This is a genomic window from Chelatococcus sp. CO-6 (assembly GCF_001271345.1).
Taxonomy (GTDB): Bacteria; Pseudomonadota; Alphaproteobacteria; order Rhizobiales; family Beijerinckiaceae; genus Chelatococcus_A; species Chelatococcus_A caeni.
Genome location: NZ_CP012399.1, coordinates 221,302 through 277,306, shown reverse-complemented (window position 1 = coordinate 277,306; position 56,005 = coordinate 221,302). Strand labels below are relative to the sequence as shown.

Genomic DNA, 56,005 nt, shown 5'->3' with positions numbered 1-56,005 from the left:
ATGCCGACCGGCTCGCGCCGCACCATCATCTCCGCGTGGGGCAGATGGCTGGTGACGCCCTCGACATTCACCCGCACGGCCTCTTCCGCATACCAGGCGACGAAGGAGGCGGCATAGTCGATCTCGCCGCGGGCCTCGGCGAGGGGCTTGCCCTGCTCCATCACCATGATGACGGCGAGGTCCTCGCGCGCCGCGATGATGAGGTCGTACCAGGCTCTGAGGCGCGCCGCCCGCTCCTGCGGCAGCAGCGCGCTCCAAGCCGGAAAGGCGCGGTGCGCCGCCGCAACGGCCGCATCGGCGGCATCGGCCCCGAGCGCGGCGACGCGGGCGACGAGCGTGCCGTCGGCGGGATCGTTGACGTCGAAGACGGCGCCGTCGGGCGCCGCCGTCCAGCGGCCGTCGACATAGCCGAGCGTGCGCACGAGCCGCTGGTCCTTCAGGCGGCCGTAGCCCGGATGATGCTCGACGGCACGCGCCGTCGCGGCAAGAGCGTTCATGGGTTCTCCTCCGGCGAAGTCCTTCACCGCGAGGCTAGCCGCGGCGGCGCCGAGACTTGGTCCGTTCTCGCCTCCCGCCGCCGAGGAAGTTTCGGTATTTCGGCCGGGAGGCGAGAAACTCTCGTCGCCTAGCCGAGCACCGACTGCAGGAACTCGCGCGTGCGCGGCTCGGCCGGGGCCGTGAAGATGCGCTCGGGCTCGCCCTCCTCGACGATGCGGCCCTTGTCGAAGAAGCAGACCCGGTCCGACACCTCGCGCGCGAAGCGCATCTCGTGCGTGACGAGCAGCATGGTGAGGTCGTGCTCGCTGGCGAGGTTGCGGATGACGCCGAGCACCTCGCCGACGAGCTGCGGGTCGAGCGCCGAGGTCGGCTCGTCGAAGAGCAGCACGCGCGGGCGCATGGCGAGCGCACGGGCGATCGCGACGCGCTGCTGCTGCCCGCCGGAGAGCTGGGCGGGATAATGGTCCTTCTTGTCGGCGAGGCCGACCATGCGCAGCAGGTCGATGGCGCGGCACTCGGCCTCGGCGCGCGACAGGCCGAGCACGGCGGCCGGCGCCTCGGTGACATTGCGCAGCACGCTCATGTGCGGGAAGAGGTTGAAGCTCTGGAACACCATGCCGACGTGGCTGCGGATCTGGTGCAGGTGCCGGTCGCTGGCGCGGAAGGGGCCCTTGCCGTTCGGCTCGTGATAGGGAATGCCGGCGAGCGTCAGCTGCCCCTCCTGGAAGGGCTCCAGCGTCATCAGGATGCGCAGCACCGTCGACTTGCCCGAGCCCGAAGGGCCGATGAGGGTCACCTTCTCGCCCGGCGCGACGGCGAAGTTGAAGTCGTCGAGCACGGTGAGCGCGCCGAAGCGCTTGGTGACATTCCGGAACTCGATGACGGGCGCGGCGGCGGCGCTCGCCGCATCCGGCTGTTGTGCAAGGACCTTGTTCATCGCAGCGGTATCCCGGCTTTCGGCAGCACCTTCTCCAGCCGGTGGATGCCGGCCGAGCAGATGAGGGTGAGCAGGAGGAAGATGATGCCGACCATCGACAGGGGCACGAGATATTCGAAGGTGCGCTCGCCGATCATGTTGGCGAGGCCGAGCATCTCGAGCACGGTGACGACGGAGAGCACGGGCGTCTCCTTGAGCATGGCGACGAGGTAGTTTCCCATGGTCGGGACGATGCGCGGCACCATCTGCGGGATGACGATGTCGCGATAGGTCTGCCAGCGCGTCATGTTGAGCGCCGTCGCGGCCTCCCACTGCCCGCGCGGGATGGCCTCGATGCCGCCGCGGTAGACCTCCGACGTATAGGCGGAATATTGCAGGCCGAGCGCGATGACGCCGGTGAGGAAGGCCGGCAAAGTGATGCCGTAGTCGGGCAGCACGTAGTAGAGGAAGAAGAGCTGCACGAGCAGCGGCGTGTCGCGCAGGAACTCGACGACGAAGGCCGTCGTCAGGGCCACCGCCTTGATGCGGCTGCGACGCAGGAGCGCGAAGACGAGGCCGAGCACGAGGGCGAGCGCGAAGCCGGCCGCCGCCGCCTGCAGCGTGACGGTGAGGCCGATCAGCAGGATCGGCAGGATGGACGCCGCATAGGTGAGCGGCGTCGTGAGGTCCCAGGCGTAGCCGTACATCATGCGTGCGCCGCCCTTGGAAAGGCCGCCCCGCGCCGCACCATCCGCTCGATCAGCCGCATGGCGAGCATGAGCACCAGCGACATCAGGAAGTAGCCGACGAGCGTCAGCGTGTAGACGGTGGCGCTGTCGAGGGTGATGTTGCGGATGGACTGGGCGCGGAAGGTCAGGTCCGCGATGGAGATGAGCGAGACGAGCGAGGAGAGCTTCAGCGTCTCGATGGCGAGATTGCCGAAGGCCGGCATCATCTCGACGATGGCCTGCGGCAGGCAGATGCGCATGAGCGTGTGCACGCGCCCGAAGTTGAGCGCCCGCGCCGCCTCGCGCTGCGCCACCGGCACGGCGTTGAGCGCCCCGCGCACGATCTCCGAGCCATAGGCGCCGACGTGGAGCGACAGGCCGACGATGCCCGTCGTCACCGGATCGAAGGACAGGCCGACGAGCGGCAGGGCATAATAGAGCCAGAAGAGCTGCACGAGCAGCGAGGTGCCGCGGAACACCTCGGTGTAGCACAGCGCGAGCGTCGAGACGGCGCGCCCGCCTTCGACGCGGGCGATGCCGGCGGCGAAGGCGAGCGCCGCCCCGATGGCGATGGAGGCCAGCGTGATCCATGCGGTCACGAGGGCGCCCTGCGCCAGGGATGGCAGATAGGTGAGCCAGTCCATCGCGGCCCTCCCGGTCGGACGTCAGTCGAGGAATGCCGCACTCGGTCCCGCCGGGTGCGGCTCGGCGCTCTCAGAGCATGATGACTTCGTGGTGCGCGTTGATCCCTCCCCTCGAGGGGAGGGTGGATCGCGCCGAAGGCGCAAGACGGGTGGGGTCAAGGCCGGGAATGGCGCCTATGATGCCAACCTCGTGGCCCCCTCCGTCACCACCATCGAACTCGGGCTTGCCCGAGTTCGACATTTGGAAACCGAAGTCGGGCAAGCCCGACTTCGGCGGCGCCACCTCCCCCGTGCGGGGGAGGATCAATGCACACCGACTTAAGGTCATCTTGCTCCGTTGATCGATCACTTGCCGGCGCACAGGTCGGCGACGTTCTTTTCGGACGCCGCCTTGATGCTCTCCTCGCTGAGGCCGTAGGAGGCGAGGATCTTCTTGTACTCGTCGGTCTTGCGGAACTCGACGAGCTCCTTGTTGAAGGCGTCGTGAAGATCCTTGTCCTCGGGACGGAAGGCGAAGCCGCCGTAGTTGCGCACCGGCTTGTTGTCGACGACCGGGTCGGTGAAGGGCTTCACCTGCTCGACCGCCCCCTGGCCCTTGGCGAGATTGGCGACGGTGAGCTCGGTCGCCGCATAGGCATCCGTGCGGCTCTGCACCGTGGCGAGCGCATCGGCATTGGCGGTGATGAACACCACCTGCTCATCCTTGACGCCGACGGCACGCAGGAAGTCGATATTGTTGGCGCCGGAGACGACGGCCACCTTCAGCGACGGGTCCTTGGCGATGTCGGCGTAGGTCGTCAGGCCCTTGGGGTTGCCCTTCTTGACGAGCAGGCCCTCGCCGTAGCTCGAGTTCGGCTCCGTGAAGGCCACCTGCTTGCAGCGCTCGGGCGAGATGTTCTGCTCGGCCGCGACGAAGTCGTAGCGGTTGGCCTTGAGGCCGGGGATGAGGGTGCCGAAGGGCGTCACCGTCCAGTTGATCTCGGTGATGCCCATGCGCTTCAGCACAGCGATGGCGACCTCCGGACCGATGCCGGCGGCGGAGCCGTCGGGGGTCATGTAGCCGTAGGGCACCTCGTTGGCGGTGGCGGCGCGGATGTAGCCCTGCGACTTGATGTCGTCGAGGCTCGCGGCCTGCGCAGTGCCGAGGCCGAGAACGAGGGCAATGGCGGCGGCGCCGGTGGCAAGGGACAGCTTCATCGATCTTCTCCTCTGGTCTTCAGTCATCCGCATGCCGATTGGCTCGGCTTTCGGCGCTGCCGCCGGCGGAAATGGCTTGGCCGCTCTGGAGCCCTTCCGGCTCCAGGGCGGCGAACGGGTCAGGGCGCCTCCTCGACCGTTGCGGTGACGAAGAGGCAGTCGCCCGGCTTCACGAGGCCGGGAAAATGCCGCGCGGCGAGGATGCCGCCGTGCTTCGCGCGCATCGCGAGGGGGGCGAGCCCCGTGCGCGCGATGGGATGGATCAGCGCGACCACCTCCCCTTCCGAAACCTCCTCGCCGAGGTCCTTGGCGAAGGCGACGAGGCCCGCCTCCTCGGCGAAGACGAAGCAGTCGTCCGACGGCATGTCGAGGAAGCGGCTCGCGGCCGGCTCGAGCTGCCCGGCGAGGATGCCGGCGTGCCGCAGCACGTTGGCGACACCGCGCCGGGCAATGGCGATGGTGCGCGCGCTCGCGGTACCGCCGCCGCCGAGCTCGGTGGTGACGAAGACCTTGCCCATCTCCTCGACGGTCGTGTCGTACATGCCGACCGCGTCGATCTCGCGCATGCGCATCGAATAGGGAGCGCCGAAGGCGGCCACCGCCGCGAAGCAGCGTGCCTCCTGCGCCTTGTCGGGCAACTCGTGCGCGGCCGCATAGGGCACGAAATCGAGCGTGCGCCCGCCGGAGTGGAAATCGAGCACGATATCGGCGAGCGGCACGAGGTGGCGGGTGAAGTAGTCGGCGATCTTCTCCGTCACCGTGCCGTCGGGCCGACCGGGGAACGAGCGGTTGAGATTGCCGCGGTCGATGGGCGAGGTGCGCGTGCCGGCCGCGAAGGCCGGGTAGTTCATGGCCGGCACGATGATGACGCGCCCGCTCACCGCCTCCGGCGTGAGGCGCTGCGCGAGGTCGAAGAGCGCCGCCGGCCCCTCGTATTCGTCGCCGTGATTGCCGCCGGTGACGAGTGCCGTCGGCCCCTCGCCGCCCGCGACGACGGTGATCGGGATCATCACGGAGCCCCAGGCACTGTCATCGCGGCTGTAGGGCAGGCGCAGGTGCCCGTGCCGCACGCCGGGAGCGGCAAGGTCGATGGTCGGCACGACCGGTGAGGGGCGCGAAGCGGGGGTCATGAGCACGGGTCTTCAGTCCCTGACGAAGAGCTGGCGCGGCACGTTCGACAGGCACGCGACGCCGTCTTCGGTGATGACGATGCTCTCGGTGATCTCGAGGCCCATGTCCTCGAGCCACAGCCCTGTCATGAAGTGGAAGGTCATGCCCGGCTCCAGCACCGTGCGGTCGCCGGGCCTGAGGCTCATGGTGCGCTCGCCCCAGTCGGGCGGATAGCTGAGGCCGATGGGATAGCCGGTGCGGTTGTCCTTGACGATGCCGTAGCGCCGGAGCACCGCGAAGAAGGCGTTGGCGATGTCCTCGCAGGTATTGCCGGGCTTCGCCGCGGCCAGCCCCGCCTCCATGCCCTCGAGCGTCGCCTTCTCCGCATCGAGGAAGGCCTGCGTCGGCTTGCCGAGGAAGACGGTGCGCGACAGGGGGCAGTGATAGCGCCTGTAGCAGCCGGCGATCTCGAAGAAAGTGCCCTCGCCCTCGCGCATCGGCGCGTCGTCCCAGGTCAGGTGCGGGGCGGAGGCATCGGCGCCCGAGGGCAGGAGCGGCACGATGGCGGGATAGTCGCCGCCGTAGCCGTCCGCGCCGCGGATGCCGGCGTCGTAGATCTCGGCGACGAGGTCGCTCTTGCGCAGGCCGGGCTTCACGACCTCGAGGATGCGCGCGTGCATCTTCTCGACGATGCGGCCCGCCTTGCGCATGTAGTCGAGCTCGGTCGGGCTCTTGACCGCGCGCTGCCAGTTGACGAGCGCCGTCGCATCCTTGAAGCGCGCGTTCGGCAGGTGTTTCTGCAGCGAGGCATAGGCGGCGGCGCTGAAATAATAGTTGTCCATCTCGACGCCGACGACGGCGTTGCCCCAGCCGCGGTCGGTGATGATCTCAGACAGCAGGTCCATCGGATGGCGTTCGGTGGACTGCACGTAGTGGTCCGGATAGGCGAGGATGTTGTCGTCGCCGATCCAGGCCGTGCGCCGGGCGCCGTTGGCATCCTGCGTGCGGCCGTACCAGACCGGCTCGCCGTCGCCGGCAACGAGCACGCACTGGTGTACGTAGAAGGACCAGCCGTCGTAGCCCGTCAGCCAGTGCATGTTGGAGGGGTCGGTGACGATCAGGAGATCGATGCCCGCCTTCTCCATCGCCGCCCGCGTCTTGGCGAGGCGCGCGGCATATTCCTCCCGCGAGAAGTTGAGTGTGGCTGCGCTCACGCGTCCGCTCCCGTCCTTGTCGTTGTGTCGAAAGCCATGCCGGCATCCGCCTCCACCGCGCGGCGGTGGGCGAGGATGGCGATGGCCGTGTCCTGCACGCCCGTGCCCGTCAGGTCGCACAAAGTGATCTCGTCCTCGCTCTGCCGGCCCGGACCGAGGCCCGCGACGACAGCGCCGAGCTCGGCAAAGGTCGCATCGTCGGCCGCGACACCGGCGGTGATGGCGTGGTGAAGTTCGCCGAGCCGGCGCGTCTGCTTCAGGCTGTCGGCCACATAGGTGGCCCGGCCGAAGACCGCCGGGTCGATCTCGTTCTTGTGCTCGGCGTCCGAGCCCATGGCGGTGACGTGCTGGCCGGGGCGGAGCCAGTCCGCCTTGAGGATCGGCGCCTCGGCCGGCGTCGTGGTGACGATCACATCGGCGCCGCTCACGGCGCTCTCGGGATCCGCCATCGCCGTGACGGCGATGCCGAGCTTGTCGGCCATGGCCGCCGCCGTCTCGCGCGCCTTCTCCGCGTCCCGCGCCCAGATGCGCGCCTCGGCGATCGGCCTCACCAGCGTCAGCGCCTCGAGCTGCAGCCGCGCCTGCACGCCGGCGCCGAGGATGGCGGCGACGCGCGCATCGGGCCGGGCGAGGTGCTTCGCCGCCACCGCGCCGGCCGCGGCGGTGCGCACGTCGGTGAGATAGCCGTTGTCGAGGAACAGCGCCTCGACGAGCCCGGTATGGGCGGAGAAGAGGATCATGAGCCCGTTGAGGCTCGGCAGGCCGATCTTCGGATTGTCGAAGAAGCCGGGGCTCACCTTGATGGCGAAGCTGCCGAGACCGGGCACATAGGCGCTCTTCACGTCCACCTCGCCGCGATGCTCGGGGATGTCGATGCGCATGATCGGCGGCATCGCCACCGCCTTCGTCGCGAGCGCAGCGAAGGCCCCCTCCACCGCATCGACGGCGCTCCTGTCGAGGGCGACGATGCGGCGCAGCTCGGCCTCGCCGAGGATCAGCATGCGGCTCATGCGGCACCTTCCTGTGCGACGATGGCGCGATGGCGCTCCGGATCGATGTTGCAGCCGGTGACGAGCGCCACGACCGGGCCGTCGGCCGTCACCTTGCCTGCGAGGATGGCGGCGATGCCGACGGCACCCGCCCCCTCCACCACCTCGCCCTCGGCATGGAAGGCATGGCGGATGCCGGCGGCGATCTCCGCCTCGTCGATGAGCACGACATCGTCGAGCAGCGCCCGGCACATGGCGAAGGTGTAGCGATTGGCAAGGCCGATGCCGCCGCCGAGGGAATCGGCCAGCGTCTCCACCTCCTCCACGGCGACGGGCCGGCCGGCCGCGAGGCTCGCGTGCATGGCCGCGCCGCGCGCCATGGAAATGCCGATCACGCGCACGGACGGCTTCACGCCCTTGACCGCCGCCGCGACGCCCGCCGCGAGCCCGCCGCCGGAGAGCGGCACGAGCAGTGTGGCAAGCTCCGGCAATTCCTCCACCACCTCGAGGCCGAGGGTGCCCTGGCCTGCGATGACGTCCGGATGATCGAAGGGCGGGATGGCCGTCAGCCCCTCCTCGCGCACGAGGCGATCGACCTCGACCTGGGCGTCGTCCTGCGAGCGGCCGACGATGCACACCTCGGCGCCGAGCGCCCGCACGCCCTCAACCTTGTTGGCCGGCACGAGGGCCGAGAGGCAGACGACGGCACGCACGCCGAGCGCCTTCGCCGCATGGGCGAGCGCGCGGCCGTGGTTGCCGGTCGAGGCCGTTGCGACGCCGCGCCGGCGCGCATCATCACCAAGCGCAAGGAGCGCGTTGGTGGCGCCGCGCAGCTTGAAGCTGCCGGTCTCCTGCCGGCTGTCGAGCTTGAGGAAGACGGGCGCGTCCAGCAGCCCCGTCAGGCTCGGCGAATGCTCCAGCGGCGTCACCGACACCTTGCCCGCAAGCGCACCCCGCGCGCGCTCGATCGCGGCGAGGCCGACCGGCGGAGCGTCGATGGGTGGCGCGTCGATTGACCTGGGCCCGGCAGATGACATGGGCGAAGGCAGCTCCCGTCACTGGTTCGGGAGCATGCTCGGACCACGCATGTATCATGTCAATCGAAACATTAGATCATTACAATTTTTCGTCAGGCGATGGCGTCGACGTCGTAGATGGGCGGCAACTGGGCGAAGGTGTCGCGCACCGCCTCCAGCGTTTCGCGCAGGGCCGCGTGCGACAGGCGCCCGCCGAGGCAGATGCGGATGCCGCCCGCCGGCCGCTCCTCGCCGGCGATGAAGGGATCGGAAGGCGTCACGGCGATGCCGCGGCGCGCCAGCTGGCGCACGAGCCCCTCCTCGCTCCAGTGCGGGGGCACGGCGAGCCAGGCGCTGAGCGAGAGCGGATGGCTGCCGGCCACATAGGGGCCGAGCACATCGGCGACGATCGCCTGGCGCGCCTGCGCTTCGGCCCGCTGCAGGGCGACGAGCTCGTCCGCCGTACCGTCCTCCACCCAGCGCGTGGCGATCTCCGCGGCGAGGTTGGTGGCGCTCCAGCTCGTCACGCGCAGGATGCTGGCGACGCGGATGGCATATTGCGGCGGCACCACGAGATAGCCGACGCGCAGGCCCGTCAGCACCGACTTGGTGAAGCTCGTGACGAAGAAGGCGAGGTCCGGCAGGAGCTCGGCATAGGCCGGCAACGGCTCGGCGACCAGCGGCTTGTAGACCTCGTCCTCGATGACGAAGACGCCATGCCGGCGCGCCACCTCGGCGATCTGCCGGCGCCGCTCGGCCCCGGCCACGTGGCTCGTCGGATTGCCGAGGGTGGGCACCATGACGAGCGCGGCGACGTCCCCGCTGCGGCAGGCGGCCTCGAAGGCCTCCACCAGCACGCCTTCCCCGTCGGTCGGCAGGCCGCGCAAGGTGAAGCCGAGCACGTTGGCAAGGCCGATGATGCCGTGGTCGGTCAGGCTCTCCGTCAGCACCACGTCGCCGCGCCGCACCACGGCGGCGACGGCCAGGAAGAGGCCGTGCGCCGCGCCGTTGGTGATGAGGATGCGGTTGCGGTCGGTGCTGACGCCAAGCCGCGCCACCCATTGCTGGCCGGCGGCGCGGTGCGCATCAAGCCCGGCGATCGGTCGGCACGGGCGCATGAAGGCGCTGTTGTCCGCCTCGGCGAGCGCGGTCATCATGGCCCGCGAGGCGCGCTCGTGCGCCTCCGTATAGACGGCGCGGATGATGGACAGGTCCGCCTTGTCGCCCGGGCTGCGGTCGAGCATGAAGCGGTCGGCCTGCTCGGTGATGCGGCTGCGCACGAAGGTGCCGCGCCCCACCTCGCCGCTCAGGTAGCCGAGCCGCTCCGCCTCCTTGTAGCTGATGCTGACCGTCTGCACGGAGACGCCGATGCGGCGGGCGAGCTCCCGGTGCGTCGGCATGCGCGCCCGCGGCGGCAGGAGGCCCCCCTCGATATCGGCGATGATCGCCTCGGTGAGCAGCTTGTGCTTGGTCGCGCCGGGCCGGCGCGGCAGCAGCGGATGCCATCCCCCGGCTGATCCGGATGCCGCCTCTCCATGGCCCGCCTCGCCGCCGGCGTCAATTTCGATGTGTCGCACCATGGATTGACCCGCTACAATGCCGCTTCGACATCATTACAATATCCGGCTGCGGGACGCGATGGCAAAACTCGACAGGATCGACCTCAACATCCTTTCCGTGCTGCAGCGCGACGGGCGCATCACGAAGCTGAGGCTCGCCGAGGCGGTCAACCTGTCGCCGACCGCCTGCTGGGAGCGGCTGAAGCGGCTCGAGGAGATCGGCCTCATCCGCGGCTACGAGGCGCGGCTCGACCTGGAGCGCATCGGCCGCTTCACGACCGTGCTCGTCGAGGTGACGCTGCGCAGCCACGCTCAGGCCGACTTCCGCCGCTTCGAGGATGCGATCGCGCGCGAGCCGCAGATCGTCGCCTGCGACGCCACTGGCGGCGGCGTCGACTACATCATGCGGGTCATGACGCGCGATATCGACAGCTACCAGCGCCTCATCGACCGGCTGCTGACGGCCGAAATCGGCATCGAGCGCTATTTCACCTATGTGGTGACCAAGACGATCAAGGCCGCCCCGCCGAGCGTCGCGGAGATCGCGGCGGCCACGTAAGGCGCGATCAGCCCTGGCCGGGCGTGCCTGCGAAAGCCGCCGGGTTCTTCACCTCGATCTCGATGAAGGACAGCGGATGGTCGGAGCCGTTCATCACGTCGTGCTCGACGCCTGCCTGGCGCATGTAGGACTGGCCGGCGACGAGATGGTTGTCGTGGACCTGCTTGCCGTCGTGGATGCGCAGGATGCCGTCCGTCAGCAGCACGACGAAATAGGGCCAGCCGTGGCTGTGCCAGCCGGTCACCGCGCCCGGCGCGAAATCCCAGCGCGTGATGCGGATGTTGGCGTCGTCGACCTGCACGGTGGGAACGGCGGGGACGGTGCATTTGAAAGCCATCGGATCACCTCACGGGTTTCAGGACAGGCGCGGACGGGGCAGCACCGCTGCCGCCGCGGCGACGAGGAGGGCAAGGCCGAGCCAGTCGGTGACGGCCGGCCGCTCGCCGATGAGGAGCATGGAGCCGAGGACGCCGACGACGGGAACGAGCAAAGTGCCGAGGCTCATCGTGCCGGCCGGCACGCGCGCCAGCGCCGCAAACCAGACGAGATAGGCGAGCGCCTGCGCAAGGAGCACGTGATAGGCGAGCGCCGCGAGCACCTTCGGCCCCGGCAGGACGGGCGCCGGCAACCCCTCGAAGGCGAGCATGCCGGCCGCCGCCGCGGCGGCGCCGATGAGGAGCTGCCAGCCGGCGATGACGAGGGCGGAGGCGGGAACGGGATGGCGCTTGCCGATGACGGTGCCGAGCGCCCAGGCCATGCCGGCGCCGAGCGCCAGCAGAAGCCCATAGGACCAGGCGCCGGCGAGGACGAGCGGCACGCCGAGCGCCGCAAGGCCGAGGATGCCGAGCAGAAGGCCCGCGCGCTTGCGCCCGTCGAGGCGTTCGCCGAGGAGCAGCCGGGCGAAGAGCGCGGCCCACAGCGGCATGGTGAAGGTCAGGATCGCCGCGCGCGAGGTCGGCGCCGCGAGCTGCGCGAAGGCGAGCAGGATGTTGAAGGCGGCGATCGAGAGAAGGCCGGTCAGGACGAGCACCGGCACCGCCCGCGCCGGCACCACGAGCGGCAGGCCGCGCATCCGGGCGACGCCCATCAGCACCGCCCCGCCGAGCGAGAGGCCGATGGTGCGCAGCGTCCACGGCGCGATCTCGTCGAGCGCGATGCGCACCGCCGGCCAGTTGAAGCCCCACAGCAGCGCGAGCAGCAGAACCGCCCCGATATGCCGCCCTTCGAGCGCAGCGGGGGCAGATGCGCCGGACGCGGCGCCCGCGGTGCTCATGGGGCCAGTCCGCCGAGCACCTCGTCGACAGCGGCGAGGAAGAGGTCCGCGTCCGCCTCGGAGAACACGAGCGGCGGGCGGATCTTGAGGATGTTGCCGGCGGGGCCAGCGGCGCTGATGAGGACGCGCCGCTCCCTGAGGCCGTTGACGAGACGCGCGGCGATGTCGCCCGCCGGCGCGCGGCTGGCCCGGTCGCGCACGAGCTCGACGCCGACGAACAGTCCCGCGCCGCGCACGTCGCCGATCACCTCGTGGCGCTGGGCGAGGTTGTCGAGCCCTGCCTTGAGATAGGCGCCGACGCGCCGCGCATTGTCGAGGAGGCCCTCCTTCTCGATGACGTCGAGCACCGCCATGCCCGCCGCGCAGGAGACGGGATTGCCGCCGAAGGTGTTGAAGTAGCGCACCGTGCGGCCGAAGGTCTCCACCACCTCCGGGCGCACGACGAGCCCGGCGATGGGGTGGCCGTTGCCCATGGGCTTGCCGAGGCTGACCATGTCCGGCGTGATGCCGTGGCGGGCAAAGCCCCACATGTGCGCGCCCGTGCGGCCGAAGCCGGGCTGCACCTCGTCGGCGATGAAGACGCCGCCGGCCCGGCGGATCGCCTCCACCGCCGGCGCGAGGAAGCCGGCGGGATCGGGAAAGATGCCGTCGCTCGAGAAGATGGTGTCGACGATGAGGCCGGCGGGGCGGATGCCCGCCCGCTTCATGTCGGCGATCGCCGCCTCGACGTCCTGGGCGAAGCGGGAACCGACGTCGCCTTCCGTGCGATAGCTGTCGGGTGCCGGCACGGTGCGCACCGCCTCGCCGAGCGGCGCGCCTTTGCCCAGTGAGGGAGACATGCCGGCGAGCGTGCCGGTGACGCCGTGATAGGCGAAGCGGGTGACGATGAACCCCGTGCCGCCGGTGTGGGCGCGGGCGATGCGCAGGGCAAGGTCGTTGGCTTCGCTGCCCGTGCAGGTGAACATCACATGCGCGAGCGCGGGCGGAAACAAGGCGAGGAGGCGCTCGGCATAGTCGAGCACGAGGTCGTTGAGATAGCGCGTGTGCGTGTTGAGCACCGCCGCCTGACGGGCGATCGCCTCCACCACGTGCGGGTGGCTGTGCCCGACGCAGGCGACGTTGTTGTAGACGTCGAGATAGGCGTTGCCGTCCGGGTCGTAGAGCCGCGCCCCCTCCCCGCGCACCACATGCACGGGGTTCTCGTAGAACAATCGATAGGCGGGCCCCAGCAGCCGCTGGCGGCGGGCGATCATCTGCCGCTCGCGTTCCGGCACCGCTTCGGCGCCGGCGGGGTCATAGGCATTGATCATGGTCATGGGCTGTCTCCCCTCGCAGCGGCGGCCAGGAAGGCCCGGGCCTCGTCGCGCGTGAGCGCGGCAAGGCGCTCAAGGCCGGTCCAGGCGGCGGCGTTGTTGCGCAGGATATAGGCGGCGTTGTCCGGATAGCGCGCCGCACGCCAGCCGCCGATGGCGACGATGAGCACGAGCCGCGTGGCGATGAGATCGAACAGCACCGCGAGCTCTTCCGGCCCAAGCGCCATGCCTTGCGCAAAGCCGGCCACCACGTCGGCCGCACCGGCGAGCGGATGGCCCTCGTCGAGCAGCTGGTAGGCGGCGGCGACGGCGAGTTCCTGCACCAGCGGCGCCCGCACCATGTCGCCGAAATCGATGAGGCCCGTCACGACCTCGGGCGCGTCCCGCGCCACGAGGAGGTTGTGCGGATTGGCATCGTTGTGGATCACCTGCCGGCGCAGGCCCGGCAATGCCGGCAGGGCGTGCTCCTCGAAGGCGTCGAGGAAGCGCCGAGGCAGGCCATGGTCGCGCCCCGGCGGCAGGTGGGGGAAGAGCTCGCGCACCTTCGCCGCCTGCTGCAGGTCCCACAGCAGGGCGTGGTCGGCCGCCGGATGCGTAAAGTCGCCGAGCGCCCGGTCGAGCCGGGCAAGAAGCGCGCCGATCGCCCGCCGCTGGGCGGGGCTGCGCGGCGCCTCGGGCAGCGGCAGGCCGTCGAGATAGGAGAGGATGCGCAGGACGCGCGCGCCGGACGGCCCGGGGATGTCCACCATGAGGGCGCCGTCGCGGGCCGGCACCGGTTGCGGCAGGGGCAGGTGCGGATCGCGGGAGCGCGCATGCTGGAGCGCCCGGGTCTGGAAATCGATGACCGCCCGCTCCTCGGCGGGGTTGCCGAGCTTGAGCACGAAGCGCCGGCCGTCCGCATCGGTGACCAGGAAATTGCTGTCGCGCTCGCCGGTGAGCGGCCGTGCCGTGACGGCGAGGCCGAAATGCGCGCGCGCCAGCCGCTCTGCCTCGGCTGCGTCGAGCGGCGGCACGCCGGTGGCCAGGAGATCGCCGGCCGGCGGCCGGGTGCGAGGGCTCGTCATCATCCTCTTTCCGTGCGGCGGCCGCTTCAGCGGTCGGCCCGGGCCACGGCGGCATGCAGCAGCACGTTGACGCCGGGGGCCAGTTCCTCGCGGCTCGCGAATTCGTTGTTGTTGTGGGTGATGCCGCCGCGGCAGGGCGTGAAGATCATCGCCGTCGGGCAGACCCGCGCCAGGAAATAGGCATCATGCCCCGCCTGGCTCGGCAGGTCGCGATGGCTGTAGCCGAGGCTGCGCGCCGTCTCGCGCACGCCGGCGACCATGTCGGCATCGAAGATGCGGCCGCCCCATTGCCAGCGATCGAGGATCTCGGCGGTACAGCCGGCCCGCGCCGCCGCCTCGCCGACCGCGCGCGTGACGCGCTCGGCCATTACCGCGGCAGTCGCCGGATCGTCGTGGCGCACGTCGCAGACGCATTCCGCCCAGTCCGACAGGATGCCGGCCTTGTTGGGCCAGGCGGCGAGCCGCGCAGCCGTCGCCTTGCCGCCGCTCGCGGCATGGTCCCAGCCGATGTCGTCGACGGCGACGAGCAGTCGCGCGGCGGCGACGAGGGCATTGCGCCGCTTCTCCATGGGCCACGGCCCGGTATGGGCCGTCTCGCCGCGGAAGGCGACGAGGAAGCCGTGCGAGGCATAGGCGTGGGTGACGACGCCGACCTCGATCCTTTCGGCGTCGAGGATCGGCCCCTGCTCGATGTGCAGCTCGAAATAGGCGTCGAGCGGACGCCCGCCGACCGGCGCCTCGCCGAGATAGCCGATGCGCTTCAGCTCCTCGCCGAACGTCGGGCCGTCGTCGCCCGGCCGGCCATGCACGAAATCGAGGCTGTAGGCGCCGGCAAAGCAGCCCGAGGCCGTCATCGGCGGTGAGAAGCGCCCGCCCTCCTCGTTGGTCCAGTCGACGATCTCGATGGGCCGACGCGTGATGTGGCCGATGTCGTTGAGCCGGCGCACGACCTCGAGCGCGCCGAGCACGCCGACGATGCCGTCGAAGCGGCCGCCGTTGGCCTGGGTGTCGAGGTGGCTGCCCATCACGACCGGCGGCAGGTCGTTCTCGCGCCCCGCGCGGCGGGCGAAGATGTTGCCGACCTTGTCGACCGTCGCGGCAAGGCCGGCCTCCCGGCACCAGCCGACGAAGACGTCACGCATCTCCTTGTCGGCATCGCTCAGCGCCAGGCGCGACAGGCCGCCCTCGCGGCCGAGGCCGATCCCGGCCGAACGCTCGATGGTCGACCAGAAGCGCTCGGCATCGATGCGCGTATCACGCGGGAGGGACGAGGGGGTGCTGGCCATGGCGGAGCTCGCAAATCAGTCGTCGGAAGGGGAAGCAAGCACGTCGGTGCCGAGGATGACGTCCCCGCCGCAGGCGATGTCCTGCTGGATGGCGGCGCGCGCCCCGGCGGGGTCGGCCCGGCGCACGGCGTCGAGCACGGCATGATGGTGGTCGATCATGGTGCGTCCGCCGCGCTCGTAGGCGGCCGAGATGACCGGCCCCATCTTCAGCCACAGCCGGTGCAGGATGGCGCGCAGCTGGCCGAGGCCGGCGATCTCGGCAAGGGCGAAGTGGAACACCTGGTTGAGCGCGACCGCCTCGTCGAGGCGCCCCTCGGCGAAGGCGCGCTCGTTGTCGGTGAGGATGGCGGCGAGGCGCCCGATGTCGTCGAGCGTCGCCTTGCGCGCCGCATCCTCCGCCGCGAGGCCCTCGAGCTCGAGGCGGATGCGGCGGATCTCCAGATATTCGTCGCGCCCCAGCACGGGCACGCGGATGTCGCGCGGGCTGCGCTGGACGAGCGCCCCGTCCTGCACGAGACGCAGGATGGCGTCGCGCACGGGGGTGACGCTCGTGCCCATCTCCTCGGCGATGTCGCGGATCTTCAACCGGTCCCCGGGACGCAGCTCGCCCCGGACCAGCGCCTCGGCGATGCGCTGGTACACCGCCTCGCCAAGGCGCACGTGCTCGATCGCGTCGAAGGCCCGGGGCCTGACGCGCGCGCCGGCGCTATGGCGGACACGGACGGCCACGGGTCCTATCCCGCAAGCCCGGTCAGGAAGCGCTCGAGGCAATCGCCGATGACGGAGACCTGGTAGCCGCCCTCCTGCACGACGACGGTCGGCAGGCCGGCGGCGCCGATCAGCCGGCCGACGCCGGCAAAGCCGTCCGTCGTGACGGACAGGACGCTGAGCGGATCCTCCCGGTGGCTGTCGTAGCCGAGGGCGACGACGAGCGCCTCGGCGCCGAAGGCGGCGACCGCCTCGAGCCCGCGCGCCGCTGCGGCGTGGAACGCCTCGTCGCCGCTGCCGGCGGCGAGCGGCAGGTTGAGGTTGAAGCCCTCCCCCTCGCCCGAGCCGCGCTCGTCCGCATAGCCGATGTAGAAGGGATAGTAGATCTGCGGGTCGGCATGGACGGAGACCGTCAGCACGTCGGCCCGGCGATAGAAGATCTCCTGCGTGCCGTCGCCGTGGTGGGCATCGACATCGAGCACCGCCACCTTGGCGAAACGCGAACGCAGCCGCTGCGCGGCGATGGCCGAGTTGTTGAGATAGCAGAAGCCCGAGGCCCGATCCGTGCGGCAATGGTGGCCCGAGGGGCGGCACAGCGCATAGGCGAGGCGCTCGCCTGCGAGGACGGCATCGGCCGCGGCCGTCGCGGTATGGGTCGATGAGAGGGCCGAGCGCCACGTCTGCGGACCGAGCGGCACGGCGAGGTCACCGAGGTAGTAGCCGGCCTCGGCCACGACGTGGCTGGAGCGGCACGGCGGCCGGCCGTCACGGTCGGGGCTGCCGTTCCAGTAAGGCGAGACGTTGGGCAGCACCTCCGGCCCGGCGTTCGGCAGCTTGACCCAGCGCTCGTAGGCGGTGGCGAGGAAGTCGAGATAGTGCGGCTTGTGAATGGCGAGCGCCGGCGCGGTGCCGTAGTCCTCCGGCACCTGCGGCGCGATGCCGACCCGGGTCAGCGCCGCCATGAGCGCTTCCGTGCGGCTCGGCAGGTCGGTCGGATCGGCGATGCGGCCGACGCGCATGAACTGCTTGGGATCGTGGAGGTGCTGGTCCGGGTGGAAGAATGCGCGCATGGCGCTCGGCTCCTTGGCTGCGCGGGGCGCCCGCCCTCGTCAGGCGACGGCGGCGCGAGGGTTCCAGTGGCGGCCCGGGATGGCCGCGATGAGCTTCTGCGTGTAGGCGTGGCGCGGCGCATTGAAGACCTCGGCCGGCGGGCCGGCTTCGACGATGGCGCCGCGATACATCACCGCGATCTTGTCGCAGACCTCGGCCGCGACCCTGAGGTCGTGCGTGATGAAGATGACGGCGATGTCGAGCTTCTTCTGCAGGTCATGCATGAGGTCGAGCACCTGCGCCTGCACGGAGACGTCGAGCGCCGACACGCTCTCGTCCGCCACCAGCAGCTCGGGATCGAGCGCAAGCGCACGGGCGATGCCGACGCGCTGGCGCTGGCCGCCCGAGAACTCGTGCGGGTAGCGGTCATAGGCCGAAGGGTCGAGCCCGACGAGGGCGAGCAGGTCGCGCGCCTTCTTCTGCGCCTCGTCCATCGGCACGCCGTTGGCGACCGGCCCGTCCGTGAGGATGCGGCCGATGGTGTGGCGCGGATTGAGCGAGGCGAAGGGATCCTGGAACACCATCTGCAGGTGCCGGCGCATGGGCCGGAAGGCCGCCTGCGACAGCGGCACGAGGTCCTTGCCGCGGTAGCGGATCTCGCCCCCGTCCACGTCGGTGAGCTTGAGGATGCAGCGCCCGAGCGTCGACTTGCCGGAACCGGATTCGCCGACGACGCCGAGCGTCTCGCCGCGCCGCAGGGTAAAGCTGACATCGTCCACCGCCTTGACGATGCGCCGGCGCGTGAAGAGGCCCCCGCCGCTGCGGTAGGTCTTCTGAAGGTTGCGCACCTCGAGGAGCGGCTCGCCGGCGGCCTCGGCGCGCGTGGCGCTCGCGTCGGGATGCGGCACGGCCGCGATCAGGCGGCGCGTATAGGGATGCCGCGGCCGGTTGAGCACGTCGTCCGCCGTGCCCTGCTCGACGATGAGCCCCTTCTCCATCACCACCACCTTGTCGGCGATGTCGGCGACGACGCCGAAATCGTGGGTGATGAAGAGCACGCCCATGCCCTTGGCGCGCTGGATACGACGAATGAGGTCGAGGATCTGCGCCTGGGTCGTCACGTCGAGCGCCGTCGTCGGCTCGTCGGCGACGAGCATCGCCGGCTCGAGCGCTAGCGCCATGGCGATCATGACGCGCTGGCGCTGCCCGCCCGAGAGGCGGAAGGGATAGGAATGGCGCAGGCTCGCCGGGTCCGGCAGGCCGACGTAGTCCAGCAGTTCGAGCACGCGCTCATCCCGGCTCCTGGCATCGCCCTCGCCGTGCACCAGCATGACCTCGGCGATCTGCTCGCCCACCGTCATCAGCGGATTGAGCGCCGACAGCGGCTCCTGGAAGATCATGGAGACGCTGCGGCCGCGCTCGCGCGCAAGCTCCGCCTCACTCATGGCGAGGAGATCGCGCCCCTTGAGGAGGATGCGGCCCGCCGAAGGCTTCAGGTAGGACGGCAGCAGCCCCATGATGGCATTGGCCGTCATCGACTTGCCGGAACCGGATTCACCGACGACGCAGAGGATCTCGCCGGCTTCGAGCGTGTAGGAAAGGTTCTCAACGGCATATTTGCGGTCGAACCCGGCGGGCAGCTCGATCGACAGGCCGTCGACCTTGAGGAGGGGTGTGATCGGCTTCATCGTCTCGTCCTCACCCCTTGCGGCCGCGCAGGTGCGGGTTCATGGCGTCGTTCAGCCCCTCACCGATCAGGTTGATGGCGAGCACCGTGACGAGGATGGCGACACCGGGAAAGACGCTGAGCCACCAGGCCTCGCGCAGCATCGTGCGCGCCGCGCCGATCATGAAGCCCCAGCTCATCATGTTGCGGTCGCCGAGCCCGAGGAAGGACAGGGAGCTCTCCGTCAGGATGGCGGTCGCGACCATCAGCGAGGCGGTGACGATGATGGGCGAGATGGCGTTGGGCAGGATCTGCGTCGCCATGATGCGCGGGCCCGTCTGGCCGACGACCACCGCCGCCTGCACGAACTCGCGCGAGCGCAGGCTCAGGAACTCGCCGCGCACCAGCCGCGCCACCGGCGGCCAGGAGACGACGGCGATGGCGAGCGTGATGGAGGTGATGTTGGGGCTGAAGATGGCCACCAGCACCACCGCCATGGCGAAGGCCGGGATGGTCTGGAAGAACTCGGTGAAGCGCATCAGCATGTCGTCCACCCGCCCGCCGTAGAAGCCGGCGAGCGCGCCGAGTGCCACCCCGATGACGACCGCGACCGCCGTCGAGATGATGCCGATGAGGAGCGAGACGCGCGCGCCATAGGCGATGCCGGCGGCGATGTCACGGCCGAGCAGATCGGTGCCGAGCGGATAGGCGGGATCCTCGAAGGGGCCGAGCAGCGGCTCGCCCACCCCTTGCCAGGGGCTGACGGGATAGAGGACGGGCGCGGCGAAGGCGACCAGGACCACGACCACGAGGATCGCGAGGCCGATCAGCGCGCCGATGTTCTGCGCATAGCGGCGAAGGAAGCTCATGGCCGTTACCCTGCAGTTTCGATGCGCGGATCGACGAAGCGATAGAGCAGATCCGCCACGAGATTCACGAGGACGACGACGGCCGCCGTGACGAGGAAGACGCCGAGCAGGACCGGATAGTCCCGCTGCATCAGCGCGTCGAACATCAGCCGGCCGATGCCCGGCCAGGCGAAGACGGTCTCGGTCAGCACCGCCCCGCCGACGAGCTGGCCGGCCTGCACGCTGGCGAAGGTGAAGACCGGCAGGATGGCGTTGCGCAGCACGTGGCGGCGGATGATGCGTCCCTTGGGCACGCCCTTGGCGCGGGCCGTCTTGACGAAATCGAGGTTCATCACCTCGAGCATGGAGGCGCGGGTGAGGCGCGTGTAGACGGCCGTGAAGAAGAGGCCGAGCGTCACGGTGGGCAGCACCAGATGGTGGGCGATGTCCATGACCCGCGCCCAGCCGGTATAGCCGGCGCCGATGCTCTCCATGTCGAAGGGCGGCAGCCAGTCGAGATGGATGGAGAAGACGAGGACAGCCATCAGCGCCACCCAGAAGAGTGGCGTGGCATAGAAGACGAGCGCGCCCGTCATGATCAGGCTGTCGCCGAGGCTGCCGCGCTTGTACGCGGCGAGCACGCCGAGCACGATGCCGAGGACGAGCGAGAAGACGAAGGCGCTGCCGGTCAAGAGCAGCGTCGCCGGCAGGCGCTCCATGATGAGATCGGCGACCGGCACCTGGTTGCGGTAGGAATAGCCGAGATCGCCGGACAGGATGTTCTGGAGATAGCTCAGGAGCTGCACGTAGAGCGGCTGGTCGAGGCCGAACTGGGCCCTGAGCTGGGCGATGAACTGCTCGTCGCCGGCACCCGCCTCGCCCGCCAGCACGGCGGCGGGGTCGCCCGGCGCGAGCTGGATGAGCAGGAAGTTGAGGATCACCACTCCAAGGACGACGAAGGCCGCCTTGGCGAGGCGCTGGATGAGGAACTCGAGCGTCTTCACGCTTTACTCCGGAGTTTGGCTTAGCCCCACGCCGCCGGCCAGCGGCAGGGGCCGGGCACGGATGCCCTCGCCCACCCGCCCGGCGCCACGCGGCGGCGCCGGGCTTGATGGATCGACCCGCGCGTCAGATCGACCGGCGCGTTACTTGGCGATCCAGACGTCGTCCATCGACTCGTTGACGCCGATGCCGGTGCGCACGAGGTTCTTCACCTTGTCGCGCATGATGGTGACGTTGCGCTGCTCGAACAGCCAGCCGAGCGCCACGTCGTCCGTGATCATCTTCTGCACCTCGGCATAGGCGGCCTTGGCCTCCGCCTCGTCCACCGCGCTCGCGGCCTTGAGGAACAGCTCGTCCACGGCCGGGTTCTGGTAGCCCTCGTTGTTGGCGAAGGGCGTGCCCTTGATGATGTTGGTCGACAGGTAGTGGCGGGCGACGCCGAGCGCCGGGTCACCGTACTGGTAGGTGAAGTTGAAGGTGATGTCGAAGTCCCACTCGGACAGCGCCTGCGACCATCCGCCGGCATCGACCGCGCGGATGTCCACCTTGAAACCGAGCTGCTCGAGCTGCTGCTTCACATATTCGGCCATGCGGTCCCACTGCGTGCCGTAGGGGATCGGCATGAGGCGGATGGTGTGTTCCTGCGGCTTCACGCCGGACTGGGCGATGAGCTCCTTCGCCTTGGCGAGATCGAAGGGATAGGTCGACACGTCGTCGGAGAAGAAGCGCGTCGTCGAGGCGAAGGGGCTGACCGCCGGCTTGCCCAGGCCGAACCAGACGTTGCGGACGACGAAGTCGCGGTCGACGGCGTGCATGATGGCCTTGCGCACGAGCTTGTTGTCGAACGGGGCCTTGCGCATGTTCCACTGCATGAAGACGAGCGGGGAATACATCTCCCAGCCGTCCGTCGTCGTCGTGACGCCGTCGAGCTTCGACAGGCGGCGCACCTCGAAGCCTTCCACGTCGCCGCCGCGCAGCACGTCGACGGCGCCCTTCTCGAAGGCCACCGCGCGCGAGGCTGCGTCCGGGACGATGCGGAAGTAGAGCTCGTCGAGGTGGGGCATGCCCGGCTTCCAGTAGTCCTCGTTCTTCACGAGGTGGATGTAGGAGCCGCGCTTCCACTCCTTGAACTTGAAGGGACCGGTGCCGATAGGCGTCTGGTTGGCCGGGTTGGTGCGATAGTCCGTGCCGTCATAGACGTGCTTCGGCACCACCGGGAAGGAGCTGAGCTCGAAGGCGTAGAGGAAGGCCGAGAACGGCCGCTTGAGCTTGAACACCACCGTGTCGGCCGACGGCGACGTGATGCTCTCGACATAGGTGTTGGCGATGTAGCGCCAGCGCGGATGCGCCTCGCGCAGGAACTTGTCGGCGGTGAAGACGACGTCCTCGGCCGTGAACGGCTTGCCGTCGTGCCACTTCACCCCCTCCTGGATGGCGAAGGTGTAGGTGAGCCCGTCCTCGGACACCTCCCAAGCCTTGGCGAGCGACGGCAGGACCTCGAGGTCCTTCCCGTAGCTCAGAAGGCCCTGGTAGATCTGGCCGCCGACATAGAGCGTCGGCCCCTGGGTGTTGAGCCCGACCATGAGCATCGGCGGCTCGGGCTGGGCGATCATGTTGAGCGTGCCGCCTGGCGTCGGCTTCTCCTGCGCACCCGCCGCCGCGGCGAGCGTGAGACCGGCAAGGCCGACGAGCCCCGCGATCAACCGGCTAGACTTCTTCATCCACTCCCCCTTGCTGCTTGCCCTGCCTCACGGCCATGGCCTTGCCAGGGCATCGCAAGGCCTGTGCCAATCCGGTGCGAGACGAAGAAGGGAATGAAGGCACGGCAAGGCGGATGCGCCACCTTGCACGCCCGGCCCTCGCGGCCGGTTTCCCCGCTTGCGATCGTCTCCTCCTGACGGGCGGCGGTGGCCTTGTGGCCATTCTCGCCGGCGCTCCCGTCAGCATTGCGCCCACCCCTGCCCAGCGATGGGGCAAGCGCCCAATTAAGATGCATCATACAGCATCTGCGTCAATTATATTCGACACCCGCGAACGGCCTGTCCCCGGTTCAGACAACCGCTTCAATGAGGAAGGGGCCGCGCTGGCGCAGCGCGCCGTCGAAGAGGCGGACAAAATCCTCGACGGTTTCCGCGCGCCCGGCCTCCACGCCCATGCCGCGCGCCATCGACACCCAGTCGAGCGCCGGATCGTCGAGCGTCAGCATGCGCTCGGCATTGCGGCCGAAGTGGTTGACGCCGACGTTGCGCATCTCGCCCTCGAGGATGGCGTAGCTGCGGTTGGCGAAGACGACGGTGACGATGTCGAGCCGCTCGCGCGCCTGGGTCCACAGCCCCTGCACCGTGAACATGCCGCTGCCGTCGGCCTGCAGCGCCACCACCTTGCGGTCCGGGCACGCCACCGCGGCTCCCGCCGCGAGCGGAATGCCGATGCCGATCGAGCCGCCCGTGATGCGCAGGTAGTCGTGCGGGGCGGAATCCTGCGAAAGCCCGAAGAAGCGGGCACCCGCCGTGATGCTCTCGTCGCAGACGATGGCGCCCTCCGGCAGCATGCGCGCCACGGCAAGCGCCACCGCATCGTCTGTGAGCGTGCCACCCGGCAGCGCCATCTCGTCGGTGAAGCCCCGGCTCACCCGCACGGGCGCCTCGGCCGCGACGCCGATCTCGTCGGCGAGCCAGGCGAGCGCCTCGGCGAGGTCGTCGCCCGGACGCGCGAGGTCCACGATCTCGCAATCCTCGCGCACGAGAAGGCCCGGCTTGCCGGGATAGGCGAAGAAGGCGACCGGGACCTTGGCGCCGACGACGATCATGGCGTCGATATCGGCGAGAGCGGCGAGCGCCGCGTCGACCGGATAGGGCACGTTGTCGATGGCGACACGGCCCGCCCCGCGTTCCACGCGGCTGTTGGAGGTCTGCATCAGGAGGCGCGCGCCCGTCGCGGCGGCGATCCTGTCGGCCGTGGCGAGTGCATCGGCCCGCAGCGCGCGGCCGGTCAGGAGCAGCGCGACGCGCCGGCCCGAGCGCAGCGTCTCGGCGGCCTGACGCACGGCCTCCGGCGTGACGGAGCGGAAGGGCGGCAACGACGCCCGGCGCGGCGGAGCCCCGGCCGGCAGCTCACCCCAGGCGGCATCGGCCGGCAGCACGAGCGTCGCGACACCCGGCAGGCGCATGGCTGCCTCGTAGGCCTCCAGCGTCTTCGCCTCCACCTCCTCGGCACGGCCGATCCGCCCGTACCACTGCGACATGGGACGGGCGAGGCTGTCGATGTCGCTCGCCAGCGGCGCGTCGTGCTTGAGGAAGTAGGTGGCGTGGTCGCCCACGACGTTGATCATCGGCGTGCGGGCGCGCCGGGCGTTGTGCAGGTTGGCGAGGCCGTTGGCGAGCCCCGGCCCGAGGTGGAGGAGCGTGGCCGCCGGCTTGTCCGCCATGCGCGCATAGCCGTCGGCCGCGCCGGTCACCACGCCCTCGAACAGGCCGAGGACGCAGCGCATCTGCGGCCGGCGGTCGAGCGCCGCCACGAAGTGCATCTCGGACGTGCCCGGGTTGGCGAAACACACGTCGATGTCATTGGCGAGCAGCGTCTCGCACAGCCGGTCGGCGCCGTTCATGTCATCCTCTTGAAAAGGGGTTGTCCCACGCTCAGGCGCTGACGGCCTCGGCCAGCGCCTCTTCGAGGATATCGAGTCCCTCGCTCACCTGCTCCTGCGGAATGGTCAGGGGCGCCAGAAGGCGGATGATATTGCCATCCGGCCCGCAGGTGAGGAGGATGAGGCCCTTTTCCTGCGCCTTCGCTACGAGCCGGCCGGCCAGTGCCGCATCGGGCTCGCGCGTCGTGCGGTCCTTGACCAGCTCGAAGGCCACCATGGCGCCGAGGCCGCGCACGTCGCCGATGGCGTTGAAGCTGTTGCGCCGGGCCATCGCGGTGAGGCGCTCGCGCATCATGGCGCCGATCGTCTCGGCGCGCTCGCACAGCTTCTCCTCCTCGATCACGTCGAGCACCGCATGGGCGGCGGCGATGCCGATGGGGCTGCCGCCATAGGTGCCGCCGAGCCCGCCGGGATGGGCCGCGTCCATCACCTCGGCCCGGCCGGTGACCGCCGCGAGCGGGAAGCCGCCGCCGAGCCCCTTGGCCATGGTGACGAGGTCCGGCACCACGCCCGCATGGTCGACCGCGAACATGCGCCCGGTGCGGGCGATGCCGGTCTGGATCTCGTCGGCGACGAGCAGGATGCCGTGCTCGTCGCAGAGCGCGCGCAGCGCCGCGAGGAAATCGGCCGGCGCCGGATAGAAGCCGCCCTCCCCCTGCACGGGCTCGACGACGATGGCGGCGACCCGGGCCGGATCGACGTCGCTCTGGAAGAGCTGGTTGAGCCCCCTGAGCGCCTCGGCGGTGCCGACGCCGTGATAGGTCTTCGGATAGGGCACGTGATAGACGTCGGCCGGGAAGGGCCCGAAGCCCTTCTTGTAGGGCGCGACCTTGCCGGTGAGCGCCATGCCGAGCAGCGTGCGGCCGTGGAACGCGCCGCCGAAGGCGATCACCGCCGGGCGCCCGGTGTGGGCGCGGGCGATCTTGACGGCATTCTCCACGGCCTCGGCGCCGGTGGTGACGAACATCGTCTTCTTCGGGTGGTCGCCCGGCGTGAGGGCGTTGAGGCGCTCGGCGAGGCTGATGTAGCTCTCGTAGGGCGCGACGTGGAAGCAGGTATGCGTGAAGCTCTCCGCCTGCTCCTTCACCGCGGCGATGATGCGCGGATGGCGGTGGCCGGTGTTGAGCACGGCGATACCGGCGGCAAAGTCGATGTAGCGCTTGCCCTCGACATCCCAGAGCTCGGCGTTCTCGGCCCGCGCGGCGAAGATCTGCTTGGTGGCGATGCCCTGCGGCACGGCCTCTTTCTGGCGCTTGCTCAATGTCTGCGTGGTCATGGCCCCTCGTCCCTGCCGCGACTGCCGATTGTCGTTATGCTCAAAATATTGAGCACGATGCGGAAGGCAAGCCCTCTCGATGGGTAGCAGCCGCGTCGATCACAGAACCTTTGAACGCGCGAAACGGGACGTCCGGCGTCGCGAGTTCACTGCCCAACCTGTACAACGATCCCGTTTGCCGGCGTTTGCACTCATTTTCCCCTCGGCAGATACGTCGCCGCCGGCCGGACTGATCCCCGCTTGCGGCGGGCCAGCAACCATCCTACCACTGTCGTGCATAGAATTTTGAGCGTCCGGCGGCGCTCGGCCGCCGCGCAAATCAAGAGGGCGAAGCCATGAAGGACCATCTCCAGTTCTACATCGACGGTGCTTGGGTGCCGGCCGCGGGCGGGCGCACGCTCGAGGTCGTCAATCCGGCGACGGAAGAAGCCTATGCCCGCATCGCGCTCGGCGAGACGGCCGACGTGGACAAGGCCGTGGCCGCGGCCAAGCGCGCCTTCGGCCGCTTCGCCCGCGCGAGCCGCAAGGAGCGCGTCGAGCTGCTCGAATCGGTGATCGCCGTCTACAAGAAGCGCTACGACGACATCGCCGAGGCCATCAGCGACGAGATGGGCGCACCGATGAGCTTCGCCCGGCAGGCGCAGGCCGCCGCCGGCCTCGGCCATCTCTCGGAGGTGCTGCGTGTCCTGCGCGACTACGAATTCGACGAGGTCGTCAACGAGACGGTGGTGACGCGCGAGCCGGTGGGCGTGTGCGGCTTCATCACGCCGTGGAACTGGCCGCTCAACCAGATCGCCTGCAAGGTCGGGCCCGCGCTCGCCGCCGGCTGCACCATGGTGATCAAGCCGAGCGAGGTCGCCCCGATCTCCGGCATCGTCTTCACCGAGGTGATGAACGAGGCCGGCGTGCCGGCCGGCATCTACAACATGGTCAACGGCGACGGGCCGACGGTGGGCCAGGCGCTCGCCACCCATCCGGACATCGACATGGTCTCCTTCACCGGCTCGACCCGGGCCGGCATCGCCGTGGCGCGGGCGGCGGCCGACACGGTCAAGCGCGTGGCGCAGGAGCTCGGCGGCAAGTCGCCCAACATCATCCTGCCCGATGCGGACATCGTGCGCGCCGTCACCCATGGCACGCGCCAGTGCTTCTCCAACAGCGGCCAGTCGTGCAACGCCCCGACGCGCATGCTGGTGCCCGCGGACCGGCAGGAGGAGGCGATCGCCGTCGCGCGCGAGGTGGCCGCGGCGACCGTGGTGGGCGATCCCCGCGCCGAGGGCACGACCATCGGCCCCGTCGTCAGCAAGGTGCAGTTCGACAAGATCCAGCGCCTCATCGAACAGGGCATCGCCGAGGGCGCGCGGCTCGTCGCCGGCGGCCCCGGCCGGCCGGAACATCTCAACCGCGGCTACTACATCCGCCCGACCGTCTTCGCCGACGTGCGCAACGACATGACCATCGCGCGCGAGGAGATCTTCGGGCCGGTGCTCTCCATTCTCCCCTACCGGGACGAGGAGGAGGCAATCGCCATCGCCAACGACACGGTCTACGGCCTGTCGAGCTACGTCACCTCCGGCGACCTCGACCACGCCCGCGCTGTGGCGCGGCGCATCCGCGCCGGCATGGTGCACATCAACGGCTCGCCCGGCGACCTCGCCGCCCCCTTCGGCGGCTACAAGCAATCCGGCAACGGCCGCGAGTGGGGCCGCTACGGCCTCGAGGACTTCCTCGAGGTCAAGTCGATGTTCGGCTACAATTCGAAGAGCGCGTGACGAAAGAGGGGCGGCTCGAGGGCCGCCCCTTCCGTTTTTAGAGATAGGGCGGCGAGCAGGCGCTGACGACCGTGCAGCGCCCCTTGCCGACATTGCGGAAGCGGTGCGGGATGCGGCTGTCGAAGAGATAGGCGTCGCCGGCCTTGAGCACGCAGACCTCGTCGCCCACCGTCACCTCCAGCTCGCCCGTCAGCACCACGCCGCCCTCGTGCGAATCGTGGGCGAGCATGGTGAGCCCCGTGTCCGCGCCCGGCTCGTAGCTCTCGTGCAGGATCTGCAGATTGTGGGCATGGGCGTCGCCCACCTGGCGCAAGGTGAGCTTGCCCCGGGCGCGCGTGCCGTTGACCTGGTGCAGGCGCGAGGTGAGGTCGACGAGCTCGTCGGCGGCGAAGAACACCTTGTTCCTGACCGGCCGGTCCTCCTCGAAGAACTGGGCCATGGTCATCGGAATGCCTTCGAGGATCTTGCGCAGCGAGGCGACGGACGGGCTGTTCTTGTTCTGCTCGATGAGCGAGATGAGCCCGTGCGTCACGCCGGCGCGGGACGCCAGCTCGCGCTGCGACAGGCCGGCGGCTTGCCTGATCTGTCTGAGGCGGGCGCCCACGTCGAATGTCATCTCGTCCCTCCGGCGCATCGGCGCCCCTGCCGCAAGCGCGGATTTGGCTGCGGCGCGGGGCATCCGTCAATTGTTCGAAGGGAGCAAATGCCCGAACCGTTAGCGTTCGTCCAGCCGGGCGGTCGGCGTCCCACTCCCGACCGGCCGCACGACGATCACATCGTCCAGCCGCCGTCGATGACGTGGGCCTGGCCGGTGGTGTAGGCGGACTCGTCGCTGGCGAGATAGACGACGAGGGCGGCGATCTCTTCCGGCTTGCCGATGCGGCCGATGGGCTGGCGGGCGATGAAGGCGGCCTTGGCGGCCTCGTAGTCGCCCTGGGCCCTCAGCCGCTCGTCGAGCGAGGGGGACTGCACCGTCCCCGGGCAGATGGCGTTGCAGCGGATGCCGCGCCCGACATAATCGGTGGCGACCGACTTGGTGAGGCCGATCACGGCCGCCTTCGAGGCGCTGTAGGCGAAGCGGTTGGGCACCGCCTTCACGCTCGAGGCGACCGAGGCCATGTTGATGATGGAGCCGCCGCCCTTCTCGAGCATGCCCGGCAGATAGGCGCGGATGGTGCGATAGGCCGCCGTGACGTTGAGCTGCAGCGCAAAGGCGAGATCATCCGGCGGGCAATCGAGGATCGCGCCGGCATGGACGACCCCGGCGCAGTTGAAGAGGATGTCGACGGCGCCCGTGCGCTCGCGCGCGGCGGCGACGTCATCGTCGCTCAGCACATCGAGGCGGAAGGGCTCGATGCGGGCATCCGCTTCCTTGAGCGCCGCGAAGGCCGCCTCGTTGATATCCGTCGCGAACACCCTGGCGCCGGCCTTGGCCAGGGCCACGGCCGAGGCGAAGCCGATGCCCTGCCCCGCCGCCGTCACCAGCGCCGACTTGCCGCTCAAATCGAACATCCCGGAACACTCCCCATCTGTCGCGGCCGGGCCGCGAACCCTTCCCTTGCGGCGCATGCCGTCTGCATCCCGGTACTTAACCGCCTCGGGATGGCCGGTACAGAGCACCGGACCCGTCACTCTCGCATATTGCGGGCCTGCGATGACGGCTCCCCGATCTAGCGGGCCGACGAAAGATTCGGCGCGAAGGTCACGGGCAAAGTGATCTGGCGCGCGGCGAAGCGACCCTCGGCCAGGCGCGTCAGGATCGCCTCGCCCGCCTGCCGGCCGATGGCGAAGGCCGGCGAGAACACCGTCGTCAAGGTGGGCGTCGCATAGCGCCAGATTTCGAAGCCGTTGAAGCCGGTGACGCGGACCTCCTCCGGCACGCGGCGGCCGCGGGACGTCAGGAGGTTCATCGCCGCGATCGCCATCTGGTCGTTGCCGCCGATGACGACGTCCGGCACGCCCCGCTCGGCCAGATAGGCCGCAAACGCGTGCTGCGTGTCGGCGTATCCCTCGTCCCCGCAGCGCACCAGCTCGAGCGCCGGCGGGTCGGCCTGTCGTGCGAGCACGGCCCTGACCCCCGCCTCGCGCCGCTCCATGGCGGACCAGACTGCGCCCGGCACGAGCATGGCGATCCGCCGCGCCCCTCCTTCGAGCACGTGGCGGGCGACCTCGGCGCCCCCGCCGAAATCGTCCTGCACCAGGGCACAAACGTCCGACAGGCCGGGCCCTCCGCCCTCGAAGTCCGCGAGATCCTCCTGCAGCAGCACGAGCGGCTGGCCGAGCGCGGCAAGATCGGCGAGCAGCCTCTGCCGCTCGGCGCGCGTGCCGGCGAGAAAGATGCACAAGGCGTCGGTTTCGATCCGCTGCATCATCGGCAGCGCCGCGATCTTCTCCGGCACGGCCCCGTGCAGCACGATGCTGTAGCCGCTGGCGGCGAGGCTCTCGTTGAGGCCGGCGAGCAGCGCGGCGATGAACGGGTCGGCGAGGTAGTGCGGCGAGGGATCGACGATGACGACCCCGACCGCCATGCGCCGGTCGGTCCGCAGGCGCCGCGCGCTCGCGTGCGGGCGATAGCCGAGCGACCGGCACATCTCCATGACGCGCGCGAAAGTCTCGCGGCTCACCTCGTTGGTGCGCCCGTTGATAACGTTGGACACCGTCATGGGGGTGACGCCGGCGGCGGCGGCGACGTCGCGGATCGTTACGGCCTTGCGCTTCATGCGGCCATCAGCCAGCATTTTCGACACGGATCAAGCCTTCGTCGCGGGCGCGCGCGGCGCCCGCCGGCGCAGCACGGCGGCAAGCCCGAGAAGACCGACCGACAGGAAGGTCAGGACGGTCGAGACCGCGGCAACGACCGGCGAGACATCGTAGTCCAGCTCCTCGAAGATCTTCCGTGGCAGCGTCTTGTCGCGCACGCTCGACAGGAAGAAGGACACCACCGCCTCGTCGAAGGAGACGACGAAGGCGAAGACCGCTCCGGCGATGACGCCGGGCAGGATCAGCGGCAGCGTCGCATGCACGAAGGCGCGGCTGCGGCTCGCGCCGAGGCTCATGGCCGCGAGCTCGAGGTCGGGATCCGCGGCGGCAAGGGCGGCCGAGACCGTGATGACGACATAGGGCGTCGCGAGCACCGTGTGGGCGAGCACGAAGGCGACGAGCGAGCCGGACATGCCGAGGCGCGAGAAGAAGAGATACATCGCCACGGCCACGACGATGTTCGGCGCGACGATCGGCGCGAGCACCGCAACCGACAGCGCCCTGGCGCCGTGAAGCCGCCCGCGCGTCAGGGCGAGCGCGGCCGCCGTGCCGAGCGCGGTCGACAACAGCGTGACGAGGACGGCGATCTGCAGCGAGAACAGGGCGGCGCGCATCCAGCCCGGATCGCCGATGAGCGTGCCGTACCATTCGAGCGAGAAACCCCGCGGCGGAAAGTGCAGGTACTTGTCCGGCCCCACCGAGATGGGCACGACGATGAGCGTCGGGATGAGCAGGAAGAGGACGCCGAGAATGCCTGCGAGCCGCGCGGCCGCGATGGCCGGATGCGGCAGCCTGGTGGTCACGTTCATCACATCTCCACCCGTCCGAAGCGCAGGAACCTGCTGAAGAGGCCGATGAGCAGCATCACCATCACCAGCAGCACCGCCGACAGGGCGGCCCCGAGCGGCCAGTTGAGGTTCTCGGTGATCTCGCCGCTGATGAGCGTCGCCAGCATGAGGCTGCGCGGGCCGCCGATGAGCGCCGGCGTCACGAAGGCACCGAGCGTGACGATGAAGACCATGAGGAAGCCGGCGACGACGCCGGGCCGCGAGAGCGGCCAGATCACCTCGCGGAACACCGCCGTGCGGCTCGCTCCGAGGCTCAGCGCCGCGCGCGGCAGCTCATCGGGGATCGCCCGCAGCGACTGGTAGATCGGCATGATCATGAACGGCAGCATCACGTGCCCCTGGGCGATGACGACGGCCGCCTCGTTGTAGAGGAAGGAGAGCGGCCCGGAGGTGATGCCGAGACCCTGCAGCGCCTCGTTGACGACGCCGTTGCGCTGCAGCAGCACGGTCCAGGCGAAGCTGCGCACGAGGACGCTCGTCCACAGCGGGATGAGCACGCAGGCGCCGACGATCGCAGCCCCCATGGGCGGCAGGGAGCGCATCAGCGCCGCCACCGGATAGCCGACGACGAGCGCGAAGCAGGCGACGAGAAAGCTGACGCGGAACGTACGCAGGAAGACGCCGAGCGTGAACTCGCTCGTCAGCACTTGCTCATAATGGCGCAGCGTAAAGTCGGGATCGAAGAGGCTCGCCGACAGGAGCTGCAGGATCGGCCAGCAGAAGACCGCGATGAGTACGAGGACGAAGGGCGCGACCAGCATCAGGCTCGCCGGCCCCGACAGCCGGCGCCTGTCGCCGGCGGCAAGCGCGCTCATGCGCCCTCCCCCGTGCGGGCGAAGCAGCGCGCCTGGCCCGCCTCCGGCACGAGGACGACCTCGGCGCCCGGCGCAAGACCCGCGAGCTCGCGGGCCGGCCGTCGCGCGACGAGACGCTGGCCGCCCGCCGCCTCGAAGGTCAGAGCGACGGTGGCGCCGGCGAAGCTGTGTCCGACGAGCCGCGCGGCGAGACCGTTAACGCCGCTACCAGCCGGCATCACCGCGACATGCTCCGGCCGCAACATGACCTCGGCGGCGCTGCCCTCGGCCAGGCGGCGCTCTGCCGGCAGGGGCACCGCGATTTCGCCGCCCCCGTCGAGCGCGACGGTGCCATCCTGGCCGGATCGTCGGTGCACGATGCCCGGCAGGATGTTGGTCTCGCCGACGAAACGGGCGACGAAGGACGTCGCCGGGTTGCCGTAGATTTCCTCGGGCGTGCCGACCTGCTCGAGACGGCCGTGGCTCATGACGGCGATGCGGTCCGACATGGTGAGCGCCTCTTCCTGGTCGTGCGTCACGAAGATGACCGTGAGCCCGAGGCGCCGCTGCAGGTCCTTGATCTCGGCCTGCATCTCCTCGCGCAGCTTCTTGTCGAGCGCCGACAACGGCTCGTCCATCAGGAGGAGCGGCGGACGGAACGAGATGGCGCGAGCGAGCGCCACGCGCTGCTGCTGGCCCCCGGAGAGCTGCGCCGGCAGCCGGTCGCCGAAGCCCGACAGGCGCACGGTGGCGAGCGCCTCCTCGACGACGGCTTCGGCCTGACGGCGCGCCATGCCCCGCATCTTGAGCGGAAAGCGCACGTTGTCGCGTACGCTCATGTGGGGAAAGAGCGCATAACGCTGGAAGATGACGCCGATCTCGCGCCGGTTCGGCGGCAGGGCCGTCACCTCCCGGCCGCCGATGTGCAGGGAGCCGGCCGAGGGGATCTCGAAGCCGGCGAGGCACATCAGCACCGTCGTCTTGCCGGAGCCGGACGGCCCGAGCACCGACAGGAACTCGCCCGAGGCCACCGCGAGCGAGATGTCCTCGACGGCGGTCACCGGCCCGTAGCGCTTGACGAGGCTGCGGATCGAGACATCCGCACCCATGCCGGCCGTGTCGATCGTGCGGGTCGCGACGTCAGCCATCAGTGCGACTCCCGCGGCACGTAATCCCCGCTGCCGCCGACGAGGAAATCGAAATCGACGCCCTGGTCCGCCTGCAGGACGTGCTCGACATAGAGCTTCTCGTAGCCGCGGCTGTAGGGCGACACGAAGGGGCGCAGGGCCGCCCGGCGCCGGGCGAGCTCTTCCTCCGCCACGTCGAGATGAAGGCACCGGCCGGCCACGTCGAGCTCGATGATGTCGCCGTCGGCGACGAGCGCGAGCGGCCCCCCGGCCGCCGCCTCGGGCGCGACGTGCAGCACGACCGTGCCGAAGGCGGTGCCGCTCATGCGGGCATCGGAAATGCGCACCATGTCCGTGATGCCCTGCCGCAGGAGCCTGGCGGGGATCGGCAGGTTGCCGATCTCGGCCATTCCGGGATAGCCCTTTGGCCCGCAGTTGCGCAGGACGAGGACGCTGTCGGCATCGACCGGAAGATCCGGGTCGTCGATGCGCTTCTTGAGATCATCGGCCGAGTCGAAGACGACGGCCCGGCCGCGGTGGCTCATCAGCTGCGGGCTTGCCGCGGACGGCTTGATGACCGCCCCGCCGGGCGCGAGGTTGCCGCGCAGGACGGCGATGCCGCCGTTCTCCTTGAAGGGCCGGGCGAGCGAATGGATGACCTCCGGATCCTCGATCTCCGCTCCCGCGACGCTTTCGCCCAGCGTGCAGCCGGCGACCGTCGGCGCGCCGGCATTGAGGCGCGGGCGGAGCTCCCTGAGGACCGCGGAGACGCCGCCTGCGCGATGGAAATCCTCCATCAGGAAGGCGCCGGAAGGCATGAGGTTGACGAGGCAGGGCACGTCGGCGCCGATCCGGTCCCAGTCGTCGAGCGTGAAGGGCACGCCGAGCCTTCCGGCGAGGGCGATGAGATGGACGACGGCATTGGTCGAGCCGCCGAGCGCCGCATTGAGGACGACGGCATTCTCGAAGGCCTCGCGCGTCAGGACCTTCGACAGGCGCTGGTGCTCGTGCACCATGGCAACGGCGCGGCTGCCGGCGTCGAAGGCGAGAACCTGGCGGCGGGCATCCACCGCCGGAATGGCGCCGTTGCCGGGCAGCGCCACGCCGAGCGCCTCGCACAGGCTCGCGAGTGTCGAGGCCGTGCCCATGGTCATGCAGGATCCGGCGCTGCGCGACATCGCGGCCTCGGCGGCCATGAACTCCTCGACGCTCATCTCGCCGGCCCGCACCGCCTCCTTGAAGCGGATGACGTCCGTGCCGGAGCCGATGCGCCGCCCCTTCCAGTGGCCCGAGAGCATGGGCCCGCCGGAGACGACGATGGTCGGCAGGTCGACGCTCGCCGCGCCCATCAGGGAGGCCGGCGTGGTCTTGTCGCAACCGACCAGGAGCACGACGCCGTCGATGGGATTGGCCCGGATGGAGGCCTCCACGTCCATGCTCGCGAGATTGCGGAACAGCATGGTCGTCGGGCGCATGTTGGATTCGCCGAGCGACATCACGGGGAACTCAACCGGAAAGCCGCCGGCCTCATAGACGCCGCGCTTCACGTGCTCGGCGAGCATCCGCAGATGGGCGTTGCACGGCGTCAGTTCCGACCAGGTGTTGCAGATACCGATGACCGGCCGCCCGTCGAACATGCGCGCCGGAAAACCCTGGTTCTTCATCCAGCTGCGATAGATGAAGCCATATGAATCCTGCCGGCCGAACCACTGCCGGCTACGCAGGCCTGTTTCCAGGGCATCCTTCTCGCCCGGCTTCTCGTCGTCCTTCATGATCCCCTCCGGTCACGCCGGCCCACGGGCCGGCGGCCTTCATGCGCCTCGTGGATGCGGAACGTCTCAGCCCGGATAGCCGCCGTGCCACCAGTGCTCGAGCGGGTTGGAATGGATGATGCGCTCGATGGTCTCGCCCGCCACGCGCGGCAGCCGCGTGCCTTCGACCTGGTCGTTTATGCGGCGCAGGCCTTCGATCGATTCACCGACCTGCGTGAAGGGAAAATCCGTGCCCCAGAAAATCTTGTCACGCTCGGTGATGAGATATTCCTGCGCGCAGATGAGAATGTTGTAGAACTGCCAGGGACGATAATAGAGCGCCGACACCTCGCAGTAGACGTTCGGCTGCTTGCGCGCGACGACGATGCATTCCTCGTACCAGGGGTGGCCCATGTGAGCCATCACCATCTTGAGGTCGGGATAGCGCATGGCGATGGTATCGACATCGAGCGGGCGACCGTAGTTGATCGGCGCGTTGCGCCCGTAGGTCGTGCCCATGTGCATGGTGAGCGGGAGGTTGTGACGCTGCAGGTACTCGTAGACGGGCTCGAGCCGCGGATCGAGCAGCGAGACGCCGTTGTAGATGGGGCCGAACTTCACGCCCTTGAGCTTCAGGTCCTCGATCGCATGGACGAGGAGGTCCATGTAATCGGGCCTGCGCGGGTCGACGGCGGCGAAGCCGATCAGCTTGTCGGGATATTTGGCAACGGCGCGGGCCGTTACCTCGTCATCACCGTCGATGCCGATGGAATCCTTGTAGCGCAACGAGAAGACGATCGCCTTGTCGACATCCCGCATAGCCTCGTAAACGACATCGGGATTGGCCTTCAGGGTGAATTCCCCCGGCCGGGCCTTCGGGGTCGAGGCGGTGAAGAGCGGCAGGATCTGCTCGTCTTCATAGACGTTCACATGGCAATCCACGATCATGGCGCGGCTCCGATCAATTGGACCGTCGTTCAGAGAATGCCGTAGCGGGCGAAGACATCGGCCAGGGAATGGCCGGCCTTGAGGTCCGCCAAGGTGTTGCGCTCGCCCGACACCTTCTCGTGGGCGAGGCGCAGAACCTCGTCCTCCACCTCCCGCGGCACGATCACGACGCCATCGGCGTCGCCGAAGACGAGGTCACCGGACCGGACCGTGACCCCGCCGCACTCGATCGGCACGTCGATGGCACTGACGACGCCGCGACCCTTGCTGTCGAGCGGGGCGATGCCGCCGTGGAAGACCGGAAAGCCCATGGCCCTGATGGCGCGCGTGTCACGCACGCATCCGTCCATGAGGGCGCCGGAGGCGCCGCGGAACGCCGCGGCGGTGCTCAGCAGCTCGCCCCACGGCGCGATGCGGCCGGACAGGCCGCAGGCGAAGACGGGGATCTCGTCGCGCTGCAGGCTGTCGACCAGCGCGATCTCGAGCGCATAGGGGTTTTCTCCGGGCACGACGTGGAACACCTCGGTGTAGAGCGCCGTGCGCGCCCGGCCGACCATGACCGAGGCCTCGTCGAGCGGGCGGATGCGGCTCGCAAGGGCCTGCCGCGTGTGCCCGACCTGATCGAGGCAGTCGGAAAGCACCGCCGAAAAGAAGCGACTCCGCATGTCCTCGAGGCTGAATAGCGACATTTTCCACCTTCTCCTTGACGTCGGCGGGCTGGATACTGGCCGCGCCATTCCGGCCCTGCCCGCGGCGCGGGCAGGCGTTCTTCGCAATCGGGGAACCGAGGGCCCGCCGGCGCAGGCCCGGCAGTGGACGGATCAGCGGCTCAACAGCTCGAGCACGCGCTGCTTCACCGTCGCTTCGTTCTCGGCGAGCCATTTCCAGTCGGGCTCGATCTGGACCGCGAGATTGGCAGGGTCGGCGCCCCGGGTCTTGCGCTCTTCCGGCGAGACGAGCTCGATGGCCCGCCGGTTCGGCGTCTCCGACGTGAAATCGCGGGTGAAGGCCGCATGCGCCTCGGGATTGCCGAGATAGAAATTGACGAACTCCATGGCGGCCGGCTTGTTCGGCGCGTTCTTCAGCACCGCCCACAGGCCGACGTCCTTCGGCGCCCCGTTCCAGGTGAAGGCCACCGGCTCACCGGCCTTCACGAGGGACATCACGCGCCCCGATCCCATCAGGGCCATCACCACCTCGCCGGAGCGGATGATGTTCTGCGACTGGTCGGCGGTCTTCCACCACACGGTGATGTGCGGCTTGATCGCCTCCAGCTTCTTCAGCGCCCGGTCGACGTCGAGCGGGAAGAGCTTGTCGGCCGGCACGCCGTCCGCGACGAGCGCCACCATCAGCAGGGTCGACCAGTAGCCGGCGTCCGGCAGGCTGCGCGGGCCCGGGAAGTTCTCGACGTCCCAGAAGTCCTTCCAGCTCTTCGGCTCCTTGCCGGCGGGGAAGCTCTTCGTGTTCCAGGCGAGCACGTTGCCGCCCCACGTGCGCAGCATCGCGTTGCCCATGCAGGCGTTGGCGATCGCCTCCCCGGCGACGTTCGGCATCGCGGCACAGTCGAGCGCAGCGAGATTGTCCGCCTGGGCGAAGGTGTCGCTCGGCACGGCCGTCACGATGTCCCACTCGGCCGCAGGCATCGCGGCCATGGCCTTGACCTTCGCCCACTGCTGGCCGAGCCCGGCGGCCACCGGGATGACCTCGATCCCCGTCGCCTCGGTGAAGGGATCATAGAAATGCTTCTTCATCGCCTGCTCGAACACGCCGCCCGAGGTGACGATCACCAATGGCTCCTTGCCGGCCGCCGTGGCAGGCATCGTTGCCAGACACAGCGAGGTGAGCGCGCCGGCGAGCGCGACGCGCCAGCCTCGCATCAAGCCGGCGCGGAAATGCCCTGAAGCTCTGTTCGTCATTGTCATCCCTCTGGCTGCTCGCATTTCGATCGCGTCGTCCCTTTCACGTTATAGGACAGAGCGCTGCTTCGGCTGCGGTCGCGGATCGCCGTCTCGTGCGGCCTTCGTCCTTTTCATTGCTTTAACGTTATAGCTAATTGATGTCAACCGCTGCCCGGCGGCTGCACCGGGCAGGTCTCGGAGATCAGCCGCGCGGATAGGCGGGTGGCGCGAGGCTGCGCGCGAACCAATCGATGAAGCCGATGATGTCGAAGACCGGCAGGCCCGTGGCGGCGGCGATGGCGGCGGCATGGGGCGGCAGGTTGGTGCATTCGCACAGGATGGCGCCGACTTCGGGGTGCTTATCGACGAGGCGCCGCGCGGCCGCGACCACTTCCGCTTCGAGCCGGTCGATGTCGCTCTCGCCGCCCTTGGCGCCATAGACGCTGCGGAACAGGCTGTCCGGCGGCAGGCCCTCGATGGGCGTGTCGGTGCGCACGCCGACGGCGGCGAGGTGGCGCTCGGTGAGGGCCTCGGCGGCAAAGGTGAGAATGCCGACGCGCCTGCCCGCCGGGAGCATCGCCTCGATCACCGGCGCCTGCAGGAGGCTGCTCGTCGCCACCGGCACCGGCAGGGCGGCCGCCATCTCCCGCTGCAGCAGGGCGAGAAAGCCGCAGCTCGTGGTGATGCCGCGCACGCCCGCCGCCACCATGTCGAGCGCCGCGTCGACGAAGGGCTGCAGCAGGCCCTTCGCCTCGCCGTGCACGACCCGGGCGGGATCCGCCCCCTTCACGACCCGGAATTGCACCGGGAAGTCCCACGTGCGGGCATTGCCGATGTCTCCCGGCAGACGCCGGAAGGGCGTGTCGAGCATCAACACCCCGATGCGTAGATCGTCGACCGTGCCGCGGCGCATCACACGCCCTCCCCTTCCGCGAAGAACCAACCGAGGAACCTGTTGGCGCGCAGGGCGCCGGGCGCAATATCCTCCTGCGCCACGAGGCCCGATGCCGGCAGGGCGCCCTCGCGCAGGAGATCGAGGACGGCGGCGACGTGGGCGGCAGCGGTGCGGCGCAGGGCGCTGATCACGGTGCCGTTGCGCTCCACGGCCGTGATCCGCCGCATCCAGTTGCGCTCCTTGGCAAGGCCGTTACGGGCGCCGCGCGCCGACACGAAGATGATGAGCTGGTCGTCCTCCACCTCGGGCAAGGCGTTGAGGAGCAGGCTGCGCAAGAGGTCGGGCCGGCGGCGCAGGTTGAGGTCGTCGAGCAGGAAGGTGACGTGATCGAGATGGCCCTCGTAGCGGATGGTCTTCGACACCAGCGTCTCGACCCGGCCGGCGAGCCGGCGGCAGAGGCTCGCCGGGACGGAGCCGGAGACGAAAGCCTCGAAGGTGCTGCCGTCGATGCGCAGCATCTCGCGCCCCGACAAAGGCGGCAAAGTCACCGGCCGGCCGTCCATGAGCGCCGCGGAGGGGTTGGTATATTCGGCGATCAGGGCGTTGACGTCCCACGTCAGGCCGTAGCCGAGCCGGTTCGTCGAATGGCGCGGCAGGATGCCGACGCGGATCTGCACGTCACGCGGTGCGGCGACCTCCTCGACGAGCGCGAGCGTGATGGCGGAGACGAGGCCGGGGGAGATGCCGCATTGCGGCACGAAGCTGCGGCGCGCGCCCACCGCGATGCCGGCGATCTCCGCCGTGACCGGCGAATCCTCGTTGAGGTCGAGATAGTGGACGCCGGCCCGCGCCGCGGCCGCTGCGACGGCGGGGCAGGCGGACGCCGGCAGCGCGGCGACCACCGCATCGTGCCGGCCGATGAGCCGCTCGAGGGCCGCGCCGTCGGCCGGGCTGCAGTCGATGAGCGGCAGGCCGAGCGCCCCGGCCCGCTCGCGCGCCGGCTCGGTCGGGTCGGCGAGCGTGACGGAGAAGTCCGGCGTGTCGCCGAGCGTCAGGGCGAGCGCCGTCCCGACGCGGCCGGCGCCGAGGACGAGGACCCGGAACGGAGACTGCACGGGCGCAGGCATCCTGCCCTCCTCAGGCGTTGAAGCGGGCGAGGAAGGCTTTCAGGCGCTCGTGCCGCGGCTCGCGGCAGATCTCCTGCGGCGAGCCTTCGGCCGCGATGACGCCCCCCTCCATGAAGACGACGCGGTCCGACACCTCCGCCGCGAAGGAGATCTCGTGCGTGACGATGGCCATGGTCATGCCCTGGTCGGCGAGCCGGCGCACGACGCCGAGCACTTCGCCGACGAGCTCGGGATCGAGCGCGCTGGTCACCTCGTCGAGCAGGAGGGCATCCGGCTGCATGGCGAGCGCCCGGGCGATGGCGACGCGCTGCTTCTGCCCGCCGGAGAGCTGCGCCGGCCAGGCGTCGCGCTTGTCGGCGAGGCCCACCTGCGCGAGATAGTCCATCGCCACGGCCTCGGCCTCCTTCTGCGACTGGCCGAGCACCACGGTCGGCCCCTCGGTCACGTTCTGCAGCACGGTGCGGTGGGGGAAGAGGTTGAAGTGCTGGAAGACCATGCCGACGTGGCGGCGCAGCGTGCCCTGGCCGATCTCGGCACCGTGGTCGGCAAAGCGGGCGCCGACCCGTCGGCCGCGGAAGCGGATCTCGCCGGCATCCGGCCGCTCCAGCATGTTCATGCAACGGATGAAGGTCGACTTGCCGGAGCCCGACGGCCCGATGATCGACACGACCTCGCCGGCCGTGAGCGCCAGGTCGATGCCCTTGAGCACCGGCAGCTGGCCGAAGCTCTTGGCGATGCCGCGCGCTTCGAGGATCGTGTCCGCGGCTGCGGGGGAAGCGACTGACATGACTTTCTTTTCCTTCACTCGCTCACCCTCAGGCGCCGCTCGATGTAGTCGGCGAGGCGGGTCAGCGGGAACAGGATGACGAAATAGAGCACCGCCACCGCCGTGTAGGATTCGAGCGGACGGTAGGTCTGGCCGTTCACGACCGACGCCATGTAGGCGAGGTCCGCGACCGAGATCACCGAGATGAGCGAGGTGTTCTTGAACTGGATGACCGACTGGTTGATGAAGGCGGGCAGCATCCGGCGCGAGGCCTGCGGCAGCACGATGCGGCGCATGATCTGCGCCTTCGACATGCCGATGGCCGCTCCCGCCTCCGACTGTCCCTTGGCGATGGAGAGGATGCCGCCGCGGAAGATCTCGGCATAGAAGGCCGCCGCATAGAGCGACAGGGTCGCCATGGCCGCGACGTGGTTGTCGATGTCGATGCCGAGGAGCAGCGGCAGGGCGTAGTAGAACCACAAGAGCTGCACCAGGAGCGGCGTGCAGCGGAACAGCTCCTGGAAACCCTGCGCCACCCAGTCGAGGGCGCGGTTGCCGGACAGGCGGCAGAAGCACAGGGCGAGCCCGAGGACAAGACCAAGGACGATCGATCCGAACGTGTAGACGACCGTGACCCAAAGACCCCACAGGAACAGGTCGCTGGCCTGGAAGATGGGAAAGAAACTCCAGGAATACATACGGCTATCCTTCAAGAAGAGCGGCCCACCGGCGGCTCCGGCCAGGTCCGATCGACCCGGCCGGAACGGGCGCCAAGGGGGCCGCTCCCGCCATCAACCACCGAAACCGACGCCCTCGGGCATGTCGTCGAGCGTGATGCCGAAAGGCTCAAGGCTCTTGACGATCCAGGTCTGGTTGTTGCCGATGCGGCGGTTGTATTCGGCCCAGGCCGAGATGAAGGCCTTCCACTTCTCGTCGGTGCCGTAGTTCATGGCAACGACGGACGGCGTCGACAGCACCGGCTGCGGCACCATGACCCGGCCGATGGCATCCGTCTTCTTGGTCATGACGAGGCCGTTGAGCATGGTGTTGACGAGGCCGACGGCCTTGCCGCTCACCACCGCCACGATCGCCTCGTCGCGGCTCTTGAAGCGCAGGACCTTGGCCTTGGGCAGGTACTGCTGGGAGATGAGATCCTGCGAGGAGCCCATGTCGACGGCGAAGGTGTACTTGGGGTCGTTGAGCTCGGCCCAGCTCAGCTTGGCGAGCTCCGGGTTGGGCGAGACGATGACGAAGCTGTTGAAATAGGTCGGCGCCGAGAAGGCGACCGAGAGCGCTCGCTGCGGCGTCGCGGTGATGCCGAAGGCAAGGTCCGCCTTGCCGCTCTGCACGTCGAGGATGGAGTTGGGCCATGAGGATTCCACCACCTCGAGCTTGACGCCGAGCGTGCTGGCGATGTCGCGGGCCATCTCCACGGCGAAGCCGCGCCATTCGCCCGTGCGCGGATCCTTGTTGAAGTACGGGTCCTCGTTGAGGATGCCCGGGATGCGCAGGACGCCGCGCGAGCGCACGGCCTCCACCGTGTCCTGCGCCACGGCGGGTGCGCTCGTCAGGGCGAGCGCGACGGCAAGGGCCCTGCCGATCTTGGCAAACGCTGTCTTCATGATTGGCTCCGCTGTTCCCCGAAGGTTTGTGAATTCTCGTGGCCCGGGCCTCGCCGGACCCGTCGATGGTAGGCGAGGCTCTTATGCGAACAATGCTAGAGTACGCCCCCCTCCTATCGGCTTTTTTGTAGGTTTGCGGCCTCGAAGCCGGCGAGGCTCTTCTCGAGCACGGCAAGGCTCGCGGGCATCAGCGGCGCCAGCGGCGCGCGCACCTCGGCCGCCATCGCGCCGCGCCGGGCGAGCGCCGTCTTGACCGGCACCGGGTTGCTCTCGACGAAGAGGTCGCGGAACACCGGGTAGAGCCGCTCGTGCATGGCCCGCGCCGCCGCTACGTCACCCGCCTGCCAGGAAGCGACGAGCGCCACCATCTCCGCCGGCACGAGGTTGGAGGCGACGCTCGTCACGCCGTCGGCGCCCGCCGCGAGGAAGGGCAAGGTCAGCCCGTCGTCGCCCGAATGGATGATGAAGTCGGGCCCGCAGGCGAGGCGCAGTTCCGTCACCCGCTCGACGCGCCCGCCCGCCTCCTTGATGGCGACGATGTTGGCATGCTCGCTCGCGAGGCTGGCGCAGGTCGCTGCCGCGAGTTCGACACCCGTGCGCCCAGGCACGCTGTAGAGCATGATCGGCAGGTCGACCGCGCCTGCTACGGCGGCGAAATGCGCGGCGAGGCCCGCCTGCGAGGGCTTGTTGTAATAGGGCGTGACGACGAGCAGACCGTCGACGCCGAGGTGCGCGGCGCGCTCGGCCTTGGCGACGGCGATGCTGGTGGCGTTGGAGCCCGCGCCCGCCATGACGAAGGCCCGGCCGCGGGCCTTTTCGACCGTGAGGCGGATGACCTCGTCCGTCTCGGCCTCGCTCAAGGTCGCGGCCTCGCCCGTGGTGCCGATCGGCACGAGCCCGGCGACGCCGGCGGCGAGCTGCGCCTCGATGTGGCGCTCGAGCGCGGCAAGATCGATCCGTCCGTCACGCATCGGGGTGACGAGGGCTGTGAAGACGCCGGAAAGGCGACGCCGGAGCGAAATGTCGTTCATGGCTTTGTCCATCATTGTCCTGGCACGCTCAGTCGATCACGACCTTGAGCTCGCTCATTTCCCGCAAGGTCACGTGGATGCCCTCGCGCCCGAGGCCGCTCGACTTGATGCCGCCGAAGGGCACGTTCTCGGCCCGGAAGTCGGGGCCCTCGTTCACCATCACGCCGCCGACGCGCAATTGCCGCGACAGGCGCCGCACGAGGGCATGGTCGTTGGTGAAGATGCCGGCCTGCAGGCCGTAGGGGCTGTCGTCCACCTCGGCGATGACCGTGTCGATCGCGGTGAAGCGCCGCACCGCGAGGACCGGGCCGAAGGTCTCCGACTTGACGAGATCGGTCGAGGCCGGCACGTCGTCGATCAGGGTCGGTGCCACCAAGGTGCCGCGGCGCGTGCCGCCGGCGAGGATGCGTCCGCCGTCCGCCGCCGCCTTGCGCATGCGCCGTTCCACCTCGGCCGCCGCCGCCTCGTCGATGACCGGGCCCATGACGGTCGCCGCGTCAGCGGGATCGCCCGTCACCACCTCGGCGATGCGGGCGGTCAGGCGCTCGATCATGGCGTCGTGGATGTTGTCGTGCAGGTAGAGCTTCTTCACGGCCGCGCAGCTCTGGCCGGCGATCTCGAAGCGGTGGGCGATCGCCGTATCCGCCGCCCGGTCGAGATCGGCGTCGGGCAGGACGATGAGCGGATCGTTGCCGCCGAGCTCCATCAGGCAGCGCACGAGGCCGGAGGCGTTCTTGAGTGCCAGCCCCGCCTGCGGGCCGCCGGTGAAGCTCAGGATGTCGATGTCGCCGCTCGCCAGCACCGCCGCCGCCTCGGCGCCGCCGTGCACCACCGAGAACAGGCCCTCGGGGAAGCCGGCCTCCTCGGCGAGCTCCGCGAGCCGCGCCGCCGCAAGCGGCGCCTTCGGCGAGGGCTTGGCGACCACCGCATTGCCGGCGGCGATGGCCGGCCCGAGCTTGTGGCACAGGAGGTTGAGCGGGTAGTTGAACGGCGTGATGGCGCCGACGACGCCCGCCGGCTGCCACGACACCTGCGCCACCTTGTCCGGCGCGCCGGCGACGACGGCGCAGGGCAGCACCTCCCCATGCAGCACGATGGCCGCCTCGGCCGAGAGGCGCAGGGTGTTCTGCGCGCGACGCACCTCGTTGCGCGCCTCCGCGATGGTCTTGCCCACCTCGGCCGAGATCAGCTGCGCCATCGGCTCGGCCTCACCGGCGAGCTTGTCCGCAAGGGCGAAAAGCAGCGTCTTGCGCTCGAAGGGCGTCGAGCGGCGGAATTCCTGCCAGGCGCGGCGCGCGGCACGCAGGGCGGCGGCGATGGTGACGGCATCGTCGGCGACGACGCGCCCGACGACCTCGCCTGAGAAGGGCGACGTCACGTCGAGAACGGGCCGTTGCCGGCCGGCTTCGTTGAGGGCGAGCGAATGCGTGGTCATCGGTCCTCGGTGTCCTGATGGATCCTGGGGTTGGTGCGGGCGGCGGGATCGCCGAAGCCCGCGAGGGAGGCGAGCGAGACGGGCCGGACCGGCCAGCGCGGCACGGCCGAGGCCTTGAGCGAAGGATCGGCATCGGGGCGCAGCGCAGCGACGCTCGCGCCGCAGAAGCGGCCCTGGCACGGGCCCATGCCGAAGCGGCCGACAAGCCTGAGCTCGCGCATGGACGCGTCAGGCCGGAGGTGGTCGAGGTCGGCGACGCGCAGGCCCTCGCAGCGGCAGACGAGCGTTTCGGGCGGAGGCGACGGTGGCGGCGCCTCGCAGAGCCGGGCGAGCGCCGCCTGGAACCGGCGGGCCGCGCCGAGCGTCTGTTCGTCGCCGGCACTGGCCGCGCCTCGCCCGAGAAGGGCGAGCATCTCGGCCGCGGCGCGGCGTCCGTCCGCGACGGCGGCATCGGCGCCCAGGATCTCGCGGCCGTCGCCGGCGAGGAGGACCGGAACCGGCCCGTCGCGCGTCTCGGTGATCCCCGTGCTCGCGCCCGCCCGTAGGCCGTCATGGACGAGGAGATGGCGCACACGATAGGTGCGCTCGGCCGCGCCGTGGCGCACCATGACGTCGAGGTCGTCGCCTTGCGTGCGGACGGCAGTGACCGCCGCGCCCGTGACATAGGGCACGCCGTGCCGCAGCAGTCGCGCGGCATAGCCGACGCCTTCGGCGACATTCGCGGGTGAGGCGAGCATCGCCGCAAGTGCTGTCGGCCGGCGCCAGGGGCGGCCCCGCTCCAGCACTGCGACGGGCGGATTGCCGGCAGCGGCGAGCTGGGCGGCGACGGCGAGGAGGAGCGGCCCGCTGCCCGCAACGAGGACCGGCCCGTCGGGCGCCCGGCCCGTCTCCTTCAGCAGCACCTGTGCGCCGCCGGCCGTCATGACGCCCGGCAGCTCCCAGCCGGGGAAGGGATGCACCTTCTCGACCGCGCCAGTGGCGAGGATGATGCCGGCCGGGCTTAGCGCCTCGACGCGCTGCCTGCGCCTGTCGTCGATGAGGGCGTTGTCGGCCCCGTCGAGGCCGAGGAAGACGGTCGAGGTGCGCAGGTCGATGCGGCCGCCCGCGGCGGCGAGACCGGCCGCGAGCATGGCGAAGCTGCGGGCGTGGCGCGCCGGGCGCAGCACCTTCGGCACCTGCGGGCTTGCCGGTTGGCGGTGGATGGCACCGCCGATCGCGTCCCGCTGCTCGGTGAGGACGACCGGCACGCCGGCCTGCGCAAGGGCGAGCGCCGCGCCGAGCCCAGCGGGGCCGGCGCCGACGACGAGGACGGGCGCGTCAGACATGGTCGTCTCCCGTCATCGCCGGGCCAAGGCGCATGCCGTCGACGGCCGGCGTCAGGCAGGCCTCGACGACGCCGAGCCCTTCGACCGTCACGGCGCAGGCCTGGCAGGCGCCGATGCCGCAGAAGATGCGCGCGGGCCGTCCATCCGGCCCGCCGAGGTCGCGAAGCCCCGCTGCCAGCAAGGCCGCGGCCAGCGTCTGGCCTTCGCCGAAGGGCACGCGCCGGCCCTGCCAGAAGAAGGTGCCGGTCATTGGGCCACCTCCCGGACGGCGAAGCGCCGCGGCGACAGCACCGAGACGTCGGTTGCGGGAGCCTCGCCGAGCGCGAGGCGCGCCGCGCAGGCCCCCATCAGCGGCCCGAGGCAGATGCCGTCGCCCTCGAAGCCCGTGGCGACGACGAGTCCGTCGACCGCCGGATGCGGACCGACGATGGGCAGGCCGTCGCGGCAGGCCGTGCGGATGCCGGCGAAGGTGCGGATCACCCGCCGGCCCGCCAGCGGCGGATAGAAATCGAGCGCCTCGCGCAGGATGGCGGCGATGGTCGCCGCATCCGTGCGCCGGTCCGAGCGGTTCTCCTCCCGGCTGCCGCCGATGAGGAACTGGCCGGTGACCAGCGGATCGATGACGAGGCCGATATGCGGCTTGTCGAGGCTGATGCCGCGCTTGGCCGCGAGATAGGTGGCCGCCATCAGGTGCCCGCCGATCGCCGGGCCGGACGGTTGCGCCCGGTCGGTCACGGCCATCTGCCCCTTGCGCGGCACCAGCACGTCGCCGAGGCCGATGAGCGCCGCCGAGCCGATGCCCGCCGCGACGATGACCCGATCGGCGGCGATCTCGCCTTGCGCCGTTACGACGCCTGCGACCCGATCGCCCCTGAGCTTCAGGGCCCGGACCGGCGTCGCGCGGCGCAGCGCCGGTCGCGAGCGGGCGAGGAAGCGCGCGGTGATCTCGTAGCCGATGGCGTGGCCGTCGTCGGGCACCTCGATGCCGGCCGTCACGCTGGCGCCGAGCCCCGGCAGGAGGCGGCGAAGATCCACCGCGCTGCGGGCGACGACGCGCTCGCCGGCCGCGGCGAGATCGGCCCCGTGGCGCTCGAGAAGGCTCGCCTCCTCGTCGCCGCGCGCGAGGAGGAAGGTGGAGCGGGGATGGAACAGCCCCTCGAGCACGCCCCTGGCGGCGAGCTCGCGGTAGAAGGCCCGCGCCTCGAGCGCCAGCGCCATCATCGGGCCGGGCCGCTTGCTGGCGACGGAAACGGCGCCGTCGGAAGCGCCCGTCGCGCCCGCGGCCGGGGCCTCGGCCTCGACCAGCGTCACCCGCGCGCCGGCCGCCTCGAGGAAGAAGGCGGCGGCCGCGCCGACGATGCCGGCACCCACGACGACGACGTGAGGAGAAGACCTTGAGTGCATGAAAACCGTTGCCGCAGGAATGGCTTGCGGCCGGGATCATCATCGCGGGCACGGCTCCGGGTCGATACAAATGATGGGCGCCGACTTGCCGGTTTTCTTGAAGTTGGCAAAGCGGCCCGGGCCGTGCAAAGGTCCGCCGCCACGAAGGAAGCCGGACAGGCCGGGGGGACCGGGCAGATGCGCGACGCCAATCTCACGCTGATCCAGACCTTCTTCATCGTCGCCCGGAGCGGCTCCTATTCGGCGGCGGCGCGCGCCCTCAACATGAGCTACCAGTCCGCCGCCAACCACGTGCGGCGGCTGGAGCAACTGCTCGGCGAGCAGCTCGTCGTCTCCGAGCAGGGCGCCAAGGCGATCACGCTCACCGCCCGCGGCCGCAGCCTCTACCAGCTGCTGCAGCCCGAGCTCGAGACCATGCTGACGCGCCTCGGCGGCATTCTCGACAAGGAGCGTCCGGTGCTGCGCGTCGGCCTGCCGCAGGCCATCTTCTTCTATCTCCTGCCGCCGATCATGACGGCGTTCCGCGAGCGCTACCCCACCATCGAGATCATGGCCTACGAGCGCGACACGGTGCTCGCCGACATGATCCGCGACGGCAGCCTCGACGTCTGCATCACCGAGCGCTACTTCGGCGACCGGTCCATCCCGCAGCACCTCATCGGCACCTATCGCCTGTCGCTGATCTACCCGGGCCACTGGGGCGCACCGCCAGCACCCGCAGACGTGCCGGAATGGACCAGGGGCCGGCCCTTCGTCACCTACGAGCCCGGCCAGCTCGTGCGCAACCTCGCGCTCGACTACCTGAGCCGCGCGGGCGAGACGGAGATCGCCGTCTCCACCTCCGGCAGCTCCAGCGTCAAGCGCTGCGTCGAGGCGGGCCTCGGCTTCGGCATCATCCCGAGCTGGTGCTGCACGGCCGGGGACGACCACCTCATCGCCGTGGAGCTCGACGCCCTGCCCGAGATCCCGATCTACTTCGGCGAGGCGAGCTTCCTCGCGAGAAATCCTTACGTGGCGCTGCTGCGCCAGCTCTGCGACGAGCGGCTGCTGCAGCGCGCCCCGGCGGCCGCCTGGTGAGGAGAGCCGCAGCAGCAGTGCTGTTCAGTCGGATTTCCGGCGCCCAACGCATTCCGCCGTCATGGCCGGGCTTGGCTAACGCAAGTCGGGCTTGCCCGACTTGCGTCACTTCAAAGAGACGCAACGCGCAAAGCGCGCTGCTGTTGCCATCCACGCCTTTGAAGCGTCTGTAACGTCAAGGCGTGGATGCCCGCGACGAGCGCGGGCATGACGGCGGGAACGGTTGCGCCCCACACCCGCACGCGACCACACCTGCTCACGGCCACGCCCGCACGCTGCCACACCGCTCGGGCTGACAACGCTGCCTTTGCAGCGCCATCCCTGCTGCCGCATGCAAGCCATGCGGGGAAGGAATATGCGCTCGCGGCATCTTCGGTCATAGATGGGCGCACCGCTCGCGGGCGGTCCGACCTGCCGGCTGCGGGCCGCGAAAACGTTGCGGCACGCGGCTTGCACCTGCCCGCCCATGGACCACTTTCGGGTGCCTCCCGTCCCATGACGGAGCACCGCCGGCAGCGTCGACGAGGTCGGGGAGTTAACGTGCACATCGTCCTCTTCAATCCGAATTCGAACGAGGCAACGACCGACACCATGGTCGCCATCGCGCGCGAGGCGGCGGCGGGTTCGGCCATGATAACAGGGCGCACGGCGCCCTTCGGCGCGCGCATGATCGTCGACCAGACGGCCCTGTCGAAGAGCGGCGAGGCCATCGCGCAGATGGCCAAGGACCTCGCGGCCGAGATCGCGGCCGGCCGGCAGCGCGTCGATGCGGTGATCGTCTCGGCCTTCGGCGACCCGGGCCTCGATGCGGCGCGTGACGCCCTGCCCTGCCCGGTCATCGGCATCGGGGAAGCCGGCATGGCCGAGGCGGCCGCCGGCGGACGTCCCTTCGCCGTGGTCACGACGACGCCCGGCCTCGTCGAGGCCATCAACGCACGCGCGGCCGCGCTCGGCTACACGGCCCAGTTCCGCGGCACGCGCCTCACGGAAGGCGACCCGACCGAGCTGACCGCGGCTCCGGCCCGGCTGGAAGCGGCGCTCGCCGCGGCCGTCGATGCCTCCGTCGAAGAAGACGGCGCCGAGGCCGTGATCATCGGCGGCGGGCCGCTCGCCCGCGTCGCCAAGCTGCTGACGCCCCGCTCGGCCGTCCCGATCATCGAGCCGGTGCCGGCCGCCATCCGCCGGGCGCTGACCCTGTCGGCCGCGGCCGCCTGAAGGTCTACTCAGCCGCCTCCAGCCTGTCCGCGAGAACGCAGGCGACGCGGCGACCCGGCCCCGGCACGATCACCGGCGGTGGGGCCGTGCGGCAGCGCTCGTCGGCGAAGTCGCACCGCGGCGCGAAGGAGCAGGCCTCGGGCGGCCTCTCGAGCGCCGGCGGCGCACCGCGGATCGCCTCGAGCCGCGCGCCCTTGACGGCACCGTGCAGGTTCGCCGCGAGCAGCCCCTTCGTATAGGGATGGCGGGCGTCGCGGATGACCTCGGCGACCGTGCCCGTCTCCACCACATTGCCGGCATACATGACCGCGATCCGGTCGGCGACCTCGACCGCGACGCCGATGTCGTGGGTGACGAAGATGACGCCCATGCCGAATTCGCGCTGCAGCTCGCGCAGGAGGAGCAGGATCTGGATCTGCACCGTGGCGTCGAGCGCCGTCGTCGGCTCGTCGGCCAGCAGCAGCTTCGGCCGGCAGGCGAGCGCCAGCGCGATCATGGCGCGCTGGCGCATGCCGCCGGACATCTCGTGCGGGAAGACCTTCAGCCGCCGCTCGGGCGAGGGAATGCGCACGCGCGTCAGCATGTCGAGCGCCCGCTCCATCGCCGCCCGGCGGCCGAGGCCCTCGTGGCGCATCACCGCCTCGGCGATCTGGTCGCCGATGGAATAGACAGGGTCGAGCGCCAGCATCGGCTCCTGGAAGATCATGGAGACGGTGCCGCCGCGGTAGTCGGCGAGCCGGCGCCCCGAGAGCGAGAGAACGTCGACGCCGTCGACCGCGATCGAACCGGAGATGGCCGTGCGGCGCGGCGGCAGGAGGCGCAGCAGCGTCTTGAGCGTGACGCTCTTGCCCGAGCCGGATTCGCCGAGGATGGCGAGCACCTCGCCGGGCGCGAGCGAGAGGTCGAGGCCGTTGACGGCGTGCACCGTGCGCTCGCCGGAGAAGGTGACGCTGAGGTCGCGGATGTCGACGAGAGGCTTCGTCATGCGGCGGCTCCGGCGGCTGAATGGCCGGAGCCGGCCACCAGCATGTGGCAGGCGGCGACGTGGGCCTCCGCTCTCGCCTCCCCTCCCCGGGCCTCGCCGGGAACGGACGCCAGCGCCGGCTTCACCGCCGCGCAGACCGCTTCGGCGAAGCGGCAGCGGGTGTGGAAGCGGCAGCCCGTGGGCGGATCGATGGGGTTGGGCGGGTCGCCCGCCAGGGGCGGCTCCTCGGTGCGCGCATCCGGGTCCATCGACGGCATCGCGGCGAAGAGCGCGGCCGTGTAGGGATGCGCCTTGCGGGCATAGACCGCCTCCGCCGGGCCGATCTCCACCACCTCGCCGAGATACATCACCATCACCCGGTCCGAGATGTAGCGCACCACGTTGAGGTCGTGCGAGATGAAGACATAGGTGAGGTCGCGCTCCTCCTTGAGGTCGGCGAGAAGGTTCAGCACCTGCGCCTCCACCGACTTGTCGAGGGCCGACACCGCCTCGTCGAGGATGACGAGGCGCGGCGCCATGGCGAGCGCCCGGGCGATGTTGACGCGCTGGCGCTGGCCGCCGGAGAGCTCGTGCGGATAGCGGCCGGCAAAACGCGCCGGCTCGAGGCCGACACTCGCCAGCAGCTCGCGCGCCCGCCGCCGCGCCTGCCCTTCGCCCATGCCGTGCACCTTGGGGCCGAAGGCGATGGAATCCTCGATGGTGAGGCGCGGATTGAGCGAGGCGTAGCTGTCCTGGAACACCATCTGCACGCCGCGGCGCAGCTCGCGTAGCGAAAGTTCGTCACCGAGGCGGTCGCCGTCGAAGATGATGTCGCCTTCGTCGAACTCGATGAGGCCGACGAGGAGGCGCGCCGTGGTCGACTTGCCGCAGCCGGATTCGCCGACGATGCCGAGCGTCTCGCCCTTCACCACCTCGAAGGAAACGCCGTCGACGGCGTGCACCGTGCCGGTGCGCCGGCCGAAGAAGCCGGAGCGGATGGGGAAATGCCGCCTGAGGTCGCGTGCGATGACGAGCGGCTGCTGCGGGCCGCCGCGGTCGGGCAGCGGGGCGACGGGGGCAAGGTCAGTCGCGGACATTCATCGCACTCCTGAGGCCGTCGCTGACGAGATTGAGGCAGAGCGACGTGACGAAGATCATGAGCCCCGGCAGCGCCGCCACCCACGGGTTGATGTAGATGGCCGTGCGCAGGGTGTTGAGCATGAGGCCCCATTCCGGCTCCGGCGGCTTGACGCCGAGGCCGAGGAAGGAGAGCCCGGCGGCGAGGATCATCGAGACGCTGGTGAGGCTCGTCGCATAGACGAAGATCGGCCCGAGCACGTTGCCGAGCACATGCACGCGCACGATGGTGAAGGCGCCCGCCCCGGACGCCCGCGCGGCATCGACATAGTCGAGCGAGCGCACGCTCGCCGTGACGCTCTCGGCGACGCGGGTGATCGGCGGCACGAAGACGATGGTGAGCGAGACGAGGCTGTTGACGATGCCGGCCCCGAGCGCGCCCGAGATGGCGATGGCGAGCAGCACCGAGGGAAAGGCGAAGAACACGTCGACGAGGCGCATGATGACGGTGTTGGTGCGCCCGCCGACATAGCCGGCGACGAGGCCGAGCACGGTGCCGATGGAGAAGGCCGCCACCACCGGCGTGATGCCGAGGAAGAGCGTGAGCCGGCCCCCGTAGACGAGGCGGGCAAGCATGTCGCGGCCGAGCTCGTCCGTGCCGAGCGGGAAGCCGGGCGTGCCGATCCTGCGCAGGCGCCGCGCCATGCTGCCGGCATAGGGGTCGGCCAGGCCGAGATAGGGCGCAAAGATCGCCGCGAGGATCAGCAGGAGGAGCAGGACGGCGCAGCCGACGGCGACCGGATCGCGCCGGAAGCGGCGGGCGACGCCCGACCAGTAGCCCTGCGTGCGCTCCACCGGGGCGACGATGCTCTCGGTGATGACGGCCATCGTCATGTCCTCTTGATGCGCGGGTCGATCACCGTCTGGGCGAGATCGACGAGGAGGTTCACGGCGACGAAGAAGAGCGCCAGCACGAGGATGGTGCCCTGCAGCAGCGGCAGATCACGCTGGAAGATGGCGTTGGAGAGCAGGAAGCCCGTGCCCGGCCAGTTGAACACCGTCTCGATGAGGATGGAGCCGCCGAGGAGATAGCCGAGCTGCAGGCCCATGACGGCGAGCGCCGTGGGGGCGGCGTTGCGCACCACGTGGCGCAGCACGCCGCCGTGCATCAGCCCCTTGGCATAGAGCGCCTGGACGAATTCCTGCGAGAGGATGTCGCCGACGAGGGCGCGCACGGTGCGCGCGACGATGCCCATGGGTACGACGGCGAGCGTCACCGCCGGCAGGACGAGATAGCGCAGGTGCTCTGCGTCCCAGCCCCAGTCGCGGGAGCCGCCGGGGCCGGCCCCCATGGCGGGCAGCCAGCCGAGCGTGACGGAAAAGACGATGACGAGCACCATGCCGAGCCAGTAGTTCGGCACCGAGACCCCGGTGATGGCGAGGGCCGTGACGGCCCGGTCAACGCCGGTGTCGCGGAAATAGCCGGCGACGAAGCCGAAGAGGAGCCCGAGCGGAAAGCCGATGAGGCTCGCCGCCGCCGCGAGCACGAGGGTGTTGCCGACGGCGGTCATCACCTCCCCCGCCACCGGCCGGCCCGTGGCGATGGAGCGGCCGAGGTCCCCCGTCGCCGCCTTGGCGACCCACAGGCCGAACTGCACCGGCAGCGGCTTGTCGAAGCCGTAGGCGGCGCGCATCTCGGCCTCCTGCTCGGCCGTCGCGTCGAGCGGCATCACCGCGACGAGCGGATCGCCCGGGGCGATGTGCACGAGCATGAAGCAGATCAGGCTGACGCCGAGCGCCACCGGAACGACATAGACGAGGCGCCGGAGAAGATAAGCGAGCATGCGTCGTCCACCCTTCGTGAGATGCGCCGCATCCGTTCGATGCCCGGAAGCAAGGGGCGCGGCGGACCCGGCCGGCATGGCGCCGGCCGGGAGCGCTGGGGTCAGTCCATCGTGATGGAGCCGAAGTTCTGGTACCAGTTCTGCGCCTGGACGAAGCCCTTGACCTTCGTGCTCATGGCGCGCGGCGCCACATCGTGCGTGACCATCAGGAAGAGCGCCTCGTCGACGAATTTCTCATGCGTGCGGCGCATCACCTCGTCCTGCGCGGCGGCGTCGAAGGTGGTGCGGATCTCCTTGAAGAGCGCGTCCATCTCCGGGTCGCAGTAATGACCCCAGTTGGTGCCGTTCGGCGGCTTGAGATCGCAGGCGAGGTGCCGGATGAGGCCGGTGAAGGGGTCCTGGATGAAATAGCTGAAGTTGATCGACTTCGTGCCCTTGGCGCTCTCATGCCCAGCGCCGGCGCGCCAGATGTTGATCATCGTGTTCCATTCGACCACCTCGAACTCGACGTCGATGCCGACCTCGGCGAGGTTCTGCTGGATGAACTCGTTCATCGGCAGCGGCAGCATCTGGCCGGAGCCGGAGGGCGAGATCAGCGCCTTGACCTTGAGACGCTTGTCGGGCCCGTAGCCGGCTTCCGCGAGCAGCGCCTTCGCCGCCTCGGGGTCGTACTTCACCGCGAAGGTCGGCTCGCCGAACCATTGCGAGCCGGGCGTGAAGAAGCCCTTGGCCGGGAGCATCAGGCCGCCGAGCAGCTCCTTCATGCCCTCGCGGTCGATGGCGAGATTGGCCGCCTTGCGGATGCGGATGTCGTTCCAGGGCGAGCCCTCGAGGCGCGACAGGTGCCACGTCCAGTTGTGCGGCAGGGCGTTGGAGACGATCTGGTGGCCGGCCCCCGTCAGCGCCGGGATGACGTCGGGTGCCGGGGCCTCGATCCAGTCGACCTGGCCGGACAGGAGCGCGGCCGAGCGCGCGTTCGGCTCCGGCAGGGGCACGAGCACCATCTTGTCGAGCTTCGGCACCCGGGTCTGGTCCCAATGGTTCTTGAACGGCACGAGATCGGCGCGCTCGCGCGGCACGAAGTCGGCCAGCATCCAGGGCCCCGTGCCGGACGGCTTCTTGGCGACCTGTTCCCAGCTCTTGCCGAGCGCCTCCCAGTTGGCGGGCGAGGACATCAGGATCCAGGCGAGCTGATAGGGCAGCGTCGCGTCGGGCTCCTTGGTGACGATCTCGAGCGTGTACTTGTCGAGCGCCTTGTAGGAGGCGACGGCGGGAATGCGCGACTTGCCCTGGGCCGCCTGGCGCGGGTCGTATTGCGGACTCTTGTCGTCGAGCAGCTTGTCGAGGTTCCACACCGCCGCCTCGGCGGTGAACGCGCTGCCGTCGTGAAACTTCACGCCCTCGCGGATCTTGAAGGTCCACTTGGTCTTGTCCGCCTCGTCCACCTTCCATTCGGTGGCGAGGCCCGGGATGAGGCCTGACGGCTTGTCGGCGCTCGTCAGGTCCCAGTTGATGAGCGCGTCGTACAGCGTATAGCCGATGAAGCGCATGCCCTCGCCGCCGTTGTCCGTCTGGCCGGTGGTCAGCGGGATGTCGGAGGCGGTCATGCCGATGCGCAGCGTGCCGGCGGCAAGCGCCGGGGCCGCCAGCGCCGTTCCGGCCAGGACCGCCGCGGCGAAGGCCGTTCTCAGTCGCCCGATACCCATGCTCTAAACTCCTTCCTGTCCTCTGGTCTTGTCGCTCCGATCATTCGTGGCGGATCGGATGAAGGATGCGATGGCGGCCGCGCCGACGATCCCGGGACGGCCGGGGAGCGGGAGAGGCCGGTCGAGCCGCGCCTGGCGCAGCCGCTCGCGCTCGCCCTCCCACACGGCCATCAGGAATCCGGCCGGCCGGTCGGCCGTGGTGAGCGGCGCATGCCAGACGCCGGGCCCGTAGACGATGGCCTGGCCGTGCCGGCCGACGAAGGCGGCGAGCGTCCCGGCGGCGACTGCGCCGTCCTCGCGCGCCAGCGCCACGACGACGAGCGGCGCGCAATCCTCGAGCGGCAGGAAGGCCTGCGCCGAGAAGGGATGGCATTCGAGGCCGGCGATGCCGGCCCCGGCCGGCCGCGGCGAGACAGCGAAATGGGCGAGGCACAGCCGCGCCGTCGGATCGCGGCTCTCGAGGTCGAGCAGCGCGTCGCGGCGCCGGGCATGGCCCTCGTTCACGACGGCGGCCACGCCGATGTCGATGACGCGCCCATAGGGCGCGAAGGCCGCCGCGGACAGCGGGCGCCACGGAACGCCCGGCGCCGGGGAAATGGCGTCCTGCCCCGTCTCGGCGATGCCGTTCATGTCCGCCCCCGCTGCACGTTCCGGGCCTGATGTTCCGGAGTGATGTTGCAGACTTGCCAATCCCGGTGCCGGCCAGCATGGTGACGGGCCGGACTGACCGGTCTGACCAGTCAAGGCTGCGATCTGCCGCTTTCCGGTTCAAGCAACAAGTCTAGGCAGCGGCGCGCGAAAATTGGTCAACGGAGCAAAGCGAAGGAATGAGACGGGAGGCAGGAAGGTGACACCAGCCAGGCCGCGCGGGCGCGAGCATCGCTCTGTACCGATGAAGACGGCAGAGGCCATCGAGGCCATGATCCGGGCCCGCGGTCTCGCCCCCGGCGACCAGTTGCCGGCCCAGCGCACGCTTGCCCAGGATTTGGGCATATCCCGCCCCTCGCTGCGCGAGGCCCTGTCCGTGCTCGAGACGCTCGGCGTCGTGCGGATCGAG

54 protein-coding genes (2 of these 54 running past the window's edge) are annotated in these 56,005 nt (G+C 69.9%); 5 read left to right on the top strand and 49 right to left on the bottom strand.

The genetic code is table 11. The features are described 5' to 3' along the window. From AL346_RS21850 to AL346_RS21800, 10 genes are all read right to left on the bottom strand, one after another. On the bottom strand, positions 1-497 hold the 5' end (the start) of the coding sequence (locus AL346_RS21850) for an NAD-dependent succinate-semialdehyde dehydrogenase (protein WP_019403070.1). 1,003 nt of this gene lie to the left of the window's left edge; only the first 497 of its 1,500 coding nucleotides appear in the window; it begins with the start codon at positions 495-497; its stop codon lies beyond the left edge, outside the window. A 128-nt stretch (positions 498-625) separates the two neighbouring features. Continuing rightward, positions 626-1,435: an ectoine/hydroxyectoine ABC transporter ATP-binding protein EhuA gene (gene ehuA / locus AL346_RS21845; protein WP_019403069.1), complete on the bottom strand. Its 810-nt coding sequence runs from the start codon at positions 1,433-1,435 to the stop codon at positions 626-628. Next, the gene (ehuD, locus tag AL346_RS21840) at positions 1,432-2,124 is read right to left on the bottom strand and encodes an ectoine/hydroxyectoine ABC transporter permease subunit EhuD (RefSeq protein ID WP_026015290.1); all 693 of its coding nucleotides are present in this window, start codon (positions 2,122-2,124) and stop codon (positions 1,432-1,434) included. The genes ehuA and ehuD overlap by 4 nt, the downstream gene beginning before the upstream one ends. Beyond that, positions 2,121-2,786, bottom strand: a complete 666-nt coding sequence (gene ehuC, locus AL346_RS21835; protein ID WP_019403067.1) for an ectoine/hydroxyectoine ABC transporter permease subunit EhuC — start codon at positions 2,784-2,786, stop codon at positions 2,121-2,123. The genes ehuD and ehuC overlap by 4 nt, the downstream gene beginning before the upstream one ends. A 345-nt stretch (positions 2,787-3,131) precedes the next feature. Continuing rightward, positions 3,132-3,983, bottom strand: coding sequence for an ectoine/hydroxyectoine ABC transporter substrate-binding protein EhuB (ehuB, locus tag AL346_RS21825; RefSeq protein ID WP_019403065.1), 852 nt, complete (start codon positions 3,981-3,983; stop codon positions 3,132-3,134). A gap of 119 nt (positions 3,984-4,102) precedes the next feature. Beyond that, complete coding sequence (gene doeB, locus AL346_RS21820) at positions 4,103-5,113, bottom strand: N(2)-acetyl-L-2,4-diaminobutanoate deacetylase DoeB (protein WP_040404886.1); 1,011 nt, start codon at positions 5,111-5,113, stop codon at positions 4,103-4,105. A gap of 12 nt (positions 5,114-5,125) precedes the next feature. Continuing rightward, the gene (gene doeA, locus AL346_RS21815; RefSeq protein WP_019403063.1) at positions 5,126-6,307 is read right to left on the bottom strand and encodes an ectoine hydrolase DoeA; all 1,182 of its coding nucleotides are present in this window, start codon (positions 6,305-6,307) and stop codon (positions 5,126-5,128) included. Next, positions 6,304-7,317, bottom strand: a complete 1,014-nt coding sequence (gene eutC / locus AL346_RS21810) for an ectoine utilization protein EutC (RefSeq protein WP_019403062.1) — start codon at positions 7,315-7,317, stop codon at positions 6,304-6,306. The genes doeA and eutC overlap by 4 nt, the downstream gene beginning before the upstream one ends. Further along, positions 7,314-8,333, bottom strand: a complete 1,020-nt coding sequence (gene eutB / locus AL346_RS21805) for a hydroxyectoine utilization dehydratase EutB (RefSeq protein WP_019403061.1) — start codon at positions 8,331-8,333, stop codon at positions 7,314-7,316. Before eutB ends, eutC begins: the two co-directional genes overlap by 4 nt. Before the next feature lie 92 nt (positions 8,334-8,425). Continuing rightward, complete coding sequence (locus AL346_RS21800; RefSeq protein ID WP_019403060.1) at positions 8,426-9,892, bottom strand: PLP-dependent aminotransferase family protein; 1,467 nt, start codon at positions 9,890-9,892, stop codon at positions 8,426-8,428. Between the two features lie 58 nt (positions 9,893-9,950). Between AL346_RS21800 and AL346_RS21795 the strand changes: the two genes are divergently transcribed. Then, positions 9,951-10,430 carry an Lrp/AsnC family transcriptional regulator gene (locus AL346_RS21795; protein ID WP_040404882.1) on the top strand — a complete coding sequence of 160 codons (480 nt, stop codon included), beginning with the start codon at positions 9,951-9,953 and terminating at the stop codon, positions 10,428-10,430. A gap of 7 nt (positions 10,431-10,437) precedes the next feature. Here AL346_RS21795 and AL346_RS21790 read toward each other — a convergent pair whose 3' ends face one another. From AL346_RS21790 to gabT, 13 genes are all read right to left on the bottom strand, one after another. Next, on the bottom strand, positions 10,438-10,767 hold the full coding sequence (locus AL346_RS21790) for a cupin domain-containing protein (protein ID WP_019403058.1): 330 nt from the start codon (positions 10,765-10,767) through the stop codon (positions 10,438-10,440). A gap of 18 nt (positions 10,768-10,785) precedes the next feature. Further along, positions 10,786-11,703 (bottom strand): DMT family transporter, encoded by a 918-nt coding sequence (locus tag AL346_RS21785; protein ID WP_019403057.1) that lies wholly within the window; start codon positions 11,701-11,703, stop codon positions 10,786-10,788. After that, complete coding sequence (locus AL346_RS21780; protein ID WP_019403056.1) at positions 11,700-13,019, bottom strand: aspartate aminotransferase family protein; 1,320 nt, start codon at positions 13,017-13,019, stop codon at positions 11,700-11,702. Before AL346_RS21780 ends, AL346_RS21785 begins: the two co-directional genes overlap by 4 nt. Continuing rightward, positions 13,016-14,083 (bottom strand): phosphotransferase, encoded by a 1,068-nt coding sequence (locus AL346_RS21775; RefSeq protein WP_019403055.1) that lies wholly within the window; start codon positions 14,081-14,083, stop codon positions 13,016-13,018. Before AL346_RS21775 ends, AL346_RS21780 begins: the two co-directional genes overlap by 4 nt. A 23-nt stretch (positions 14,084-14,106) precedes the next feature. After that, positions 14,107-15,366 (bottom strand): Zn-dependent hydrolase, encoded by a 1,260-nt coding sequence (locus AL346_RS21770; RefSeq protein WP_019403054.1) that lies wholly within the window; start codon positions 15,364-15,366, stop codon positions 14,107-14,109. Between the two features lie 15 nt (positions 15,367-15,381). Beyond that, positions 15,382-16,095: a GntR family transcriptional regulator gene (locus AL346_RS21765; protein WP_019403053.1), complete on the bottom strand. Its 714-nt coding sequence runs from the start codon at positions 16,093-16,095 to the stop codon at positions 15,382-15,384. 5 nt (positions 16,096-16,100) lie between these two features. After that, positions 16,101-17,144 (bottom strand): histone deacetylase family protein, encoded by a 1,044-nt coding sequence (locus AL346_RS21760; protein ID WP_019403052.1) that lies wholly within the window; start codon positions 17,142-17,144, stop codon positions 16,101-16,103. Positions 17,145-17,183: 39 nt separating this feature from the next. Continuing rightward, complete coding sequence (locus tag AL346_RS21755) at positions 17,184-18,812, bottom strand: ABC transporter ATP-binding protein (protein ID WP_019403051.1); 1,629 nt, start codon at positions 18,810-18,812, stop codon at positions 17,184-17,186. Positions 18,813-18,822: 10 nt separating this feature from the next. Next, positions 18,823-19,659: an ABC transporter permease gene (locus tag AL346_RS21750; protein WP_019403050.1), complete on the bottom strand. Its 837-nt coding sequence runs from the start codon at positions 19,657-19,659 to the stop codon at positions 18,823-18,825. A gap of 5 nt (positions 19,660-19,664) precedes the next feature. Further along, entirely contained in the window at positions 19,665-20,642 is a 978-nt protein-coding gene (locus AL346_RS21745) for an ABC transporter permease (protein ID WP_019403049.1), read from the bottom strand. Positions 20,643-20,783: 141 nt separating this feature from the next. Further along, positions 20,784-22,361 (bottom strand): ABC transporter substrate-binding protein, encoded by a 1,578-nt coding sequence (locus AL346_RS21740; protein WP_040404865.1) that lies wholly within the window; start codon positions 22,359-22,361, stop codon positions 20,784-20,786. Positions 22,362-22,690: 329 nt separating this feature from the next. Next, complete coding sequence (locus AL346_RS21735; protein WP_019403047.1) at positions 22,691-24,247, bottom strand: acetolactate synthase large subunit; 1,557 nt, start codon at positions 24,245-24,247, stop codon at positions 22,691-22,693. A gap of 31 nt (positions 24,248-24,278) precedes the next feature. Next, positions 24,279-25,562 (bottom strand): 4-aminobutyrate--2-oxoglutarate transaminase, encoded by a 1,284-nt coding sequence (gene gabT / locus AL346_RS21730; protein WP_019403046.1) that lies wholly within the window; start codon positions 25,560-25,562, stop codon positions 24,279-24,281. A 335-nt stretch (positions 25,563-25,897) separates the two neighbouring features. On the opposite strand from gabT, the gene AL346_RS21725 reads away from it, so the two are divergent. Beyond that, positions 25,898-27,334 (top strand): aldehyde dehydrogenase family protein, encoded by a 1,437-nt coding sequence (locus AL346_RS21725; RefSeq protein WP_053194131.1) that lies wholly within the window; start codon positions 25,898-25,900, stop codon positions 27,332-27,334. A 37-nt stretch (positions 27,335-27,371) separates the two neighbouring features. On the opposite strand, the gene AL346_RS21720 is transcribed toward AL346_RS21725, so the two are convergent. The 20 genes from AL346_RS21720 to AL346_RS21625 all read right to left on the bottom strand — a co-directional run bounded on the left by AL346_RS21720 (position 27,372) and on the right by AL346_RS21625 (position 47,065). Then, positions 27,372-27,950, bottom strand: coding sequence for a cupin domain-containing protein (locus AL346_RS21720; protein ID WP_050996660.1), 579 nt, complete (start codon positions 27,948-27,950; stop codon positions 27,372-27,374). Between the two features lie 155 nt (positions 27,951-28,105). Then, positions 28,106-28,846, bottom strand: coding sequence for an SDR family oxidoreductase (locus tag AL346_RS21715; RefSeq protein ID WP_019401067.1), 741 nt, complete (start codon positions 28,844-28,846; stop codon positions 28,106-28,108). A 158-nt stretch (positions 28,847-29,004) separates the two neighbouring features. Further along, positions 29,005-30,054 carry a LacI family DNA-binding transcriptional regulator gene (locus tag AL346_RS21710; RefSeq protein WP_040403703.1) on the bottom strand — a complete coding sequence of 350 codons (1,050 nt, stop codon included), beginning with the start codon at positions 30,052-30,054 and terminating at the stop codon, positions 29,005-29,007. Positions 30,055-30,084: 30 nt separating this feature from the next. After that, positions 30,085-30,903 carry an ABC transporter permease gene (locus AL346_RS21705; protein ID WP_019401069.1) on the bottom strand — a complete coding sequence of 273 codons (819 nt, stop codon included), beginning with the start codon at positions 30,901-30,903 and terminating at the stop codon, positions 30,085-30,087. Further along, positions 30,903-31,757, bottom strand: a complete 855-nt coding sequence (locus AL346_RS21700; protein ID WP_019401070.1) for an ABC transporter permease — start codon at positions 31,755-31,757, stop codon at positions 30,903-30,905. Before AL346_RS21700 ends, AL346_RS21705 begins: the two co-directional genes overlap by 1 nt. Further along, positions 31,754-32,884: an ABC transporter ATP-binding protein gene (locus tag AL346_RS21695; protein WP_019401071.1), complete on the bottom strand. Its 1,131-nt coding sequence runs from the start codon at positions 32,882-32,884 to the stop codon at positions 31,754-31,756. Before AL346_RS21695 ends, AL346_RS21700 begins: the two co-directional genes overlap by 4 nt. Continuing rightward, positions 32,884-34,635, bottom strand: a complete 1,752-nt coding sequence (locus tag AL346_RS21690) for an IlvD/Edd family dehydratase (protein WP_019401072.1) — start codon at positions 34,633-34,635, stop codon at positions 32,884-32,886. Before AL346_RS21690 ends, AL346_RS21695 begins: the two co-directional genes overlap by 1 nt. Positions 34,636-34,701: 66 nt before the next feature. Beyond that, positions 34,702-35,562, bottom strand: coding sequence for an amidohydrolase family protein (locus tag AL346_RS21685; RefSeq protein ID WP_019401073.1), 861 nt, complete (start codon positions 35,560-35,562; stop codon positions 34,702-34,704). Between the two features lie 29 nt (positions 35,563-35,591). Continuing rightward, positions 35,592-36,251, bottom strand: a complete 660-nt coding sequence (locus AL346_RS21680; RefSeq protein WP_019401074.1) for an RraA family protein — start codon at positions 36,249-36,251, stop codon at positions 35,592-35,594. Positions 36,252-36,383: 132 nt separating this feature from the next. Further along, the gene (locus tag AL346_RS21675; protein ID WP_157672217.1) at positions 36,384-37,478 is read right to left on the bottom strand and encodes an ABC transporter substrate-binding protein; all 1,095 of its coding nucleotides are present in this window, start codon (positions 37,476-37,478) and stop codon (positions 36,384-36,386) included. Positions 37,479-37,662: 184 nt separating this feature from the next. Beyond that, entirely contained in the window at positions 37,663-38,373 is a 711-nt protein-coding gene (locus tag AL346_RS21670) for an aspartate/glutamate racemase family protein (RefSeq protein ID WP_019401076.1), read from the bottom strand. Further along, a complete protein-coding gene (locus AL346_RS21665; RefSeq protein ID WP_197286642.1) occupies positions 38,373-39,470 on the bottom strand; it encodes a saccharopine dehydrogenase family protein in 1,098 nt (365 codons plus the stop codon). The genes AL346_RS21670 and AL346_RS21665 overlap by 1 nt, the downstream gene beginning before the upstream one ends. 22 nt (positions 39,471-39,492) lie before the next feature. Further along, positions 39,493-40,269, bottom strand: coding sequence for an amino acid ABC transporter ATP-binding protein (locus AL346_RS21660; RefSeq protein WP_019401569.1), 777 nt, complete (start codon positions 40,267-40,269; stop codon positions 39,493-39,495). Between the two features lie 14 nt (positions 40,270-40,283). Beyond that, complete coding sequence (locus AL346_RS21655) at positions 40,284-40,946, bottom strand: amino acid ABC transporter permease (protein ID WP_019401568.1); 663 nt, start codon at positions 40,944-40,946, stop codon at positions 40,284-40,286. 93 nt (positions 40,947-41,039) lie between these two features. Then, entirely contained in the window at positions 41,040-41,870 is an 831-nt protein-coding gene (locus AL346_RS21650; protein ID WP_019404441.1) for a transporter substrate-binding domain-containing protein, read from the bottom strand. 113 nt (positions 41,871-41,983) lie between these two features. After that, on the bottom strand, positions 41,984-42,901 hold the full coding sequence (gene dapA, locus AL346_RS21645) for a 4-hydroxy-tetrahydrodipicolinate synthase (protein ID WP_019404440.1): 918 nt from the start codon (positions 42,899-42,901) through the stop codon (positions 41,984-41,986). Between the two features lie 28 nt (positions 42,902-42,929). Next, positions 42,930-44,336: an aldehyde dehydrogenase family protein gene (locus AL346_RS21640; protein ID WP_053194127.1), complete on the bottom strand. Its 1,407-nt coding sequence runs from the start codon at positions 44,334-44,336 to the stop codon at positions 42,930-42,932. Continuing rightward, positions 44,333-45,661, bottom strand: a complete 1,329-nt coding sequence (locus tag AL346_RS21635; protein WP_019404438.1) for an FAD-dependent oxidoreductase — start codon at positions 45,659-45,661, stop codon at positions 44,333-44,335. Before AL346_RS21635 ends, AL346_RS21640 begins: the two co-directional genes overlap by 4 nt. Further along, positions 45,654-45,911 carry a 2Fe-2S iron-sulfur cluster-binding protein gene (locus tag AL346_RS21630; protein ID WP_019404437.1) on the bottom strand — a complete coding sequence of 86 codons (258 nt, stop codon included), beginning with the start codon at positions 45,909-45,911 and terminating at the stop codon, positions 45,654-45,656. The genes AL346_RS21635 and AL346_RS21630 overlap by 8 nt, the downstream gene beginning before the upstream one ends. After that, positions 45,908-47,065, bottom strand: a complete 1,158-nt coding sequence (locus AL346_RS21625) for an FAD-binding oxidoreductase (RefSeq protein ID WP_026015528.1) — start codon at positions 47,063-47,065, stop codon at positions 45,908-45,910. Before AL346_RS21625 ends, AL346_RS21630 begins: the two co-directional genes overlap by 4 nt. Before the next feature lie 177 nt (positions 47,066-47,242). On the opposite strand from AL346_RS21625, the gene AL346_RS21620 reads away from it, so the two are divergent. Both AL346_RS21620 and AL346_RS21615 read left to right on the top strand, forming a co-directional pair. Further along, the gene (locus tag AL346_RS21620) at positions 47,243-48,142 is read left to right on the top strand and encodes a LysR family transcriptional regulator (RefSeq protein ID WP_019404435.1); all 900 of its coding nucleotides are present in this window, start codon (positions 47,243-47,245) and stop codon (positions 48,140-48,142) included. Between the two features lie 540 nt (positions 48,143-48,682). Then, a complete protein-coding gene (locus AL346_RS21615) occupies positions 48,683-49,357 on the top strand; it encodes an aspartate/glutamate racemase family protein (RefSeq protein WP_019403499.1) in 675 nt (224 codons plus the stop codon). A 4-nt stretch (positions 49,358-49,361) separates the two neighbouring features. On the opposite strand, the gene AL346_RS21610 is transcribed toward AL346_RS21615, so the two are convergent. From AL346_RS21610 to AL346_RS21585, 6 genes are all read right to left on the bottom strand, one after another. Continuing rightward, a complete protein-coding gene (locus AL346_RS21610) occupies positions 49,362-50,342 on the bottom strand; it encodes an ABC transporter ATP-binding protein (protein WP_019403498.1) in 981 nt (326 codons plus the stop codon). Further along, on the bottom strand, positions 50,339-51,418 hold the full coding sequence (locus AL346_RS21605) for an ABC transporter ATP-binding protein (RefSeq protein WP_019403497.1): 1,080 nt from the start codon (positions 51,416-51,418) through the stop codon (positions 50,339-50,341). Before AL346_RS21605 ends, AL346_RS21610 begins: the two co-directional genes overlap by 4 nt. After that, entirely contained in the window at positions 51,405-52,292 is an 888-nt protein-coding gene (locus tag AL346_RS21600; protein ID WP_019403496.1) for an ABC transporter permease, read from the bottom strand. Before AL346_RS21600 ends, AL346_RS21605 begins: the two co-directional genes overlap by 14 nt. Further along, positions 52,289-53,242, bottom strand: a complete 954-nt coding sequence (locus tag AL346_RS21595) for an ABC transporter permease (protein WP_019403495.1) — start codon at positions 53,240-53,242, stop codon at positions 52,289-52,291. Before AL346_RS21595 ends, AL346_RS21600 begins: the two co-directional genes overlap by 4 nt. A gap of 101 nt (positions 53,243-53,343) precedes the next feature. Beyond that, on the bottom strand, positions 53,344-54,948 hold the full coding sequence (locus AL346_RS21590; protein ID WP_019403494.1) for an ABC transporter substrate-binding protein: 1,605 nt from the start codon (positions 54,946-54,948) through the stop codon (positions 53,344-53,346). Positions 54,949-54,951: 3 nt separating this feature from the next. Continuing rightward, the gene (locus AL346_RS21585) at positions 54,952-55,578 is read right to left on the bottom strand and encodes an ureidoglycolate lyase (protein WP_019403493.1); all 627 of its coding nucleotides are present in this window, start codon (positions 55,576-55,578) and stop codon (positions 54,952-54,954) included. A gap of 262 nt (positions 55,579-55,840) precedes the next feature. Here AL346_RS21585 and AL346_RS21580 point away from each other — a divergent pair, with 262 nt between their 5' ends. Beyond that, positions 55,841-56,005 carry the 5' portion of a FadR/GntR family transcriptional regulator gene (locus AL346_RS21580; RefSeq protein ID WP_019403492.1) on the top strand. The gene runs 528 nt beyond the window's last position, so the window shows 165 of its 693 coding nt (coding positions 1-165); the start codon lies at positions 55,841-55,843; its stop codon lies beyond the right edge, outside the window.

Excerpts from the sequence above, each read along its gene's own strand:
- ehuA (WP_019403069.1), bottom strand. The coding sequence starts at position 1,435 with ATGAACAAGGTCCTTGCACAACAGCCGGATGCGGCGAGCGCCGCCGCC.
- ehuD (WP_026015290.1), bottom strand. The coding sequence starts at position 2,124 with ATGATGTACGGCTACGCCTGGGACCTCACGACGCCGCTCACCTATGCG.
- ehuC (WP_019403067.1), bottom strand. The coding sequence starts at position 2,786 with ATGGACTGGCTCACCTATCTGCCATCCCTGGCGCAGGGCGCCCTCGTG.
- ehuB (WP_019403065.1), bottom strand. The coding sequence starts at position 3,983 with ATGAAGCTGTCCCTTGCCACCGGCGCCGCCGCCATTGCCCTCGTTCTC.
- doeB (WP_040404886.1), bottom strand. The coding sequence starts at position 5,113 with ATGACCCCCGCTTCGCGCCCCTCACCGGTCGTGCCGACCATCGACCTT.
- eutC (WP_019403062.1), bottom strand. The coding sequence starts at position 7,317 with ATGAGCCGCATGCTGATCCTCGGCGAGGCCGAGCTGCGCCGCATCGTC.
- eutB (WP_019403061.1), bottom strand. The coding sequence starts at position 8,333 with ATGTCATCTGCCGGGCCCAGGTCAATCGACGCGCCACCCATCGACGCT.
- AL346_RS21800 (WP_019403060.1), bottom strand. The coding sequence starts at position 9,892 with ATGGTGCGACACATCGAAATTGACGCCGGCGGCGAGGCGGGCCATGGA.
- AL346_RS21795 (WP_040404882.1), top strand. The coding sequence starts at position 9,951 with ATGGCAAAACTCGACAGGATCGACCTCAACATCCTTTCCGTGCTGCAG.
- AL346_RS21790 (WP_019403058.1), bottom strand. The coding sequence starts at position 10,767 with ATGGCTTTCAAATGCACCGTCCCCGCCGTTCCCACCGTGCAGGTCGAC.
- AL346_RS21785 (WP_019403057.1), bottom strand. The coding sequence starts at position 11,703 with ATGAGCACCGCGGGCGCCGCGTCCGGCGCATCTGCCCCCGCTGCGCTC.
- AL346_RS21780 (WP_019403056.1), bottom strand. The coding sequence starts at position 13,019 with ATGACCATGATCAATGCCTATGACCCCGCCGGCGCCGAAGCGGTGCCG.
- AL346_RS21775 (WP_019403055.1), bottom strand. The coding sequence starts at position 14,083 with ATGATGACGAGCCCTCGCACCCGGCCGCCGGCCGGCGATCTCCTGGCC.
- AL346_RS21770 (WP_019403054.1), bottom strand. The coding sequence starts at position 15,366 with ATGGCCAGCACCCCCTCGTCCCTCCCGCGTGATACGCGCATCGATGCC.
- AL346_RS21760 (WP_019403052.1), bottom strand. The coding sequence starts at position 17,144 with ATGCGCGCATTCTTCCACCCGGACCAGCACCTCCACGATCCCAAGCAG.
- AL346_RS21755 (WP_019403051.1), bottom strand. The coding sequence starts at position 18,812 with ATGAAGCCGATCACACCCCTCCTCAAGGTCGACGGCCTGTCGATCGAG.
- AL346_RS21750 (WP_019403050.1), bottom strand. The coding sequence starts at position 19,659 with ATGAGCTTCCTTCGCCGCTATGCGCAGAACATCGGCGCGCTGATCGGC.
- AL346_RS21740 (WP_040404865.1), bottom strand. The coding sequence starts at position 22,361 with ATGAAGAAGTCTAGCCGGTTGATCGCGGGGCTCGTCGGCCTTGCCGGT.
- AL346_RS21735 (WP_019403047.1), bottom strand. The coding sequence starts at position 24,247 with ATGAACGGCGCCGACCGGCTGTGCGAGACGCTGCTCGCCAATGACATC.
- gabT (WP_019403046.1), bottom strand. The coding sequence starts at position 25,562 with ATGACCACGCAGACATTGAGCAAGCGCCAGAAAGAGGCCGTGCCGCAG.
- AL346_RS21725 (WP_053194131.1), top strand. The coding sequence starts at position 25,898 with ATGAAGGACCATCTCCAGTTCTACATCGACGGTGCTTGGGTGCCGGCC.
- AL346_RS21720 (WP_050996660.1), bottom strand. The coding sequence starts at position 27,950 with ATGACATTCGACGTGGGCGCCCGCCTCAGACAGATCAGGCAAGCCGCC.
- AL346_RS21715 (WP_019401067.1), bottom strand. The coding sequence starts at position 28,846 with ATGTTCGATTTGAGCGGCAAGTCGGCGCTGGTGACGGCGGCGGGGCAG.
- AL346_RS21710 (WP_040403703.1), bottom strand. The coding sequence starts at position 30,054 with ATGAAGCGCAAGGCCGTAACGATCCGCGACGTCGCCGCCGCCGCCGGC.
- AL346_RS21705 (WP_019401069.1), bottom strand. The coding sequence starts at position 30,903 with ATGAACGTGACCACCAGGCTGCCGCATCCGGCCATCGCGGCCGCGCGG.
- AL346_RS21700 (WP_019401070.1), bottom strand. The coding sequence starts at position 31,757 with ATGAGCGCGCTTGCCGCCGGCGACAGGCGCCGGCTGTCGGGGCCGGCG.
- AL346_RS21695 (WP_019401071.1), bottom strand. The coding sequence starts at position 32,884 with ATGGCTGACGTCGCGACCCGCACGATCGACACGGCCGGCATGGGTGCG.
- AL346_RS21690 (WP_019401072.1), bottom strand. The coding sequence starts at position 34,635 with ATGAAGGACGACGAGAAGCCGGGCGAGAAGGATGCCCTGGAAACAGGC.
- AL346_RS21685 (WP_019401073.1), bottom strand. The coding sequence starts at position 35,562 with ATGATCGTGGATTGCCATGTGAACGTCTATGAAGACGAGCAGATCCTG.
- AL346_RS21680 (WP_019401074.1), bottom strand. The coding sequence starts at position 36,251 with ATGTCGCTATTCAGCCTCGAGGACATGCGGAGTCGCTTCTTTTCGGCG.
- AL346_RS21675 (WP_157672217.1), bottom strand. The coding sequence starts at position 37,478 with ATGACGAACAGAGCTTCAGGGCATTTCCGCGCCGGCTTGATGCGAGGC.
- AL346_RS21670 (WP_019401076.1), bottom strand. The coding sequence starts at position 38,373 with ATGCGCCGCGGCACGGTCGACGATCTACGCATCGGGGTGTTGATGCTC.
- AL346_RS21660 (WP_019401569.1), bottom strand. The coding sequence starts at position 40,269 with ATGTCAGTCGCTTCCCCCGCAGCCGCGGACACGATCCTCGAAGCGCGC.
- AL346_RS21655 (WP_019401568.1), bottom strand. The coding sequence starts at position 40,946 with ATGTATTCCTGGAGTTTCTTTCCCATCTTCCAGGCCAGCGACCTGTTC.
- AL346_RS21650 (WP_019404441.1), bottom strand. The coding sequence starts at position 41,870 with ATGAAGACAGCGTTTGCCAAGATCGGCAGGGCCCTTGCCGTCGCGCTC.
- dapA (WP_019404440.1), bottom strand. The coding sequence starts at position 42,901 with ATGAACGACATTTCGCTCCGGCGTCGCCTTTCCGGCGTCTTCACAGCC.
- AL346_RS21640 (WP_053194127.1), bottom strand. The coding sequence starts at position 44,336 with ATGACCACGCATTCGCTCGCCCTCAACGAAGCCGGCCGGCAACGGCCC.
- AL346_RS21635 (WP_019404438.1), bottom strand. The coding sequence starts at position 45,661 with ATGTCTGACGCGCCCGTCCTCGTCGTCGGCGCCGGCCCCGCTGGGCTC.
- AL346_RS21630 (WP_019404437.1), bottom strand. The coding sequence starts at position 45,911 with ATGACCGGCACCTTCTTCTGGCAGGGCCGGCGCGTGCCCTTCGGCGAA.
- AL346_RS21625 (WP_026015528.1), bottom strand. The coding sequence starts at position 47,065 with ATGCACTCAAGGTCTTCTCCTCACGTCGTCGTCGTGGGTGCCGGCATC.
- AL346_RS21620 (WP_019404435.1), top strand. The coding sequence starts at position 47,243 with ATGCGCGACGCCAATCTCACGCTGATCCAGACCTTCTTCATCGTCGCC.
- AL346_RS21610 (WP_019403498.1), bottom strand. The coding sequence starts at position 50,342 with ATGACGAAGCCTCTCGTCGACATCCGCGACCTCAGCGTCACCTTCTCC.
- AL346_RS21605 (WP_019403497.1), bottom strand. The coding sequence starts at position 51,418 with ATGTCCGCGACTGACCTTGCCCCCGTCGCCCCGCTGCCCGACCGCGGC.
- AL346_RS21600 (WP_019403496.1), bottom strand. The coding sequence starts at position 52,292 with ATGACGATGGCCGTCATCACCGAGAGCATCGTCGCCCCGGTGGAGCGC.
- AL346_RS21595 (WP_019403495.1), bottom strand. The coding sequence starts at position 53,242 with ATGCTCGCTTATCTTCTCCGGCGCCTCGTCTATGTCGTTCCGGTGGCG.
- AL346_RS21590 (WP_019403494.1), bottom strand. The coding sequence starts at position 54,948 with ATGGGTATCGGGCGACTGAGAACGGCCTTCGCCGCGGCGGTCCTGGCC.
- AL346_RS21585 (WP_019403493.1), bottom strand. The coding sequence starts at position 55,578 with ATGAACGGCATCGCCGAGACGGGGCAGGACGCCATTTCCCCGGCGCCG.